Consider the following 56,511-nt stretch of genomic DNA (forward strand, 5'->3'; position numbering starts at 1 on the left):
GACAGAAGGCAAAATTGCCCGCTGGCTGAAAAAGGAAGGCGATACAGTTAGCAGCGGCGACGTGCTGGCTGAGATTGAAACCGACAAAGCCACAATGGAAGTAGAAGCCATTGAAGAGGGTGTTTTTGGTCGCATCCTCGTCCCTGAAGGGACAGAGGGGGTTGCTGTCAACACTCCGATCGCCATTGTCGTTGAAGAAGGGGAATCTGTACCGGATGCGGTAGCTCCAAACTCTTCCACGCCTCCGGTTATTGCGGCAACAGCACCAGCCGCAGCCACCAGTGCGCCAGCAAGTGCACCTGCTGGTACGCCAAGCCCCGTGTCAGCTGCACGTCCGATAAATCGAGTTGTTGCGTCCCCTCTGGCAAAGCGCATTGCGGCAACAAAAGGCATTGACCTTGCCTCCATCAAAGGGACCGGGCCTAACGGTCGTATTGTTAAGCGCGATGTGGAAGCCGCAAGCTCCAAGCAAGCCCATTCCGGCTCGAATAAAGCTGAAGCTCCAGCCATTCCGGCAACAGGTGGCAGCCGCAGCGTACCACACACCACCATGCGCAAGGTCATTGCGCGCCGGTTGAGTGAGTCTAAAGCAACTATCCCTCACTTCTACGTCTCCATGGATGTGGAATTGGATGCTCTTATGGCTTTGCGCACACAGTTGAATGCGCTCTCTGAAGACGAAGGGGCAGGGGCCTTTAAACTCTCCGTCAATGACATGCTGATCAAGGCTGCAGCCCTTGCGCTTAAACAGGTGCCTGAGGTGAACGCCTCTTTTACCGAAGACGCCATGATCTTGCATGATGATGCGGATATTTCGGTCGCAGTTTCTCTCGACGATGGATTGATCACGCCAATCGTCCGTGCAGCAGACCGTAAAAGCCTCAAGCAGATCAGTCAGGAAGCCAAATCCCTGATCTCACGGGCTCGCGCGGGCAAGCTTAAGCCTGAGGAATTCCAAGGCGGAACATTCTCCATTTCCAACATGGGTATGTTCGGCGTTAAGGAGTTTTCAGCCATTGTAAACCCGCCGCAGGCTGCCATTCTGGCCATTGCAGCAGGCAAGCGCCAACCTGTTGTAAGCGGGGACGAAATTCGCATAGCAACAGTCATGACGGTCACGCTCTCGGTCGATCATCGCGTCGTGGATGGAGCTACGGCGGCCAAGTGGCTCTCAGCTTTCCGCTCCATTGTGCAGGCGCCGCTGGCTCTTGTTCTGTAACGTGCCCTTTTACGGGAGAATTTTGGCATTATGAGCCAGACAGATTTTGACATCATTGTCATTGGTGGTGGACCAGGGGGGTATGTTGCTGCCCTCCGCGCCGCACAGCTTAAGCTCTCGGTTGCTGTGGTCGAGGCCCAGCATCTGGGCGGTATTTGCCTGAACTGGGGGTGTATCCCCACCAAAGCCCTGCTCCGGGCGTCTGAGATTAATCATCTGCTCCATGATCTGCCTGCATTCGGGTTTAAGGCAGATGGTGTAAGCTTTGATTTCCAAAAAATTGTTGGGCGCTCGCGGGCGGTCTCCAAGCAGCTTTCTGCAGGTGTTGCGCATTTGCTTAAAAAAGCAAAAGTGCCCGTTTTTACCGGCTATGGTAAGCTCGATGGCACATTGGCTAACGGCAAACGTAAGGTGTCTGTTGCGGCTGATGGTCAAAGCCCCATCTCTCTCACTGCATCACACGTTATTCTGGCAACTGGTGCACGCGCCAGAGTGTTACCGGGGCTGGAGCCTGACGGCCAGTTTGTCTGGTCTTATAAGGAAGCTCTGGTTCCCAAAGCCATGCCAAAACGTCTTGTTGTTATTGGTTCTGGTGCGATTGGCACTGAGTTTGCATCCTTCTACCGCAATATGGGGGCAGATGTGACTTTGGTAGAAGTTGCCGAGCGCATTTTGCCCGTAGAAGACGAAGAAATCAGCCAGCTTGCACGCAAAGCCTTTGAAAAACAGGGAATGCGCGTCCTCACCGGCGCAAAAATCGGTGATCTGCAAAAAACCGCTACAGGCGTAAAGCTACCGGTTACGGTAAATGGCAAAACTGAAACGTTGGAAGCTGATACGGTTATTTCTGCCGTAGGCATTGTTGGCAACGTTGAAAATATTGGCCTCGAAGGCACAAAAATTCAGGTTGATCGCACACATGTGGTCACGGATGCTTTGTGCCGCACAGCAGAACCCGGTGTATATGCCATAGGGGATTTGGCTGGCGCACCATGGTTGGCGCACAAAGCCAGTCATGAAGCCGTTATGTGTGTAGAAGCCATTGCGGGACGCTCCGTCCACCCCATTGATCCAACCAAAATCCCCGGCTGTACTTATTGCAGACCGCAAATTGCATCTGTTGGTTACACGGAAGCAAAAGCACGCGATGCAGGCTACAAAGTACGGGTGGGTAAATTCCCCCTCCTTGCCAATGGCAAAGCACTGGCCATGGGGGAACCTGACGGGCTGATCAAAACTGTTTTTGATGCGGCAACAGGCGAATTACTCGGTGCTCATATGATTGGCGCAGAGGTGACTGAAATGATTCAGGGGTATGTGATTGCCCGTACGGGTGAACTCACAGAAGCCGAGTTGGCGGAGACCATTTTCCCACACCCGACTATTTCTGAATCCATGCACGAAGCAGTTCTTGCCGCTTACGATGGTGCCTTGCACTTTTAGCCTTCACCTTAGGAAGGGGGACATCAATCTCAAGGGTGTGATGTCCTTTCTCCTCTTCATTGCCTTTTCACACCTTGACGAGTGAGCAGGAGCATTCCAGTTCTGTCTGAACTCTTTGGGCAAAAAGCAGGCCAAGTTATGTCTACTCGTGTCGAGATTGATCATCGAAAAGGTGGGACAAGCCGGATAAGACATCCGGAAAAAGCCCATCGGCCGGACAACCCCATTGCCCGCAAGCCTGACTGGATCCGCGTCAAAGCACCCAATCATCCGACTTACCACGAAACACGCGCGCTCATGCGTGACAACAAGCTGGTAACCGTGTGTGAGGAAGCCGCTTGCCCCAATATTGGGGAATGCTGGTCACAGCGCCATGCGACCATGATGATCATGGGAGAGGTCTGCACCCGTGCCTGCGCTTTCTGTAATGTCAGTACAGGCTTACCCAACCCTCTGGACGAAGGGGAACCCGAACGGGTTGCAGAAGCCGTAGCCAAACTGGGCCTACGCCATGTGGTCATAACATCGGTGGATCGGGATGATCTGAACGATGGTGGCGCATTACATTTTGCCCGCGTTATTCAGGCCATACGTGCAACATCCCCCACCACGACCATTGAAATTCTGACCCCCGATTTTTTACGTAAAGACAAGGCGTTAGAAGTCGTTGTTCAAGCACGCCCCGATGTGTTCAACCATAATCTGGAAACCGTACCGCGGCTTTATCCCACTATTCGTCCCGGCGCGCGCTATTATCAGTCCATGCGCCTGCTGGACCGCGTGAAGCAGCTTGACCCTTCGATTTTTACCAAATCTGGTCTGATGTTGGGTTTGGGCGAAGAAAAAATGGAACTCGCTCAGGTCATGGATGATCTGCGCATTGCAGATGTGGATTTTATTACAATGGGGCAGTATTTGCAGCCCACGGTTAAACATGCATCTGTTGCGCGTTTTGTAACACCGGAAGAGTTTGAGGATTATGGCACCATGGCGCGCGTAAAAGGCTTTTTGCAGGTCAGTGCAAGCCCTCTAACGCGCTCCTCCTACCATGCCGATACAGATTTTGCGCAGCTCCGTGAGGCCCGCAATAAACGTCTGAAGGAGGCTCTGTAATGCCCAAACACGCAGAGACGCGTGTTCTGCCCTACCGTCCAGACCAGATTTTTGATCTGGTAGCAGATGTTGCCCACTACCCAGCTTTTTTACCCTGGTGTGTTGCTGCACGCTTGCGCACACGTACCGAAACTGAACTTGTTGCAGATCTAACTATCGGGTTTGGTCCATTCCGTGAGAGTTTTACCTCTCGCGTAACGCTGGAACGCCCGACGACAATTACGGTCCGTTATGAACGTGGACCTTTCCGGTACCTGCGGAATGTGTGGAAGTTCACACCACATGCCAATGGGTGTCAGGTCGATTTTTTTGTCGATTTCGAGTTTAATTCCCGTATTCTGCAAGCAGCCATCGGCGTTGTATTTACTGAGGCAACCCGTCTAATGGTTTCTGCCTTTATTAAGCGTGCCAAGGAAGTTTACGGCCCTCCTGTCATATCTGCCACTCCAACTGTTTCAGGCCCCACAACAGCGAATTAATGCGTTGCGGGGACTAATCCTATACGCAGTCACCTAACAACGCCGTTTTTGTATTCATGAGGCAAAACATGCGCAAACTATGCTTTTTTGTTTTACTCATGGCAACTGCAACCAGTATTACGCAGGCATCAGCTGCTCCTGTTACCCAAAATACACCATGTACACAGTGTATGGACAATAAATTACCCCAACAAAACACGACCGATGCGCTCAATGTCAAAAGTCTGGCTTACGCACAAAGCCAACCTCCGCCACAGCCTGCCATTCCGCCAGTTTTGCCTGAAGGAACAATCGCTAAGGGAACAGGGGTTAGGGCTCCCGAATTGCTAGAAGCTCCAGTCTATAACCCGAACAACGGACGTTACTAAACAACCCGTTTTTTTAAAGGTTGAGAATACGGCCAGAAACCAGAGTCAAAGCGTGTAATACCGCCTGCTCACGCACTTGCACCCGATCACCAGTAAAAACCTGACGATTTGCACAGGTGGCCCCATCTCGCACTGCCGTTGCAAACCAAACCAAGCCAACAGGCTTATCCACACTGCCACCACCGGGCCCCGCAATGCCGGAAATGGCAACGGCAATGCGTGCTGTTGCACAAGCCCGCAAAGCACCTTCCGCCATTTGCTCCACAGTCTGGGCACTTACGGCCCCGTGTAATGCCAGTGTATCTGCCCGCACGCCAAGCACGGCCTGCTTCATACTATTGGAATAAGTAACAAATCCACCCTCGGTTACGTCCGATGACCCTGCAAAATGGGTCAAAGCGCCAGCAACCAGTCCGCCAGTACAACTTTCAGCGGTAACAATTCTTACGCCACTCTGTCGTAGCAACTCCAGAACCTGATTTGCTGCATACAACACTCCGGCACCAATAATCGTGCTGTTATCCCCCATATCCGACCCTCTTTGATTATGAGCGGAAAGCCAATAACTTACGCAATGTTAGCACACAGCCAGCACTCGCTGCGCCAGCCAGAACATCATCCCCCATAACACCCAGGGCATCATGCCGCCTGTCCAGCGTTCCAATAGGACCGGGTTTGACAATATCAAATATCCGAAACAAGCCAAACGCCACTATCGGCCATAAAACCCGGTAGGTTGCTGCCCCGCTGGGTTGCATGTTGCCACTCTTCTGTTCGGGCAAACACGCCAGTAGGGCAATCCACATTCCAGCCACTTCATCAATAACAATCCAGTTATGGTCCTCCCCATCTCCCGCACGGGTTGTGGCCCACCACCCCACACACGTTGCTGTAATGGCCGCCCCCAGCAACGCACGGGGGCGCTTAAGCAATGGTAACCCGACCAGAAGAGCCGCCAGTGAGCCGACCGTCCCAGGCGCACGGGGACTAAGACCACATCCTCCAAATGTTGCAATTAAACGGGCAGGGGTCATTATTGTGCTCCCAGTGCTTTATACACGGTCATGTTTTCCCACACACGCTGCACGTAATTCCGTGTTTCAGCATAGGGAATGTTTTCTACCCAATCGACCATCTGCTCCATATTCGCCCCATTTTGTACGGGGTTCCCGGCGGTTGACAGCCATTTGGCCAAACGCGTTGGACCACCGTTATAGGCCGCTGCCATGTATGGCACGACTGGCCCAAAGCGATCCTGCATATGCAACAGGTAAGCTGTACCCAGTTGCATGTTATTCTGCGGATTATGCAAACCAGATGCCGAGGCCGCAGACGCAGGCAAACCGGCAACATGCACCATATCCCCAGCGGTGGATGGCTTAAGCTGCATCAACCCAATAGCATTTGAAGGACTGATCGCATCGGGGTTGAAGCTGCTTTCCTGCCGCATCAGGCCCAATACAAAGCCCTTAGGCAAAGCGCTCGCTGGGGGCGTGTAAGGTAAAGGCCAGCCCGAACGTAGCATAAACACTCCATCCCGCCCCGCATGTCGGGCAATGGTAACGGCAATATCTGCCACACCTAACCGCAGAGCCAGAGACGCAAGCGCCTGCCGTTGAGACGGATCTGTAATCTGCTTTTCAAACATGCTCAAAAAGTCACGCACATGGTCGGTTTCCCCCATGGTCGCCAACCGGAGAGCCGCCAAAAGCAGGTCATTTTGTGCAGGAAGAACATCCTCCGAGACGGATGGTGCTGCATTATTGGCATTTTTAAGATTCTGCACAATAACCGCCGGAACCTCTTCTGGCGTCAACAGAGCATTGCCTTGCCCAGCAAGCGTTGCTGCCGCCATCTGGCCATAATATGTACCGGGGAACGCCGTTGCGCGTGCCCAGTCTGCTTTGGCCGAGGTCGTATTACCAGCGTCAGCCCGTGCGCGCCCCAACCAGTAAAACCCACGACTACGGGTAATAAGGGATTGAGACTCTGTAAGCTGACGGAAAAAATCTTCCGCTGTGGCGGGGTCATGCTGCCTGCGCAAGGCAATCCAACCACTCAGGAATATAGCGTCCAGACGGCTTTCGCCTTCTGTAACCGTGTCATTCGCAACGGCAAAAGCATCCTCTGCGCGATTCTGCTGGATTAGATCACGCGCAAGGGCATCCCTCTCACGCCAGAAGAGTTTGGAGCGGGTCGCTCGTTCCGCTTCAACGGCACGGGCTTTCCACAGGGCTACTGCCTCATCATAGCGTTGCTGTTTTCTCAACCAACGAGCCTGATCCAGAACAAGCCAGGGGTCCGTACGCAAAGATTCCGGAAGAGCATCCAACAGGGACAAAGCCGTAGCATCGTTATTCCTGAACGCCAGACGTGCCTGCGCCAGTGCCTGCCTGGAAGCGGATAAATAGGGCAGGGTCTGCTGTGCCGCAGCAAGCAGACCTGCACGTTCCTCACGGTCGAACCGCAACCATGAGCTTTGGGGAGTAAGCACGGCTCCAAACGTGCCGGTCAAAAGATTAGCCCCACTGGGAGAATCATTCCCGTTAGACCATGCTGCTATAGCTTGAGCAGCCAGTTGCTGCTGGAGTGGTTTATCCGTTGCCAGTTGCGTGGAGCATTGCACCAAGGCGGGAGCATAAGTCAGTTTTTGGGAATGACACAGCCGTGACAGAACCTGCGTATCTGACTCGCTCGCTAATGCCTGCTGCATACGCGCAGTCAATATTGACCAGCGAGGCCAGACCTTTCCCGACTGCAAGAAGTCAGCATATTCCTGTGCGGTTGCATGGGTAGGCCCCACAAGACGGAGCCATACATCCAACCGGTCATTCAGGTTGCCAGCAGCCCCATCACCCTGTGCAGACGGCAGGGAAGGTGGAGGCGCTTCCCCATCATTCGTAGAGGAAACCTGCTGCGCAGAAGGACCGGAGCAGGCTGTTAAAGACAGCCCGATCAGCGATACTGCGGCGACAAGCTGCCGCCGGCATGATGAAAAACGGATCATACCAAAGATTCAACGGCTTTCTTGCAAATAAGCAAGCTCTTTTATTGAACAAAAACCTGTTGAATCTCACGATTACATAAAGTTCAGGACAGATGGCCCCACACTTCTCCACCGCCACTGATAATCAACTCGATGGCAACAGCCAGCACCACCAGCAGACCAACCCACGAAATCCATTTATAACGCTCAAGCAAACGCGCAATAAGTGAGGCTGCGACCCCCATAAGAACAACAGACAGGGCAAGCCCCATAACCAGAATGCCCGGATGCTCGCGTGCAGCACCAGCAACAGCCAACACGTTATCCAAGCTCATGGAAAGATCAGCTATCAGGATTTTGAGAATGGCAGAACGTAAATTACCGGGAGCTGCGGCCCCCTGTTCATCCGCACCGTGACTGTCTTGCATTTCGCGGTACATGCGCCAACAAACCCAGAGCAGCAGCAATCCGCCCGCCAGCGTAAGCCCCACAATAGCCAGCAGCTTAACGGCAACAAGCGCCAGCAACACCCTAATGATTGCAGCCAGCCCCACACCGGCCAGAATGGCCTTGCGCCGCTGCGCACCGCTGAGTGTACGCACGGCCATGCCAATAACAACCGCATTATCTCCGGCAAGGGTCACATCAATCAGCACAACCTGAAGAAGGGCTGCAAGGGCCGGAAAACTGGCAGAATCAAATAGGTTGGCCACAATAACTCCGATTCCAAAAAAAGCTTTGAATGGCGGGAATTTCTGGCACAGGGCAGAAAATGTCAAAGTTTTCCGTATTGCGGGCAGACGACATGCGCGAAATCCGCTAGAGAGACGCCACCTGTTCTGACGTTTAAACTGTTCTGGTTAAGGAAATCTGCGTTATGGTGCCGCGCTATACCCGCCCCGTCATGGCCGCGATCTGGTCCCCCGAAAACCGTTATCGAATCTGGTTCGAGATCGAAGCGCTGGCCTGCGAGGCCATGGCTGAATATGGGACTGTCCCCAAAGAAGCCGCCAAAGTTGTGCGCGAAAAAGGGGCTGCCGCCATGGCCGCTTTTTCTGATGCCGATCTGGCCAGAATTGACGAGATCGAAGCCGAAACCCGGCATGACGTTATTGCCTTCCTGACCTGGCTGGCTGAAAAAGTCGGACCGGAAAGCCGCTTTGTCCACTTGGGTATGACCTCATCCGATGTGCTGGATACCTGTCTGGCTGTGCAGCTTGTTCAGGCAACGGATCTGCTGCTCAAGGATCTGGATGACACACTGGCAGCACTCAAGGCACGTGCGTTTGAACACAAACACACGCTGACCATCGGCCGGAGCCACGGCATTCATGCCGAACCCACCTCTTTTGGGCTTAAAATTGCCGGGCACTACGCGGAATTCGCACGCAACAGGACCCGCCTTGAAGCCGCCCGGGCTGAAATTGCAACATGCGCCATCTCCGGTGCAGTTGGCACATACGCCCATCTTGACCCACGCGTAGAGGCCTATGTTGCCGAACGCCTTGGCCTTCAGGCCGAAACCGTTTCCACTCAGGTTATTCCGCGCGACCGCCACGCCGCATTCTTCTGTGCGCTCGCCGTAATTGCCAGCGGTATTGAACGCCTGGCAACCGAGGTCCGCCACCTCCAGCGGTCGGAAGTGCGTGAGGCTGAAGAATTCTTCCATCCGGGGCAAAAAGGCTCTTCCGCCATGCCCCATAAACGCAACCCGGTCCTGACCGAAAACCTGACTGGTCTTGCCCGACTGGTGCGGGCTGCGGTTATTCCCGCATTGGAAAACGTGGCTCTGTGGCATGAACGCGACATCAGCCACTCTTCAGTCGAACGCAATATTTGCCCTGATGCCACCATCGGTCTGGATTTTGCCCTTGCCCGTCTGTCAGGCATGATTTCCAAACTGGTGGTTTATCCAGACCGTATGGCAGCAAACATCGAAAGCCTTGGCGGCGTTGTGCACTCGGGCGAAGTTTTGCTGGCACTGGCCAAAGCTGGCCTTTCCCGCGAAGATGCCTACCGTATTGTACAGCGTAATGCGATGGAAACCTGGACCAAACTGGGCACGCCAGAAGGCAAAACCTTCCGCCAGAATCTGGCAGAAGAGGCCGAAATTTCTGGTCGCATTCCAGCCGATGTACTGGACGCCGCCATGGACAGCCGCCAGCACCTGAAAGCGCTGGACTTCCAGTTTGAGAAGATTTTTGGCGAAGCAGGACCAAAACAGTAAGGCCTGCCAGTTTTTACAGGCTGTATCTTCCACGGAGGAAGCCTGCTATGAACAACCAGATAATGAAAGGGGTGAACCATTTGTACGGTTCCCCCGTTTTTTGGGGGCGGTGATCCAGCCGCCCATACACTTTTCGACAGGTAAGGATCATCATGGCCCGTCGCCGCCAGCTTTATGAAGGTAAAGCCAAAATCCTCTTTGAAGGCCCAGAACCCGGGACCCTTGTGCAATACTTCAAGGACGATGCCACGGCTGGCAATGGTGCCAAAAGCGGTGTGATCACCGGCAAGGGTGTGCTGAACAACCGCATTAGCGAGCATCTGATGCTGCGTTTGCAGGAAATTGGCATTCCCACCCACTTTATCCGGCGCATTAACATGCGTGAACAACTGGTAAAGGAAGTCGAGATCATCCCGCTGGAAGTTGTTATCCGCAATGTTGCTGCTGGCAGCATTTCCAAGCGTTTTAACATTCCCGAAGGCCAGCGTCTGCCTCGCCCAATCGTCGAATTCTATTACAAAAATGACGAGCTGGGTGACCCTTTAGTATCGGAAGACCATATCATAGCCTTCGGCTGGGCTTGCCCCCATGACCTGGAAGACATTACGGGCATGTCCATGCGCGTAAACGATTTTCTGTGCGGTCTGTTCAGTGGCATTGGTATTCAGCTTGTCGACTTCAAGCTTGAGTTTGGCCGCTGCTGGGAGGGCGAGGATATGCGTATTGTTCTCGCTGACGAAATTTCGCCAGATAATTGCCGTCTGTGGGACCTTCGCACAAACGAAAAGCTTGATAAGGATCGCTTCCGCCGGGATCTGGGCAACGTTAAAGAAGCATATCAGGAAGTGGCACGCCGCATGGGCATCCTACCGGAGAATGGCGCCGGGGGTGACATGAAGGGACCGGAAACAGTTCAGTAACCCCTACGGGTACTTTGGGAGTTTGAGAATGAAAGTACGTGTAACCGTCATGCTGAAGGACGGCGTTCTGGACCCGCAGGGGAAGGCCATTGGCCACGCACTGCATACATTAGGCTTTGAAGGCGTGCAGGATGTGCGTGTCGGCAAAATCATCGAGCTTGATCTGCATGGTGTTAAGGCAGAAGAAGCACATGAGAAAGCGGGCGAAATGGCCCGCAATCTGCTCGCTAACCTGGTCATCGAAGATTATTTGGTAGAGGTTGTTGCATGAAGCGCCTTGCCCTGATCGCTCTTGTGGGAACACTGGCCGCGCCCGGTCTGGCCCACGCACAACGACTTGCCCCCATGAAGGCCAATGCTTTTGGCAAAATGTGCTCCGCCGCATCCGGGCGGACTGCATGTGATGCCTATTTAAGCGGCCTGACAGACGGCGTGACCCTTGCCAAAATCAACGCTCACAATGAAGGGGATGCCTCGGCAATTGCTGGCTTTTGCGTGCCAGCTGCGGAAGATATTGCCGCCATGCGCACCAAGGTTATCTCATGGTTGAAAGCACATCCCGACTCTCTGCCTAAACCAGTAGGCGAAAGTGTTTTTACCGCCCTGCATGACTCTTACCCGTGTGACGTAAAAAAATGAAAGCAGCAATTGTCGTCTTCCCCGGCACGAACCGGGAACGGGATATGGCCATTGCCCTGCGACGCGTGACCGGGCAGGCTCCTCGCATGATCTGGCACCACGAGACCGATCTGAGCAGCGTGGATCTGGTCGTGCTGCCAGGTGGCTTCAGCTACGGTGACTACCTGCGTTGCGGTGCTATGGCTGCGCACTCCCCGATTATGGGTGCTGTGCGGGACTTTGCCGCCAAAGGTGGTCACATTCTTGGCGTGTGCAATGGCTTTCAGATTCTGACGGAAAGCAACCTTCTTCCTGGCGCATTGCTCCGGAATGCGGACCTGCGGTTTCTCTCGCAGGACTGTCATCTGCGAGTGGAAGTAGAGGGAACACCTTTTACCCGCCGCTGGAAAAAAGGGGACATCTTTCGTACGCCCCTAGCACATGGTGATGGCAATTATACTGCCGATGAAGCCACACTTGCCATGCTGGAAGGTGAGGGACGTGTTGCGTTCCGTTATGCCGACGCCAAAGGCCGTGTGCAGGCGGATGACAGAGCCAGCAACCCGAACGGCAGCGTGAACAGCATTGCCGGTATTCTCAGTGAAAACAAACGTATTTGCGGCATGATGCCTCACCCCGAGGATCTGGTTGATCCACTCATGGGGGGAGAGGATGGTCTGCCTCTGTTTGAAGGTTTGGTGGAGGCTCTTGTCCGGTGAATAAGCCTGTAACCGTTGATGAATCCCTTGCCCGTGAATTCGGCCTGACGGCTGAAGAATACGGGCGTGTTCTGTCAATCATGGGGCGTACACCCAGTCTGACGGAACTTGGTGTTTTTTCTGTCATGTGGTCGGAGCACTGCTCCTACAAATCTTCCCGCAAATGGCTGCGCGGCCTGCCCACCAAAGCTCCGTGGGTTATCCATGGCCCGGGCGAAAATGCTGGTGTGGTCGATATTGGTCAGGGTTATGCCGCCATCTTTAAGATGGAAAGTCACAACCACCCCTCCTTTATCGAGCCTTACCAAGGCGCTGCCACAGGTGTTGGCGGAATTCTGCGCGATGTATTTACCATGGGTGCGCGCCCCGTTGCCAATCTGAACGCCCTGCGTTTTGGTAGCCCCGAAAACCCCGGAACACGCCGCATTGTAGATGGTGTGGTCCGCGGTATTGGTGGTTACGGCAACTGTGTTGGCGTGCCAACCGTTGGTGGAGAAATCAACTTCCACGCCGCATATGATGGTAATCCTCTGGTTAACGCCATGACGGTTGGCATTGCCCGGCAGGATCGTATTTTCCTGTCCGCTGCAGCAGGTGTTGGCAATCCTGTTGTTTATGTTGGTTCCCGCACGGGGCGGGATGGCATTCATGGTGCCACCATGTCTTCCGCCGAATTTGACGAAGACGCCCTGTCCAAGCGTCCAACCGTTCAGGTTGGTGACCCCTTTATTGAAAAACTGCTCATTGAAGCCTGTCTGGAACTTATGGCAACAGATGCCATTGTTGCCATTCAGGATATGGGCGCTGCTGGCCTGACGTCCTCCGCTGTGGAAATGGCTGGCAAAGGTGGGGTCGGCATTGAACTTGACCTTGATGCCGTGCCGCAGCGCGAACCGAACATGACTGCGTATGAGATGATGCTTTCTGAAAGTCAGGAACGCATGCTCATGGTTCTGCGCCCTGACCGGACGGAACTTGCCCGCAAGATTTTTGAAAAGTGGGAACTGGACTTTGCCATTATCGGTCACCTAACCGAGACCGGGCATATTGTGATCAAACACAAAGGCCAGCTTGAGGCGGACATTCCGCTTGAGCCTCTGGCCGATGAAGCCCCGGTTTATGATCGTCCTTCCATTATACCCACCAAACCCGCCGCACTGGGGAGCGTTCACGCCCCTCTGTCGCTGGATGCCATGTTACTCAAGCTGGTGAGTTCACCAGACCTTGCTTCCCGCGCATGGGTCTGGAACCAGTATGACAGTACGGTTGGTGGACAGACAGTGCGCCGTCCGGGCGCTGCCGATGCTGCCATTGTAAAAGTGGATGACACAGAAATTGGTCTGGCACTGACCACTGACTGCACGCCACGCTACTGCCAGGCAGACCCACGTGCAGGTGGTGCGCAGGCTGTTGCCGAAGCTTGGCGGAACATTACCGCAACAGGTGCACGCCCTCTGGCGGTGACGGACAACCTGAACTTTGGCAACCCGGAAAAACCGGAAATCATGGGGCAGTTCATCGCTGCATTGGAAGGTATGGGAGAAGCCTGCAAAGTGCTCGACTTCCCCATCGTCAGTGGCAATGTGTCTCTCTATAACGAAACCCGGATGCCCGATGGCACAACACAGGCCATTCTTCCTACACCTGCTATTGGTGGACTTGGCGTTCTGGATGATGTTTCCACCGCCATTGGCCTTGGAATGCAGGCTAACAAGGATGTGGTGCTGATTGGCGAAACCAAAGGCGAACTCGGGCAGTCCGTATGGCTCCGCGAAATTCTGGGACGTGAGGAAGGGCCTGCTCCCACTGTTGATCTGGCAGCAGAAAAAAGAAACGGTGACTTCGTCCGTGCTGAAATTCAGGCAGGACAAGTGACCGCCTGCCATGATCTGGCTGACGGTGGTATTCTTGTTGCTGTGGCAGAAATGATCATGGCATCTGGCACAGGCTGCGAACTGGAAAGCCCAGATTCTGGCATACGCCCGGAAGCATTCTGGTTTGGTGAAGATCAGGCGCGTTATCTTGTTTGCGTGGAAGATGCTCAGGCTTTTTGTGCACGCGCGGCGCAGGTTGGTGTGCCTGCACGTCTGATGGGCCGCTCCGGTGGAAATGATTTGATTCTTCCAAGTGGTGTCACCATATCTGCTGCACGCCTTAAATCCGCGCACGAAACCTTTTTTCCTGCGTTAATGGACAAATAGGGAAGAAACACAGCATATGGCCATGTCCGCCACTGAGCTTGAAGCTTATATTCTAAAGGCATTCCCTGATGCTCAGATCAAAATTGATGATCTGGCTGGTGATGGGGATCATTATGCCTGTTCGATTGTAAGTGAAGCCTTCCGCGATGTTCCTCGCGTAAGGCAGCATCAACTCGTTTATAACGCGCTGGAAGGGCACATGGGGGGTAAGCTGCACGCACTTGCCCTACGTACATCTGCCCCCTGAACAAAAAACTCTTCCACACGATCAAGGACCGAGAACATGACTGATTCCATTAAGCAGACCATTCAGCAGGACATTGATTCCAACCCTGTCATGCTTTTTATGAAGGGAGATGCAGACTTCCCACAGTGTGGTTTTTCTGCCCGCGTCGTGCAGATTCTGCAGCATATTGGCGCCCCCTTCAAAACAGCCAATGTTCTGGCAGATGCCACGCTGCGTCAGGGCATTAAAGACTTTTCCAACTGGCCGACCATTCCCCAGCTTTATGTCAAAGGCGAGTTCATTGGCGGGTGCGATATTGTGACAGAAATGTACCAGACCGGCGAACTACAGAAACTGCTGCAGGAAAAAAATATTCCCTGCAATGCTTCTGCCTGAATTATGGGTTGTCAGCCCGTCATTGCTTTGTATAGTTTGAAGCAGATATGAAATCAGGGGACCAAGGTTAATGAAGCGAGTTCCGTTTGCACGCGGCTTTTTTGCTCTGGCCAGTTTTGGTATGGGCATTATGGCCTCCAGTACATCAGTGCATGCGGAGCGCATTCTTTCTGATCTGGAAGCCAGCAAATTAACCTTTGCTTCCCTGACTGCTCCACCGCCAGTTATTCGCCCTCATCATTTTGTACGCCATGTTGCGGCAACGTCTCATGGTACACACAAAATTACGCTTGCGGCTGCGCAGCATGGTAAAATGGTACATTTGGTTAGCTACCACGCGGCTTCGCGCACTGTGCATAGCAACAAACACCATCACCGCACCTGATTTTAAGTCTTACACAGATACAACCAGTTCTCTGTTACATCTGGCGTATGACGTCTTTGAGCCATTCCATTTTGCTATTGGCGTCTAGAATAAACAGGTCAAACCGTAATTCTTCATACTGCCAATGTGGGTTGCTTTGCAGAAGGCATTCTGCTGCCCGAAACAACCTTCTGGATTGAGTAGCCGATAAGCTCTCGGCCGCATCCCGCAGTGTTTTGCGCAACTTGACCTCAATAAAACTGATTGTTGTGCCGTTTTGCGCAACAATATCAATTTCACCACGACGCGTTCTGGCTCTTTGCAGTAAAACATTCCAGCCTGCGCCGCGCAGTTTCTGGCACACAATATCCTCAGCAGCGAGACCGTTCTGGTAGGCTTCCACGCCACGAGCACGCTTGGCGTTTGTAACCATTTTCTGTTTTGTGGAACACGTATACGCTATGCGGTGGACACCAGCCGCGTGTTGTGAAAGCATTCTTCCTGCCATGCTTTTTGATCTCCAGCTTTACACAACAACTCTGATCATTGCGTTCATGCGCCTGACTTTGGTTACGGGCGTCAGCTTGCATATCCTGCTCACAAAAAGAAATACATCCTCAGCCATCGGGTGGATTGGCGTATGTGTCCTTATGCCGTTTTTGGGCACAACCCTATACCTCATGTTTGGCATAAATCGCGTAACAAGACTTGCCAAAAAACTGGTTGGAGATCGCACCAGCCATAAGCAGGAAGGGACTGACCTTTCCTCGTGGAATGCAGGGCTGGATGGCCAGTTTGCACCACTGGCCCTTATGGTCGGCAAACTGACAACGCGCCCGGTTGTTGGCAACAATAGCATTACATGCCTGCATGATGGAGATGGCGCATATCCGCACATGCTGGAAGCTATTGAAAAAGCCCGTAAGAGTATTCTCCTATGTTCCTATATTTTTCGGCATGATGCGAGCGGCCAGCTTTTTGCAGACAAACTCATTGCAGCCCAGCAAAGAGGCGTAAGTGTGCGTGTGCTGGTTGACGGGATCGGCAGTGGTTATTTTTTATCACCGATTTACCGTTACCTTAAAAAATCCGGAGTTCCCTGCGCCCGCTTTATGCATTCACTACTACCTTGGCGCATGCCTTTTCTAAACTTACGGAACCACCGCAAAATTCTGGTTGTCGATGGGCGCATCGGGTTTATGGGGGGCCTCAATATTGCCGACAATAACCTGGTAGGACGTCACCCAAAACATCCTGTATCCGACACACATTTCCAGATTGAAGGTCCAGTTGTGCACCAGTTGGCACAGGTTGCTGCATGGGATTGGTATTTTACAACAGGCGAGCAGTTAAGCCGGGACCTTTTTTTGCAAGAACATGCAGGAAAAGGCACATCCTTGGCCCGTATTGTTACAGCAGGGCCGGATACAGACCTGGAAAAAATTGAATATACCATGTTGCAGGCCATTACGCTCTCCCGCAAGAGCATACGGCTTATGACACCCTATTTTCTGCCCGGTGCACGGTTTTTATCAGAACTGGGGCTTGCTGCACTCCGCGGTGTGCAAGTGGATATTATTATTCCGCTCCGCAGCAACCATCGTCCTTTAGACTGGGCCTGTGCCGCCAATATTTCTCCATTACTGGACACGGGCGTACGGATCTGGCACGCAAACCCACCTTTTAACCATTCCAAATTAATGGTGGTGGACAAAGCATGGTCTTTTGTGGGGAGTTCCAATCTTGATATTCGAAGTTTACGCCTGAATTTTGAGATCAACATGGAAACATACGATGTTACCCTGGCCAACATTATTGATGATTTTATCTGCCAGCATCGCAACCATAGATTAACGCACTATGACCTAGACCAACGGAACTCCCTGACACGTATCCGCGATTCATTTGCCAGATTGTTCATGCCTTATCTGTAAGGAAAAGCAACGGCCTTCCGGCCCACTTCCGGTCGCAATGTTACGGCAATGGGGCGATGGTCAGACGCAAAAACCGGAAGTACCTGAGCATCTGAACAAACCATACCTTCCACAAGGCACCGATCCAGCCGAATGGGTAGCAGATCAACCATACGGTGCGTTGGTGCCTTGGGCCCCACATCGGCAAACCCCGGAACAAGCGTGGGGCCTACCAGATTAAAATCACCCAAAATGGCGCAGGGCGCAGACAATAAAGATGCAATACGCCGCAACTGCCGACGGTTCAGCATCTGCCCATGAGAGAGATGCACGTTTGCCAGCGAAAACTGTGCATAATCAATAATCTGCGCATGACGCTTAACAATAGGGCCAGATGGAATGGTGCACGCACGAGGAGGGCGCGCAAAAGGAAGACGGCTCCAGCAGGCCACACCATGAATACGTCCGGGCAGGGGCGAACGCGCATAATGCCCACCTATCACATCTGGCAACACATCAATTTCTATGGTGGCTTCCTGCATAAGCAGGATGTCTGGCTGCTCGGCCTCAATCAGGGCGGCTACATCATGCACAGTAGCGCCAGTCCGACGCAGAAGATTCCAGCTGATAATCTTCACACCCGGAGCTTCATGAGTGATGAGATGACCATGCCGTCTTCTGGACGTAAGTTCAACAATCCGAGCCAGACGACGCCTCATGGCGCAATATTCCTTGTATCATCCATTATGGGGCGCGCGGGGTCTCCCTGCGCAAATTCCATGGTCAATGTAAAGCCTATGGCAAGCAGGACTGGACCCAGAAAAATTCCAACGCCGCCAAATGCCAGCAAGCCACCAATAACTCCAAGAACTGTTAGCAGATAAGGAAGCTTTGACCCACGTGCAATAAAGAGTGGTCTGATCAGATGGTCCGCACCAGAGATAAACAGAACACCATACAGAATAAGCAAAATGCCTTTAAGCTGGTGATGCGTTACAAATAGCCACACTGCGGCAGGAATCCAGACCAGCGGCGCGCCTACAGGGAACACGGCCAGAAAAGCCGCGATCCCACCCAGAATAACTGGTTCCGCGACACCAAATATCCACAGGCCAAGACCAGTTAGAATACCCTGAATAATGGCTGTTCCCAAAATACCATACACTGTTCCACGTACTGTGCTGGCAATAATGGACAGATGCCGTCCGGCCTGAACACCGGCAATCCGTAAAATAACTGCCTGCAACGTATCCCACAGGATTGAACCGCTGATCCAGAAAAAGAAAGAAATAAACAGCGCTGTTACAAGGTGGAGCGCGCCATTGGCCATTTGCATCAGCACACTCAGAACAGACTGTATGATGCCCCCGGCATATGGCCTGAGCTCTGCTGCCGCAAGCCCAAGGTTCCGGCTCCACAACGCCCAGCGATGGTGAATATCCGGCCCAAAAACTGGCAGATTATCCAGCCAGCGGGGAAGGGGAGGAAGCTGGTTAACCTGCCCGAACAGGGTTGTCAGTTGCAATGCCCAACGTGGACCCGATGCAACACAGGCAGATGCCAGAAGAGCAAGAGGAAAAACAACACAGACCGCGCATAAAACGGTCATGATCAGGCTGGCAGCATTAGCCCCCATGCTTCGCCGCAAATACAGGAAAAGGGGCCACGTTGTATAAGTCAGCACCCCGGCCCACAGTAATGCGGAAGAAAAAGGGACCAAAACGGCTATGCAACCGTATGCAATTCCGGCCAGCAATAAAAACCGGAGAATACGTTCAGCCGTCAATGTGTGACCATCTGTCATGCGTGCAACAAACCACAAAACGCCCTAATTTTGTCTGTTCCTCACAAGAACATGGCGTATTGGCTTTATGGTATGGCCCATTCTGCCCGGTCTTTCCAGTCAGTTCCGATAAACGCTTTGTATCACTCGTTATCAATATGACAAACACGTTTGCCTGTTGCTGCGGACTATGTGATCGTAACCAATCTGCTTTAAAAATTCCTTAGGGCTTTTATTCATGTCTCCTCTTATCTCTGGCGAACTTCTGCATATTTTTGCCAAGGACAACACAATCCGCTTTTTGGATACAACGCTCGCTCTGCCCGGAGAGACGTTTGACCCACGCGCCAGATTCCATGACTGCCATATTCCTGGCAGCCAGTACTTTGATATGGATGTTTTTTCCGATCCGCAGAGCAGCTTACCCCATACTGTGCCGTCCCCCGCGCACTTTGCCGACCTATTTGGCAAACTCGGCATTACCCCGCAAACACACGTTGTTTTTTACGATCAGGGCAATACGGCATCAGCCTGCAGGGCCTGGTGGATGGCAAAGTTGTTCGGACATGAAAAAGTACAGATCATTCACGGCGGTCTTGGCACATGGCAACAACAGGGGCTGCCGGTAGAGCAGGGAGCAAGCGCAACCTACACACCACAAACCTATCACCCCAAAACAGAATACTCCCGCATTGCCGGTCTGGGGGACATGCTGGAACATGTTCGGCTGCAAAACCGTCCCATACTGGATGCCCGTAGCGCTGAGCGCTTTTATGGCAAGGTTTCCGAACCACGTGCAGGCGTAAAATCCGGACACATACCGGGCTCACGGAATATTCCGTACAAAACCGTTCTGGACGAAAAAGGATTTTTCCGCCCCGCAACTGAGCTTGAGACCCTGTTTTTACACGCAGGCGTAACGGCGCAAACCCACCCTATTACAACGTGCGGCTCAGGTATGACGGCTGCAGTGCTAACAGTTGCACTCGAATTGGCGGGCTTTACCTCCAACGCATTGTACGATGGTTCTTGGGCTGAATGGGGCAGCACACCCAATACACCTATTGCAAATGGACAAAACCCATGACTGAACGCACCAGTGTTGACATAGGTTGGCAAAAACTCGGTACGGCCCTGACCCATACAGGCCGCTCGGGTGTGCCTGCAGAGGGTTCCTACGTAAATCCTCCCCTGGAGCGGGGATCGACCGTTCTGTTCCCATCGCTGGAGAGCATGGCGCGCAAGGGTCAGGAGCGCTACAACCACGCCAGTATATATGGTGCAATGGGGTCTCCAACTCAACATGAGCTGGAAAAGCTGATCGCACACATAGAAGGGGGAAAAGACTGCCAGATTGTCAGTTCCGGGCTGGCGGCATGTACAACCCCATTACTGGCTTTTTTAAAAGCAGGGGACCACTGCCTTCTGACCGATAGCGTTTATGGCCCCACACGGCGCTTTGCTGAGAATATGCTCCAACGCTTTGGCGTGGAAATTTCCTACTTCCCTCCCTGTGCCAGCATGGCAGAAGTAGAAGAATACGTGCGGCCCAATACCCGCATTATTTTTACCGAAAGCCCTGGCAGCCACACGTTTGAAGTGCAGGATATTCCAATGTTGGCCGATGTGGCGCACAGGCATGGGGCGCTCCTGTTTTTGGATAATACGTGGGGCTTTGGTATTTTTGCGCCGTTTGAACACGGTGTGGATGTTTCCATTCAGGCTCTGACCAAATACCCATCGGGTCATTCGGACGTTATTGCCGGTGCCGTAACCGTGGCCGATCAGGCAAACTGGCGCATTCTCCGCGATGCTTCCATACAGCTTGGTCAGGTTGCCGGACCGGATGAATGCTGGCTTACGCTACGTGGCCTGCGCACCATGGGCGTACGGTTGGCGCATCAGGCGCGTTCTGCTTTACAAATTGCAAACTGGTTACAAGACCGCCCAGAAGTAGCGCGGGTACTGCACCCGGCTCTTCCGGATTGTCCCGGCCATACTCTCTGGAAGCGGGATTTTACTGGAGCGGGCAGCCTGTTTGGGGTGGTTTTAAACACCACATATACCCAGCAAAATATGGAACGCATGATTAATGCCATGCGTCTGTTTGGCATCGGCGCGTCTTGGGGCGGGTACGAGAGTCTCGTGCTACCAACAACAGGCGGCATAACACGCGATTTTGGCGAAGAACAGCCAAATGACCCGGCATTTCGGCTACAGATCGGTCTGGAAAACGTTCAGGACCTGATTGCAGATCTGGAGCAGGCCTTTAACGCCCTCCACCACGCCCCCTAACTCTTCTAGGGGTTGGAACGGGCACGGAACGTGGCAGCCTCTGCGATATGCGGCGGCTCCACGTCCGCCGCTTCTGCCAGATCCGCAATGGTTCTGGCCACACGCAACAACCGCGTATAGCCGCGTGCAGAAAAACGAAAGCGCTCGGCAACAGTCTGCGCAAGATCCTGTGCCGCTGGAACAAGGCTTAAAACATCTAACGGTGCATCAGCATTCCTGTGCATACCCTGCCGATTCATCTGCCGTGCTCTGGCGTGCACCACCCGATGGGCAACAACTGCCGTGCTTTCGCCTCCATCCTGCGCCATATAACCCAAAGGTTCATAAGGCTGCATAGCAACATGCAGATCGATCCGGTCCAGAAGAGGGCCAGATAAACGCCCCAGATACTCCGCACCACAACGGGGCGCCTTGCTACATTCCCGCGTGGCATCCCCCATATAGCCGCATCGGCAGGGATTCATGGCGGCAATAAGCTGGAAGCGGGCAGGGTAGGTTACGTGCGCAGCCGCCCGTGCAATACTGACCTGCCCCGTCTCCAGTGGCTGTCGCAGCGCCTCTAATGCAGCGCGAGAAAATTCCGGCAGTTCATCCAAAAACAACACACCATGGTGCGCCAGACTGATCTCGCCGGGTTTTGCGCGGGCTCCCCCGCCAACCAGCGCTGGCAAACTTGCTGAATGGTGCGGGTCACGGCAGGGTGGGCGTCGGATAGGCCTGCCATCCTTGAGCAATCCGGCAGCACTATAAATGCGTGATACAGCCAGACTCTCTGCTGGCAACAGGTCTGGGAGCAACCCAACCAGCCGGGCTGCCAGCATGGACTTGCCTGCCCCAGGTGGCCCGGAGAGCAAAAGGGAATGCCCTCCAGCAGCAGCGATTTCCAGCGCTCGGCGTCCTGTTTCCATCCCCTTGATATCTGCCATATCAGGCTCGGGTTTATTGGAATCAACTGGAATACTGGAAAACACTGGAGAAGGAAGAATTTGCAACCCGGTAAAATGATTGATCAACGCCAGCAGATCGGGTGCAGCCAGAATGGAAATATCCCCTCCGCACAAGGCTTCCTCCCCTTGTGAAGCAGGGCAGATAATTCCCAAATCCATGGAAGCGGCTTCCAGCGAGGCAGAAAGCACACCAGAAACAGGGTTAAGCCGGCCATTGAGCGAAAGCTCACCTAGCGCCGCATACCGTCCAACTTCTTCAGCCGGAATCACGGCCATGGCGGCCAGTAGAGCCAATGCAATAGGGAGGTCAAAATGCGAGCCTTCCTTGGGAAGGTCAGCAGGTACAAGATTAACAAGAATACGCTTTGCAGGGAGCGCAAGCCCTATGGAAGTCAAAGCTGCACGGACGCGCTCTCGCGCTTCTGCCACAGCTTTGTCTGGCAACCCTACAACTAAAAATGCAGGCAAACCGGTGGATATTTGAACCTCGACCCATACGGGTCTGGCCTCTATCCCAGAAAATGCAAAGCTGCGGATGCGAGAATAAATCATTCCCACACTCCGCAGATCATACTTAGCAACCTTTGTAAATCAGGCGGGCACGCACCGTACCATCCAGCTCACGCAGAGCCTTAAGCAGGCGATCATCCAGATCCGTGTTGCCTCCGGTATCCGCCTCAATCACCACATACCCGATTTCTCCATCTGTCTGGAGGAACTGAGCTGTGACGTTGCAGGTTTCACGCAGGAAAATTTCATTCAACTTCATCATGACACCGGGGATGTTATGATGAGCATGCATGAAGCGCGTACCACGCGGGCTTTGCGGCAACTGAACACCGGGGAAGTTGACGGCACCGAATGTGGACCCCACATCGGAATATTCCACCAGCTTACGCGCGACCTCCACCCCAATGCGTTCCTGTGCTTCAGCCGTGGAACCACCAATATGAGGGGTCAGAATAACGTTATCCAGCCCCATGATCGGTGTGGACAGCTTATCCGCCGGGCCTTTGGGCTCTTTGGGAAACACGTCAATGGCGGCCCCCAGCAGGTGACCACTCTTCAGTGCTTCTGCCAAAGCATCCAGATCAACAACATTGCCGCGGGCATTGTTGATAAGGAAGGAGCCTTTTTTCATCTTTTTGATCTGCTCGGCACCCATCAGGTTTGCCGTGGTCGGCAACTGGGGAACATGCAAGCTGACCACATCGCTCTGTGCCAGCAGATCATCCAGTGTGTCCACCGGCAGGGCATTGCCATGCCCCAGCTTGTCGATCACATCGTAATAAGCGACCCGCATACCAAAGGCTTCCGCCAGCACGGAAAGCTGGGAACCAATGGAGCCATACCCCACAATACCCAACGTTTTGCCACGTACTTCCCAGCTATTGGCAGCCGATTTGGTCCATGCCCCCTGATGGCATTCAACCGAACGCGGAAAAATACGGCGCATGAGCATAACAATCTCCCCCATGACCAGTTCGGCCACAGAGCGCGTATTGCTATACGGTGCGTTAAAAACAGGAATCCCGTTCAGTCGGGCCGCTTCCAGATCAACCTGATTGGTGCCGATGCAGAAGCAACCAATAGCCATAAGACGGTCAGCGCCTTCAATGACTTCCTTGGTCAACTGTGTGCGGGAACGGATGCCCACAATGTGCACGCCTTCGAGCGCCTGTGTTAGCGCATCGCCTTCAAGAGCACCTTTGTGGCGGACGATATTTTCGTAACCGCAGGCTTTCAGAAGGGCGACGGCACTATCGTGAATACCCTCCAGCAGAAGAATACGGATCTTGTCCTTGGAGAGGGACAGGTGCGTGCTCGTGCTCATGTGGACTGACCATCGCTGTTGTACCGAAGCGCAGACCTATCGCAAAACCGGGTCAATGAATAGTCTGTGACCCAAATTTTGCCCAGTTTACGTGCAGAAACCTCATGAACACGCACGCAAAACCTTAACCGCTTCGCCATGCAAAGAGGCTGAACCAGCAGCCAGAACGGTACGGTCACCATTCATCCGCAACGCGGAACCATCCCATGCCGTCATAACACCACCGGCTCCCTGCACTATGGGAACCAGCGCACCCCAATCCCACGGATTCATATCGCACTCGGTAATCAGATCAATCTGACCGAGCGCCAGCAGACCGTAAGCATAACAATCGCCACCCCATGTCATACGGCGAGCCTGCTGCTTGAGCGACTTCCAGCCCTCATGCGGGGCAAGTTCAAGCATTTCAGGAGAAGTGCAGGACATTTCCGCCTGACCCAGCAGCACGTTCTGCCGGGTTCTGGCTGTCCCGCCCAAAGAGGATGCAAACTGGGTTTCGCGCCCTTTTACACCTATCCAGCGTTCTCGCAGCACAGGCTGATCCAGCACACCAATAATCGGTTCCCCTTTGTAAAACAGGGCAATCAGAGTACCAAACAGAGGGCGTCCGGTTACAAACGCACGCGTGCCGTCTACCGGGTCCAACAACCACTGGTAGTCTGCGCCTGCATTGTCTTGCCCAAACTCCTCCCCGAACACACCATGATCTGGCACGCGTTCGGCAAGTATGGCCCGCATAACGCGCTCAGCACTCCTATCTGCTACCGTAACGGGGCTTTCATCCTTTTTGCTCTGCACATCCACGCCCCGACGGAACCAGGGCCGCACAACGGTCCGCGCTGTATCTGCCAGCATGGTGGCAACATCCACAAAAAGATCAGTTGCATGAGGGCTCACTGGGCCACTCCTGTTGTTGAGGTGGGGGAAGGTGTGCGTAATGTGTGCAAAAAAACAATGACATCGGCTCTATCCTGCACATCGGACAGACCTGCAAAAGACATCCGTGTGCCTGCAGCATAGCGGGCAGGGGACATAAGCCAGTCAGATAATCCCTGATCATCCCAAACCTGCCCGGAATGCTGGCGCAGGGCCGCAGAATAGGCATAGCCGGGAAGGGAGGCAATATTCCGTCCGGTCACATCAACCAGCACTGGACCCGCACTCTCGCCCCCAACAGCAAGGCTATGGCATTGCGCACAAATACGGCGCACCAACTGCCCACCATGCGCAGAGTTTGCGCGCGCCAAAAATGGCGCAACAGGGACAGTCTGCACATTTGGCAAGCGAAAAACCGGGGTCACAGGGGCCGTATCAGGTACAATTGAGCGCGCAGCAATGAGCGCTCCTGCCATAACCGTCACACTCAGCAGGGCCGAAACTGCAACCCTGTTCAGGAATCTGCCATCCATCCCGCACTCTATGTCCTGTTTATCACTGGTTGCGTTTGCATTGCAGCTTTTCTAGACTGCCCGGCGCTTTTCCTCGGCTATAAGCCGCGGTGTATTTTGGAGCAAGCCGATCATGCCGCCCCTTGTTGTCATACCCGCCAGACTTGCCTCAACAAGGCTACCCGGCAAGCCTCTGGCCGACATTGCCGGGCGTCCGATGATCCTGCATGTACTCGATGCCGCACGCAAAGCCGATATTGGACCGGTAGTGGTTGCCGCGGCAGAGACCGAAATATGCGATGCGGTGACCAGCAATGGTGGCACAGCAGTCTTGACCAATCCGGACCTGCCCTCTGGCTCCGACCGGGTTTGGCAAGCATTACAAACGCTGGACCCACAAGGTCGCTACGACACCATTATCAATTTGCAGGGTGATCTGCCTACGCTGGAGCCAAGCAGCTTGCATAGCGTGCTAACGGTTATGAGCAACCCTGCCTTTGACATAGGCACGCTTGTCGCCCCCATTACCTCGGAAGATGAAAAATCCGCTTCTTCCGTTGTTAAGGTTGCCTGCCATTTTGAGCCACAGGCTGAGCAGACTTCCGCACTTTATTTTTCTCGGCAACCCATTCCCTGGGGGGATGGTGCATTCTGGCATCATATTGGTATTTATGCATGGCGGCGCGCGGCACTTGCACGCTTTGTGCAGCTCCCACCTTCAGGGTTGGAAAAGCGTGAAAGTCTGGAACAGCTCCGTGCGTTAGAAAATGGTATGCGCATTGGTTGCGCACGTATTGCAATCGCTCCATTTGGGGTTGATACACCGTTGGATCTGGAACGGGCTCGCCGCCTGCTTGGAGCAAAAAGGCCATGATGGACAAAGTTATCGCCTTTCAGGGGATGCACGGTGCCTACTCCGATATGGCATGCCGTGCAGCACGCCCGGGCTGGACAACTCTTCCATGCCACACCTTTGCCGATGCCATAGATGCCGTTCATGCGGGCAAGGCGGAGCAGGCCATGCTGGCGTGCGAGAACAGTCTGGCAGGGCGGGTACCGGATATCCACTCGCTCCTCCCGGCAGCCGGACTGCACATTATTGGCGAACATTTCCAGCGCGTTGAACACTGCCTGCTGGTTGTACCCGGCACGCGCATGGACCAGATCCGCCGGGTCCACACTCACCCGGTTGCCATGGCCCAGATCCGCAACCTGCTCAAAATACACAATCTGACCCCGGTTACGGAGTTTGATACCGCGGGAGCTGCGGAGCTTGTTGCCCTGTGGCAAAAACCTGAAGAAGCAGCCGTTGCTTCAGCGCTGGCGGCAGACCTCTATGGCTTGGAAATCCTGCAACGGAATGTGGAGGATGCCTCCCACAACACAACGCGTTTTTATATTACGGCGCGCACCCCACAGGAACCCGCGCCACAAACGCCCCACGTCATGACCACTCTACTCTTTAGCGTTCAAAATACCCCCGGGGCCCTTTACAAAGTCCTTGGCGGTTTTGCCACGAACGGTGTGAACATGACACGCTTGGAAAGCTACATGTCCGGCGAAACATTTGCCGCCACACGCTTTTTGATGGATGTAGAAGGTCACCCACGCGATTCACGCCTTGGCAAAGCTTTGGCCGAACTTGAATTTTTCTCCAAAAACGCCACAATTCTAGGCGTCTATAAACAATCGCCTTTCCGGCACAACGCACCCGCCCAAGAGCAGGACACACCACGCCCTGCTTCCGCTGATGCCATTCCAGGATAAGTGACAGCCCTATGTCTCATACTTTCTTCTCCGGCTCCATTACAGCTCTCATCACCCCGATGAACCGGGACGGCAGTCTGGACTTTGTCTCGTTTGAAAAACTGGTGGACTGGCAGATAAAAGAAGGCACGGCAGGGCTTTGCGCCGTAGGCACAACCGGGGAGAGTCCAACACTCTCACACACGGAACACCACGCGGTTGTGGAACGCACCATTAAAATTGCTAACGGTCGGGTGCCTGTTATTGCGGGCGCTGGCTCCAACAGCACATCAGAAGCCATGGATCTCGCCCGTCATGCCGAGCAGGCTGGGGCAGCAGCGGCACTTGTTGTGGCTCCGTACTACAACAAACCCACGCAGGAAGGTCTTTACAGGCATTTTATGGCTATAGCTGATGCCGTTTCCATACCGGTTATCCTGTACAATATTCCCGGCCGGTCGATTATTGATATTAGCGTGGAAACGACCGCACGCCTGGCCAAACACGGCAATATTGTTGGTGTAAAGGATGCAACAGCCAACCTGTTCCGTCCCTTGCAGGTCCGGCGTGCTGTTGAAAAACCTTTTAACCAGCTTTCCGGTGAGGATGGGACTGCGGTTGCTTTTCTGGCCGCAGGCGGTGATGGCTGCATTAGTGTCACCTCCAATGTTGCACCCGCACTCTGCGCAGCCGTACAGGCTGCATGGAAAGCAGGGAACACGCAGGAAGCTATTGCCATTCAGGATCGGCTAACGCCTTTGCACGATACCCTGTTCTGCGAAAGTAATCCCGCACCAGCAAAATATGCAGCAAGCCTTTTGGGTCTTGCGGGGGAAACCTGCCGACTGCCACTAGCACCACTTTCTGACACATCACGCCAGAAAGTTCGGCAAGCTTTGGTTGATGTTGGGTTGCTGGGCTAATCATGTCGGGCAAGTCTGGAAAATCCGGCAAAAGCACCATGATCTCGCACGGCATGGTCGCGCAAAACCGCAAAGCACGCTTTAATTATACGATTAAGGAAACCATAGAAGCTGGTCTTGTGCTTAAAGGGCCAGAGGTCAAAAGCCTACGTCTGGGGCGCGCCACAATCGGCGAGGCCTTTGCGGGCGAACGCAATGGCGAACTGTGGTTATTTAATAGCTACATTCCGGAATATCAGGGCGGGGTTCTTTCCCGCTTTGATTCCCGCGCCCCGCGTAAACTGCTGATGCACCGTAAGCAGGCCCAAAAATTTATGGGTGCCATAGCAAAACAGGGCGCAACCCTTGTTCCGCTGGATATTCATTTTAATGACCGGGGGCTTGCCAAAGTAACGCTTGGTTTGGGCGTTGGCAAAAAGAGTGTTGATAAACGGCAAACCGTAGCCGACCGTGACTGGCAACGTGATAAAGCGCGGCTGATCCGTAACAAAGGGAAGGGCGACTACTAGCCCAACACCTGTTACCTGATGCGTTGACGACACAAACATCTGCCTCGGTTAAGCACCATAAAAAAAGCCTCGGTCTAAACCGAGGCTTTTTTCGTATTTACCGCTAAAAAGCAGTGCCTCAGGCAGAGGTCACTTCAGCAGCTTCCGGACCTTTCTGGCCCTGAACAACCTTAACATTCACGCCCTGACCTTCGTTCAGGCCCGGCAGACCGGAACGTTCCAGTGCAGATGCGTGGATGAAGATGTCTTTGCCGCCACCTTCAGGCGTGATGAAGCCAAAGCCTTTAACAGCGTTGTACCACTTAACGGTACCGCGCGTATCTTCAGCATTGGACAAATCAGGAGCGGGGCGTGCAGCAGGGCGTGCACCAAAGCCCGGACGACCACCAGCGGGGCTACGCGGACGTTCTGGCTGAGCCGTGCTTTCATCAACAGAAATGACTTCAGCAACCTGGCGACCCTTGGGACCCTGACCAATGCGCACGACCAGAGTTGCACCGGGGTTTACACCCTGCACACCAGCCTGGGACAGAGCATTTGCGTGCAGGAACACATCGCCAGATCCATCAGCGAGTTCAACAAAGCCGAAGCCTTTTTCGCCATTGAACCACTTAACGGATGCGCCCACTTCCGGGCCGGAAGCGATAACCTGCGGACCACCAGCGGGCCGACGCGGAGCAAACCCACCACGGTCGCCGCCACCATAAGCGGGGCGTTCACCGAAAGAAGGCATCGACATATAGTCGTCATCAAATCCGCCGCGGCGAGGAGAACGGGGGCTGCGGTCGGTCCTGTTACTTTTCAACGGTCTTGATCCTGGAGTGCGGAGAAGGCGGAAGCTTCTCCGGATATTGAAAAACGGGCAAACTGCCAGAGTGGGTTGACAGGTTTACGTGCTTTGAACAAAAAGCCCATCATTCCCTCCCCTGTAATACTGCAAACATGCCCAACGCATGGGTAGCACAGTCATCAGTGTGCCGCTACAGCAAAGCATGAAAACCGCGACCGCTTCACGCACTTTTCTTCGTATCACAAATTTGTGATATCCAGTGCACCCCAACACCCCCTACCACCACCTTCCGTGGCTTGCACAACCATGGAAAACAGGGGGTTTCGTAACAGACCGCAATCCATTAGAAAATCGTATTGAGTATCTGCCGCTCGGCCAAAGGAGAGCCCGCCTTGCCTGTTATGCCAAAACTGCCCAGCGCACGGCGCATGACTATTGCCTCCATCCTGCTGGCTGGAACCACGTTCTTCCAGACTCCAGCAACAGCCCGCGCCACCCCAGCGGCGGATAATAAGGGAACATGGACCCTACAGGGGGAAAACGACGCCGTTTCCACCCTCAAGAGTACATCCGACCAGTATTATACAAGCGGTCTGCGTGTGAACTGGACATCCGGGACCGATACACTCCCCACGCCCATCGCGGCCATAAGCAAGGCCATATGGGGGCCGGGCGTGCAGCGAATCAGCATGGGTGTGCAGCAGATGATCTTCACCCCACGCAACACGCAGACGTCCAGCCCGTGGGCACCCGGCCAGCAGCAGGCCAGCCTGATTCGGGACCGTCCCTATGCCAGCCTGCTGCTTGGCACCATTAACCTGATCAGCGACACGGACCGCACCAGAAGCGTCTTTGGGATTCAGGTCGGCATTATGGGACCTGGCGGACTGGGCCGTCAGCTTCAGAATGGCTTCCACAGCGCGATCGGCGATACAAAAAATCAGGGCTGGAGCCATCAGCTTCAGAACCAGCCCATTTTTCAGGTTCAGGGCGGGCGCACGTGGCGCATTCCTTTGGCTGAAGTCGCAGGGATTGAGTTTGACACCCTGCCTTCTGCAGCGGCTGCGATTGGCGATTACCAGATTTACGGAAGAATCGGCGATATTTTTAGAATCGGGCAGGGGCTGAACAGCGACTTCGGTACCCCCACCATTCAGGCATCGGGCACCGATGGAACAGATGCCTACAAAGCAACCCGCGCTTTTGCATGGTACCTGTTTGCCGGGGTTGAAGGCGAAGCCGTGGGTTACGACGCCTCCCTGCAAGGCAATACGATGCGGAGCAATTCGCTCCATGTGAACAAAAAATGGGACGTGGGCGAGATTCACGCAGGCCTTGCGCTCATGTTTTATGGGCTTCGCGTTTCCTACAGTCAGGTGTGGCAGACCCAGCAGTTCACCACAGCAAAAGACGGACTGTTTAATTATGGTTCACTTATGGTCTCTGCAAAGTTCTAAACGCCGCTTTTATTTTGAGCATATGCTCATTTTTTGTGCATAATTGATGCGCTCATTCTGACTTTCTGTGTTTTTTTCGTCACTACCTCATTAACCTGCCTTTTTATGAGGCGGAGAGCACATCTTTCCTGTAGCGCTACAAGCCGTTTCCCCCATAAGCTCGAAATCAGAAAGAGCCACCGGGTTTTGAGTTTAGGGGATACAAACGAATGCTGCGCCAATCAGAAACACAGAACGTCTGCCAGGTTATCCCGTTCCAGATGGAAATCATGTGTCGCCACCGCGACTATCTGGATCGTTGGGTTGCCGCCAGCCAGCCTATGGGCATTTGTGATGCTGATATCTTCCCCGCTGAAGAAAAACAGGCAGGCGTGTCTTCGGGCTATGTTCTGGTATGGGTGCGCGAAACCTCTAACCCTGCTTATAAAGTATACTCCCGCGGCAACCGCTGGATTGTTATGGACGCAGTCCGGGACAACACTCTGGGTCAGTTCGCATCCTTTGCTGATGCACTGAACATGATCCGCCCTGTGCTGCCCGTAAAACAGGGTATTGTAGCGGCCTAAAGTTCCCACTCGACCTTTTTCTGGTGCTTTTTAACCGCCACTCTCTTTTGAGAATGGCGGTTTTTCTTTGCCCTGTTCGCATATAAAATCTCTGATGGAAGCAGATATTTCCATTTGAGGGATTGCCACTGCGCTTTCTCGTGCGGCAAGGACAGGGCAGACTTCTTTTGCAGTCCTGACTGATCCTGAGGAACCTGAAATGACATCCCTGACACTCGCCTATCCTGATTCCACCATTCATGAGGCGACGGCAGCCACCATCATTCGGGTTCTGGAAGCGAACGATATTGAGCCCGAAATTATAACCGGCCCCAAACAGGCTTTGGCCGACCTGCTCAAAAAGCAGGAAATCGACATCTACGTTGCTGCATGGTTGCCTGAAGACGATTCAGACCTGCTGACCCCCGGCATTACCAAACTGGGTAAATTGTTCCACCCGGAAGCATGTTGCTGCATTTCGGATGAAAACAGTGCGCTCACATCGCTCAGCGAACTTGCTCAGGCTGGACAAGACGTACAGCGCGTTATTGTCACTCCCCAATCGCTGGCAACACGCATGGAGGCCGTTGTAAACGCCTATTCTTTGGCGGATGCGGGCTTTAAACTGGATGTTCTGCCTGACGAGGAAGCACTGGCAAAACTGAACGCAGCCATAAGCGCACCAACCCCAAGCATCATGCCTTTGTTCCAGCCCTGCTTTCTGTTCCATCAAGGCGGAATGCGCATTCTCAATGACCCCAAAAAAGCCATGGGGGAAGGGCAGGAGGCCACACTACTCCTGCGTGAAGGTCTGCGGGATGAGTTGGAAACTGACGTACTGGACGAGCTGGACGAGCTGATGCTCAGCGCCAAGATTATTAGCGCCATGGACTATGCCATGCGCGTTGAAGGCATGACAGCAGACGAAGCCGCCGAGGCATGGCAACGCGGAAAGCTGCTTCCACGCTAAGGAGCCGCAATCCATGACAAACCCATCCTCCGTTGATGAGCGCGATGCCGGGCTAGCAGCCCAGTATGAAGCTTACCCCTACCCAGAGCGCAACCCGCAGGACGAAACACGCCGCCTGCTCATAGGTAGCCCAAGCCACCTGCGGGAAATTGAATACTGGGTTTTTGGTGCCCAGCGCCCCCGTAGTCAGGCACTACGGGTTTTGATTGCCGGATGTGGCACGGGCGATGCGGCCATAATGCTTGCAACCCAACTGGCACGAGGAACACGGCAGGCAGAAGTTGTTTGCGTGGACCGGTCAGCCAAAGCGCTTTCTATTGCTCAGGCGCGGGCACAAACGCGTAAGCTTGAGAATATCCGTTTTGTTCAAGGGTCCCTAACCGAACTGGAATCGCTGGAACTCGGCCTGTTTGATTACATTGACTGCTGCGGCGTACTCCACCACTTGCCTGACCCCGTAGCTGCACTCCAAACTCTGGAGCGCTATCTTGCGCCAATGGGGGGCATGGGGCTTATGGTTTATGCACCGTATGGACGCACCGGCGTGTATATGCTGCAAGATGCACTGGAAAAACTGGCTCCGATTACCCAATCCCCTGAAGCCCGGCTGGATACGGCCCGCCGTATCATGCGTACCCTGCCAGCAACGGCATGGCTTCGCCAGAACGGCAACTTTGGCGACCATCTCTCTGGTGGAGATGCGGGGTTATATGACCTGCTCCTCAACCCCAGAGATCGCTCTTATACGATTACAGACTTTCTGACTCTGCTGGATCAGGCTGGGCTGGAACCCACTGCTCTTATGGAGCCAGCACGTTATGATCCTGCATTATTTTTACCAGATCCGCGCCTGCGTGCCCATATAACCCCATTACCATGGCAAACACAGGCGGCCATAGCCGAAGATCTAACGGGCAACATGGCAACCCATGTAGCGTATGTTGTTCGCAAAAATGCCCACCCCCGGAAGCCTAACCCTCTCGACCCCGACGCAGTTCCCATTATGCGGGAAATTCCGGGCGCGGAACTGGCCAAGCAGATGACACCAGACAATATGCTGCCATTCCATTTTGGCACTCTGGTTGTTCCTGTTCCACTCCCTCCGCAGGCGCGGGGTATTTTGCCACTTATTGATGGTGAAAGAACTGTGGGAGAACTGGCTGATATTCTGGCAGCACGCGGGGTTAATGCAAGCAAGTTCAACCACGTCTGGCGTGAGAGCTTTGATATTCTGGAACGGCTCAACCGCGTTCTGCTCCGCGCCCCGGCTTAAACGTATTCATCTGCCATTATGCCATTAGAACCGCTTATTATTTTTGGCGCAGCACTGCGCCCTGATGGCACACCGGCTCCTGCCTTGGTGGAGCGGGTTAAGGCCGCACTGGCTTATGGTGCCAACCGAACGGTTACATATATTGTAACAGGTGGCGTCCCACGCAATGGACGAACAGAAGCCGCAGTCATGGCTGAACTACTCATGCAAGCGGGTGTACCCACGCTTCAGATTATTCAGGAAAACAGCGCAACAGATACATTTGATTCCATTATTGCCTGCTCCCGCATCTTAACCCGCATTGGAGCAACCAACGAGACCCCGGTTGCCATGGTAAGCAGTCCCTACCATACCCCCAGATGCCTCTTACTACTGCGGTTGGCGGGATGGCACACCCATGCGCTTCCATGCCATTCAACCCGGCAAGGCGCTCGGTTCTGGCGCTCAAAACTACGCCATATTGCGCATGAAACCCTTGCCATCCCGTGGGATACGCTGCTCGTTCTGGTCTGGCGTATTGTGCCACGCTAATGCAGGCCCTATTCTGCGCCAACTTTTGCTTGCCGGAAGGGCAGAGCTTAAGGGGTTGCATACGCCACTGCCGTAGAGTGTTGCCCGTGGCCCCAACTGTCTGCTTCTTCCACTTTTTACAATATCTGCGCCTTTGGGCGTTGTTTTTGAAACAGTGAGTATCATGGCCGTTTACGCATTTACTTTTCCGGGACAAGGCAGCCAATCCGTTGGCATGGGGCAGGATCTTGCAAACGCTTTTCCCGCCGCACGGGCCGTTTTTCAGGAAGTTGACGATGCTCTGGGCGAACATCTGTCAAAAACGATTTTTGAAGGCCCGATAGAAACACTCACCAGCACGGAAAATGCTCAACCAGCACTGTTGGCTGTTTCCATGGCTGTTCTTCGCGTGCTTGAATGTGATGGTGGCCTGGATCTGGCTGGGCGTATCAACGTGCTGGCTGGGCACTCCTTGGGGGAATATGCCGCTCTGGCTGCTGGCCGGGCCTTTGATATTGCTCAGGCTGCCAAACTGCTCCGCCTGCGCGGGCAGGCCATGCAACGCGCCGTTCCTGCGGGAGAAGGCGGTATGGCCGCCCTTATTGGCGTAACACTGGCTCAGGCGGAAGAAATATGCCGCAATGCCTCCACCGCAGGCAGCACGGAAATTGCCAATGACAATGGTGGTGGCCAGATTGTCATTTCCGGCCAGATGGTCGGGATTGATTCCGCTATAGCCTTCGCAAAGGAAATGGGGATCAAGCGCGCCGTCAAACTGCCGGTTTCCGCACCATTCCATTCCTCACTCATGAAACCCGCTGAAGATGTTATGGCCGAAGCTCTGGGTAAGGCAGACATCGCAGCACCCGTAGTGCCGGTTGTTGCCAATGTCACCGCGGCACTTGAAACGGATGCAGATACGATTCGCCAAAATCTGATCCAGCAGGTCACTGGGCGTGTCCGCTGGCGCGAAAGCGTGGCAACAATGACAGGCATGGGCGTAGATACATTTGTGGAAATCGGGGCTGGCAAAGTTCTGTCTGGCCTTGTCCGCCGCATTGACCCAGAAGTTTCAACCCTTTCCATCGGCACGCCGGCGGATATCGAAACCTTCCTGAAATCTCTTTAAAGACAGGTTTGTATAATATGTTCCGACTGGATGGAAAAACAGCACTTGTAACAGGTGCTTCTGGTGGCATTGGTAGCGCCATTGCCAAAACGCTCCACGCACAGGGAGCCAGAGTTGTTCTGTCTGGCACGCGTGAGGCGGTTATTCGTGAACTGGCTGAAGAATTAGGGGAGGGCGCTTTCTATGCCGCGGCAAACCTGAGCGAACCCTCCGAAGCAGCTACCCTGATTGCCAAAGCAGAAGAAGTCGCCGGTGCACCGCTGGATATTCTGGTCAATAATGCCGGATTAACGCGCGATACGCTGGCACTGCGCATGAAGGATGAAGACTGGAATCAGGTGCTCAATGTTGACCTTGCAGCACCATTCCGCCTCTGCCGTGCTGCCTTTAAGGGAATGCTGCGCCGCCGCGCCGGGCGCATCATCAACATCGCCTCGGTCATTGGCACAACCGGCAATGCCGGGCAGGCCAATTATGCTGCCGCCAAGGCAGGCATGGTTGGCATGAGCAAATCCTTGGCGCAGGAAGCCGGCTCACGCGGGGTAACCGTTAATGTTGTGGCTCCTGGCTTTATTGTAACTCCCATGACCGACGCATTGCCTGAGGCGCAAAAGGAAAAACTCCTTGCCTCCATCCCTCTCGCACGCCTGGGTAAGCCGGAAGATGTTGCATCCGCCGTGCTTTATCTGGCATCGGATGAAGCGCAGTGGGTTACGGGCACCACGCTCCACGTCAATGGCGGCATGGTCATGGCCTGAACATACGAAAAGCATTGGCACTACCAGAACAGGTGGTGCAAAATGCTGTAAGATGTGCCACACATGCAGCGCAACCACGCTGTTTTGGGCATAAGACAAACGTATTTGTCTGGTTTGCCTTGGCGTGGAGAGACAAAACGTGCTAATCGCGCGCAACACCTTACTACTGGACCGGGAACGGGCAGGCATTCTACCTCCTCCGTTATCTGTCAGTATCTAGGTCCGTCGCAGATTAAACACCTGAACAACCTGCCTTTTTTGGTAGGCAGGCATATGGGATAGAAAGACAGATGAGCGAAATCGCTGATAAGGTTAAGAAAATCGTGGTCGAGCATCTCGGCGTTGAGGAAAGCAAGGTCACACCGGAAGCGTCGTTCATTGACGATCTGGGCGCTGACAGCCTTGACACCGTTGAGCTGGTGATGGCGTTCGAAGAAGCCTTCAATGTCGAAATCCCAGAAGATGCCGCAGAAAAAATCACCACGGTGAAAGACGCCATCGACTATATCGAAAAGCAGAAAGCTGCCTGATTTCAGGCCATCTGCCTTAAATTACAGGACTATGGTCCCTCAGATGGCTGAGGGACCAGATATGTGTCGAATGGGGAGCGGGCTGGTTTGTTGCTTTCGGCCGGAATGAATTCTGGACGGAGACGCGTTGTCGTCACCGGCATGGGCATCGTCGGGCCTCTCGGCCTCGGCGTCGAAAACGTATGGTCACGTCTGATCGCAGGCGAGAGCGGGATTGGTACAATCACGCAATTCGATGCGAGTGATCTACCTGCACAGGTTGCGGGCGAAGTCCCCAGCGGGCTGCGGGAGGACGGTAAACTCACACTCTCCGAGTGGGTGCCGACCAAAGACCAGCGCAAAATGGATCGTTTTATCCATATGGGACTGGTAGCCGCAACGGAAGCGGTTGAAGACTCCGGCTGGAAACCCCAGACTGAAGAAGAAAAATGCCGTACCGGTGTTATGATCGGGTCTGGCATTGGTGGTCTTCAGACCATTTATGACGCCTCCATTACGGTGCATGAAGGGCGTGCAAAACGGCTTTCGCCATTTTTCATCCCCTCGGCCCTGATCAACCTTGTATCAGGCCATGTTTCCATCAAATACGGTTTTCAGGGCCCCAACCATTCGGTCGTGACTGCCTGCGCAACAGGCGTTCATGCCATTGGTGATGCCGCACGCCTGATTATGTTTGGCGATGCCGATGTTATGGTCGCAGGGGGTGCGGAAGCAACCGTTTGCCCGCTGGGCATTGCCGGTTTCTGTTCTGCGCGTGCCCTTTCAACCGGGTTTAACGCAACACCTCAGCAGGCTTCCCGCCCATGGGACAAAGACCGTGATGGTTTTGTTATGGGGGAAGGGTCTGGCATTGTCGTATTGGAAGAATACGAACATGCCAAAGCACGTGGTGCAAAGATTTATGGTGAGGTCATCGGGTACGGCATGTCTGGTGATGCCTACCATATTACCGCGCCGTCCGAAGGGCATTATGGTGCTTACCGTGCCATGCGCTCGGCACTGCAAAGTGCTGGCCTGACAACAGCCGACATCAATTACGTTAACGCTCATGGCACTTCAACCATGGCTGACGATCTTGAACTGGAAGCTGTGGAACGTCTGTTTGGGGATGACGCGAAGAAACTGGCCATGTCCTCCACCAAATCTGCTACCGGGCATTTGCTGGGTGCGGCTGGTGCTGTGGAAGCCATCTTCTCCATTCTTGCTATCCGGGATAACGTGGCACCGCCCACGCTGAACCTTGACAACCCTTCGCGCGAAAGCGTGATTGACCGCGTTGCGCATACAGCACAACAACGGCCAATTAATGTCGCTTTGTCCAACAGTTTTGGTTTTGGCGGTACAAATGCCAGCCTAATTGTGCGTGGCGTCTAATCGCAAAAAAAAGACATCTTCCGCTCCTTCAGCCCGTAGTAAACTCAAAAGTTTTCTAAAATGGACTGGAGGAGCGGTTTTTACCCTTGCTATAGGGTTGGGGGGGACGGCTTTTTGGGGATGGTTGAGCTATACCCGGCCCGGACCATTATCCAATAATCTGGATGTGGTCATCCCCCACGGCAGCTATACAACAACCTTAAACACATTGCAGAATGCTGGCGTTATTCCCACAGATTGGTGGAATAGCCGGATTTTTTTGAGCGCCGTTGTTATGACCCGTCAAGATGGACATATTCACGCGCAAGAACTCAGCTTTCCCGCTGGGGCATCCATTAAGCAAACATTATGGATTTTGCGGCACGGCAAACCTGTTCTGCACAAGCTTACCATCCCTGAGGGGCTGACCGCCTGGCAAATTCAAGCTCTCGTGCAAAGTACCCCTTTACTTACGGGTGATACACCTCTCCCTGCAGAAGGGACCACGTTACCACAGACATATACTTTTTTACGCAACAGCAGCCGTAAAGAGCTGCTGACACAGATGCAGGCAGGGATGACCGAAACCCTGAAGAGCATCTGGGATAAAAGAGATGCCGGGTTACCCCTGAGTTCTCCGCAAGATCTGCTGATACTTGCCTCGATTATTGAAAAAGAAACGGCACAGGCAATAGAGCGACCTTCTGTCGCTCGTGTTTTTTATAACCGTTTACAAACCGGCATGAAGCTCCAGACAGATCCCACGGTTATCTATGGCCTTACCCAAGGCAAGTTACCGCTGGACAGACCGTTAACACACTCAGATTTACAAGTTCCAAGTGCTTATAATACTTATATGAACGCTGGTTTGCCGCCAGGGCCCATATGCTCTCCCGGTCTGGCCTCGTTGGAAGCGGCTGCACACCCTGCTGCGGGGAATATGCTTTATTTTGTGGCTAATGGAGTTGGTGGGCATAATTTTTCTGCCACCCTTTCTGACCACAACCATAATGTTTTGCTTTTACGCAAACAGAAAACCAGCCACTAAAACCCTAAAGTCTTAGTCGCTGGTTGCTCTTTATTGTTCCGCTTTTAACGTGAGGGGGAAAGACTTTCCTGCTGGATACCGCCACTTGGCGCGGTAACGCCTGTGCTATCACTGCCAATCCCATCGGCTCCACCACTAACAGCACCGGAGCGTGTTGCATTGCCCCCAGCCTGAGTGGCGGCCATACGCGCATAACGCATCAACACGCTACGCAGTGGGTCTGCATCCGGGTTGTTAACACGCATACTCACTACGATATCCTCAGGGCCAACACTTTGTTTGTAGTAGGCGCGGTTATTATCACTATCGACAGTTAATTTGCTGCCACCAAGGGATGCACCGGCAAAAACACCCTGAGACTTCTGGGCAACAAGAATGTCTGTATTACTCGCCCCAGCATTGGCACTCGCAACCGCAGAACTCATGTTGGCAAACGACGCGCCAGCATTGGAGCCAAACTGGAATTGACTATCCAGAAGAGCCTGAAGCCCGCGATCCGTCATGATAAAAAAGACGATCTGCGAACTTTGGACACCAAACTGAATACCAAAAGAAGCAGAACTCAATTTATAAAAAGCAGGATCCGACCAAGACCCCCGCGCATCCTTGGCCAAAAGAACACAGTTGCCGTGTGCCCCACCAAAGGCAATGGACATCCGAAACATGGCGGGGCAGACCATAACAGCCCGGGCTTTACCCAGATTGGTCACCAACGGGCTTTGCCCATTCGCGCCAATAAAAATATCCTGCACACTCAGCGCCGCCTTATCGACGGTGGACTGTGGGCTATCTGCCGCCTGCGCGTGCGCAACCAGAGCAGAAGACAGCACGGTTGCGGCCAGAACCAGAGAAACTGAAGACAGCCGTCTCATGAAATACATTCCGGGTTTCTCCACAATAAGCCGGTAAATTATGGTCTAAAAAGAACATGCTTTTATGGCATGAGAAAGGCTTGCCGTCATTCCAGCGGAATAGAAACTGCTTTGGCCAGGGTCGGTCCAATATGCGGGTTAGCAGCCAGAATGGTGGCACCACCCGTTAATCCTCCATTTTGTAAAAAAGGAGACACAACGGCCCCAGCCTCCGCTAACAACGGCAACGCTGCTGCAACATCCCATAAATTAATAACAATTTCGATATATCCATCCAGCCGCCCACTGGCTACATCTGCCAGAGCCAGCGCACCGCACCCACCAGAACGCGGCATGGTGCCCAGTTCCATAATTGCATCCATTTTTTCCATAAAAACAGGCTTGGGCACGCGTCCACTCCACCCCATCTCAATCATTGAGCGCGAAGGGTCTTTTATGGGAGAAGCCTTGATGGGTTTACCATTCAAAAAAGCGCCATAGCCACGTAACGCGGTGTACACCTCGCCTAGTGCTGGTGCTTCAATAACACCTGCAACTGGCTCGTCCCCATCCATTAAACCCAAAGACACACACCACCTGCACCGGCCACGAGCGTAATTGGATGTGCCATCAATAGGGTCCACCACCCAGCGCAGGCTACCCGTACGGCTTACGCCCCCTTCTTCCCCCAAAAAACCATCATCGGGAAACAGGGCCTGCATTCGTTGCGCAATAAAGGATTCAACCGCACCATCTGTTTCGGTCAGCCAATCCTGCGCCGACTTTAACTCACCTTGCGGCCCTCCCGGCGGTGGTCGCATGGACATGGCCAGACGAGCTGCATCATGCACAACAGCCCGAGCGGCTTCCAGTCGGCAGGCAAGGGCTGGGCTGGGGAGGGATGACATGGGTGAGCTACTCCAACACTATAGGGATGCCCACCATACCGCCAAGCCTGTTACAGGACGACCCGCTTTATGCGCGACCTTGCCCAGCGACATTCCATAAAAATTTCAACGGTACAGGTTTTTGGGCCAACGCCTGTGCAGCCAGAGCCAACTGGATGGATTTTTTCGGATCCAGAGTTCCAGACGGTCATTGATCGTCTGCACCAAATTTTGCAGATCCTGCCGTTTGTCTCCAGTATTGGGCATCTCCAAAGGCGGTTCAACAACAACACGTAGCCGTGCCGGGCCAAGCCGTTCAACATAACCCGGAATAACCGGGCAGCCATATCGCAACGCCATGGCAGCAAGGGCAGGTGCCGTCATGGCGGAACGACCAAAAAAAGTGGCCTCCACACCATCGTTCATCTTCTGGTCAACCAGCATCCCCAAGCGTCCACCGCTTTTTACGTAGGCCAAAGCCTCGCGCGCACCTTTGGCTCCTTTGGCAAAAAGAGGAACCTGCATTTTACCCATAGCCCGATTTCGCAATGACCGGATCATCCCATCCACCAAAGGGTTCCCTGCGGCACGGTAAAAAGACGCAAAGGGCACACCATGCCGTGCCACTGCGGGGGGGAGCATCTCCCAATTACCAATATGACCGGACACGAACAGGACAGAACCACCGTATTCCGCCTGCTGCGTCAGATATTCTGCTCCCTGCACCTCAAACCCCGGCCCAGAAGGGGTATTTTCCTGCAAGTCGGCAATGTGGGGTAGCTCCCCGATAGTACGTCCTAAATTTTCCCACACACCGCAGACAATCTGTTTGCGTGCGGCATCATCCAGTTCCGGCATGGCCAGTTCCAGATTACGGTAAGCCACCTTGGATACAGGCAGATAAGGCCCCACTATCCGGCAAAATATACCAACAACGCTGGAAGAATGGTCGGGTCGCAATCGGGCTAAAAAACCGAGCAAAGTTGCGGCAACCAATGCTTCCAATCGGTACAGGATGTTAAGGAGCAGTTTTTTCATGCAGGCTGTGCCAAAAACATATCCAGTAAATGCTCTGGCGCAGCTGAATCCTGCCAAACCAGTTGAACGCCTACCTCAATAACACTCTGACGAAAGCTCTCTGGCAAACGCATGGCATCCTTAGGCGTTGTAACAAGTTGAGCCTTCAGGCGCTGAGCCTGCTCCTGAAGGTGCTTTATATCGTGCTCTTTGTAAGCATAATGGTCGGGGAAAGAAAACGTCTCCTCAATTTTCAGTCCCGCAGCCCGCAGCCCGCCAAAAAATTTTTCCGGCCGACCTATCCCGGCAAAAGCCACGCAGGCGGTGTGGCGCAAACTATCAGGGATGCCAACCTGCTTCAGATCAGCAGAAAAGACTGGCAAACCAAAGTCTGCACCTTGCTGTGCAATGTTGGCTGCATCAGCCCCAATGATCAGCAGGGCATGAGCACGGGGCAGGGCATCTTCTACTTTCTCCCGCAAGGGACCGGCGGGCAGAACCTGAGCATTACCAAAGCCCACCACACCATCGACAACGACCACGGAGAATGTTTTGTCCAAGGACGGATTTTGCAAACCGTCGTCCATAATCAGGCAGTCAGCCCCGGCATCCACAGCCCGGCGCGCTGTTACGGCACGGTCGGCTCCCACCCATACAGGGCAATACTGCGCCAGAAGCAGAGGCTCATCCCCCACATCGGCCGCACTATGGCTTAAGGGCACCACTTGGGTACCATCTGGCACGCGACCGCCGTACCCGCGTGTTAATACATGCGGCACACGACCCCGCGCCACAAGTCTGTTTACCAGATCGATGACGACCGTAGTTTTGCCCGTTCCCCCAACACTTATGTTGCCGCAGCATAGAACGGGTACCGGTGCCCGCCAGCCGCTCTGCTGCGCTCTAACACGCGCTATTGCTGCAACAGCCCATGCAAAAGGTTTTAGTAAAGCAGGCCATAATCTGGTTTTGGGATTATACCAGAATGCGGGGGGAGATATTTTTACCATACAAGGGCTAGAATCTGCTTGGCCAGATCATGAGGTAGAGCGTCATTAACAGTTGCCAGTTTTTGTGCCTGCTGCCCCATTCTTATCCGTTCGGTGGGAGATGAGAGCATCTGCTCGACCCATGTCGCCAATACTCGATCATTCTGCACCACCGTAATGCAGCTTTGTAACGCCTGAAAAGCCTCTGTAAAATTGCCGACCTGCGGACCTGTTGCCACAGCACACCCCAAACGGGCTGGTTCAAATGGATTATGCCCTCCACCATGGCAACCTGGCAGACTATTCCCAATAAACACACAGCTTGCCAGCCGGTAAAACAATCCCAGTTCGCCCAGAGTATCACACACCCAAAAAGCATCCTGCTGGGTAGGAAGTGCATTGAGGGCACGCCTTGGAGCCGCTTGCAAACGCGCTGCAATTTCCTCCCCTCGTTCAGGGTGACGTGGAACAATAATCGTTAGCAGATCAGGGTAGGTTTGACGTGCAAGACTGGCAGCCTGCGCGACCTGTTCTTCTTCCCCAACATGAGTGGAAGCCGCCAGAAATACAGGTCGATCCCCAAGGTATTGCTGTAACTGCACCAAAACCTGATCATCCACAGGAAGAGGCGGAGCCGCCGTTTTAAGGTCACCGGGTGCCAGTTGGGTTAAAACACCCAAGGCACGGAAGCGCTCAGAATCTTCCTCCGTGCGTGGGGCCACCCATGCAAACCGTTCCAGCATACGCCGCGCAACCCCGCGCAAGCGCCTCCATTGGTTATAGGAAGTCGCAGACATGCGGCCATTAACCAAGGCTACCGGCAGATTGCGCGCATGGCACAGGCCCAGAACCGTCGGCCATAATTCACTCTCGGTAAAAACTGCTGCCTGAGGTGTCCAGTAATCCAAAAACCGTTGGCACCACCGTGGCACATCCAAAGGCATGAACTGGTGGATAATGCGCTCATGCGTAAAGCGCTGTTCTACAATAGCACCTGCCGTGACCGTACTCGTGGTTATCAAAATTTTTAATGTGGGTTTCTGCGTTAAGCAGGCTTGGACTAGCGGCAGAATGGAAAGGACTTCTCCCACACTTGCTGCGTGGAACCACACCAGCGGCCCAACGGGGCGACGGCAAGATGGAAATCCCATTTTTTCACGTATGCGCTGGGAATTTTCTTTCCCTTTTGTTTGCCGCCACCGCAAATAAAAAGGAAGGGCAGGGGCCATTACTGTTCCCAGACTATGCCAAATCCGGGATGGATAAATACGCAGCGGCTTAAGCAAGCAAGAACCTGTAGCTTTTAGCCGAGTTGCCTCTGCCTGCTCCATAACACTGTTCAACTGTGTTTGCAGACTTTTAGCCAGTTCCTCTGGCTGCTGCTGCCTTTTTTTAGGGTGTTTAAGCCACAATGGCGCACCACAAACAAAACTGCCCCGCCCGAAAGGGAGAGGAAATAACATTTTATCCCAAGATTTTAGGCGAGCAGCAGAACAGGATGCACCCACAGGAATAACCGGTTTACCAGCAAACTGCGCAAGTGCCACAGCGCCCTGCTGCGTTTGTCTGCGCGGTCCACGCGGTCCGTCCGGCGTTATGGCAACCAAGCACCCATGCTGCAAACTTGCCCGCATCCGGCGCATGGCGGCAGCACCACCCTTGCTTTTACCACGTGTATCGGAAGAACCCGCAATCGACCATATCCGCCATGGCGCCACAACATCTGCAATCATCCGACCATCACGGTTACGGCTGATCAAGACGCGCAGGTCCAACTTCGGGTTTTGCGGTTCTGCCCACCACCATAACGCCGGAGCAAGGGGCAGAGCCTCGTGCCAGAAGGCAACAACAGCCGTCTGCCCCTCATGGCTAATCAGATATGGATAAGCTTGCGGGTCAATTTTAAACGTCCACCTGGTGGTCCGCAATGCGAACCCAAGGTAAGCCCGGATAGAGCCAATAACGACCGAACGGACAAGCCCGCTTACACTCTTTTTAATTGTAGGCACATCCGTACACTCAGGATGACAGATAGCGCCTAAATGCAAATCCTTCTGGCTGTTCGTTCAACACAGATGGCTGGTAAGCAATGGTAATCCGCTCATGCGCTTTTTGCCATACACCCAGATCGGTCCCTTCGGGAACAGCAAGCTGATTGACACCACAGCGGAGCAGAAATTCGTACTGATCTGGCAAAAAATGCCCCGATACACGAATATTCCCTTTAAAATGCAGATGCTCACGCAAGGAACGCGCCTGCGTAAACGCCCGACCATCACGGAAAATAGGGAATGTCAAACAGACAACATCCAGCCGGGGCAGGGCATCTTTTAAACTTTCCACACGTTCGTCTGGCTTGAGTACAACCCCCAGACGCCCCTGACCATTACGCCCCAAGCCTTCGGACAGGCGGGAGAGAGGCAGCAGAATGTCCCCATCTGGCAAGGATTGGTCATCCTGCACCAGAGTCCATCCATCCTCTACAATCTGACCGTTCTCAAGCAGTGGCATAAGCTGCGTCCTTGAATGGCGCGGCACCTAGGCGGCGGCAGGTTTCTATAAAACGTTCGCCCGGTTCGCGCCGGACCAGATACGTATCAACAATTCTGGCAATTGCATCAACCGTTTCATCTTCCGACATGGCGGAACCAATGATCTGGCCGATGGAAGCATCCTCTCCTGCATTCCCTCCAAGAGTGATCTGGAAAGCTTCCTCCCCTCGCTTATCAACGCCAAGAATGCCAATATGCCCGGCGTGATGATGACCACAGGCATTGATGCAACCCGAAATATTCAGGCGTAATGCTCCAATTTCCTGCTGCAAAGTTGCGTTGGCAAAGCGCTGGCTCAGCTTTTGCGCAATGGGTATGGAGCGTGCATTGGCCAATGCACAGTAATCCAGCCCCGGGCAGGCAATAATATCCGTAATCATACCAATATTAGCCGTACCCAGACCATTAGCAGACAACACCTGCCACAAGGCCAACAAACTATCCTGACGAACGTGCCCAAGCACAACATTCTGCAGGTGCGTTATACGCAGCTCCCCAAAACTGTACTGGTCTGCCAGATCGGCCAGCAGGTCCATCTGAGCAGATGTAACGTCCCCCGGAATACCGCCAGCAGGTTTGCAGGAAACCGTGACACTGCAATACCCCTCCCGCTGATGAGGATGTGTATTGGCATTCACCCATGCAGCAAAAGCTGGGTTACCTTGTTTTTGGTCGGCCAGCACGGCAGGAGCGGCAGCAACATCTTCAAACGCAGGGCTGGCAAAGCGGGCGCGAATGGCCTCTACAACCGCAGGCGCCAGACGGTAGCGCGCACGATCCATCGCCATGAACTCAGCATTGACCTGCTGGCGGAACTCCTCCACCCCCAATGCCTGCACCAGAATTTTAATACGGGCTTTGTACATGTTATCACGCCGCCCATAGGCGTTATACACACGCAACACAGATTCCAGATAAGCAATCAGGTCTTCTTCTGGCAGGTCATCACGCAATTTTACACCAATAACAGGTGTGCGTCCCAGACCACCGCCAACATACACCTCAAACACGGCGCGACCATTATCACCCTGCCGCGCCAGTAACCCTATGTCGTGAAAACGCGCAGCAACCCGATCCTGTGCACTGCCAGAAATGGCGATTTTGAATTTACGCGGCAAAAATGTAAATTCGGGATGCAATGTGGACCACTGGCGCAGAATTTCTGCGTGAACGCGTGGATCCAGCACCTCATCCTGCGCGGCCCCGGCAAACTGATCGGATGTTACATTGCGAATGCAGTTCCCACTGGTCTGGATAGCGTGCATTTCCGCATCGGCCAGAATGTTCAGGATGTCGGGCGTGTCCTCCAGTTTGATCCAGTTGAACTGGATATTCTGGCGTGTGGTAAAATGCCCGTAATCCCGATCGTACTTGCGGGCGATGTGCGCCAGTGTCCGCATTTGTGCCGAACTGAGGATACCGTATGGAATGGCAACCCGCAGCATGTAAGCATGAAGTTGCAGATAAAGACCGTTCATTAACCGAAGCGGTTTAAACTCATCTTCGCTCAGCGCACCAGAAATACGACGCTCCACCTGATCGCGGAACTGTTCGACACGCTGCTTAAGGAAGGTACGGTCAACCGCGTCATACGCATACCGTCCGACATCTGTGGGGTGCTGGGGGGAGTGGGGCATGGTTCTGGTCCGTCGGGGTTGATCAGGAACCCTTTATGGCAGCGGGGGCAGGCTGCCATAAGGGCGTAAATTCGGCATGAACACTCGGGCCATCGGCGCGGATGCGCTCCCGCGTTGTGCGGGGGCATGGTCCATCTGGCGTTTGTTCAACCTGCACGCCATAAACCCCCACAACTTCATCAGCGGCAGCACGGGCATTCTGGTGGTGGATGACCTCTTCTATCTCCCCATTGGGGAAAAGACGCGCAGGAGCAATGGTCAACTGCCATTTTCCATGCTCATCCAGCCAGACAATCCGTCCATCCAGCAGACGGTTGGCTGTTACAACACTATAACCTTCCGCATCACGGCGATTATTCCTGCGATCCACGCTCATACCTTTCCGCGTATTCCACGACAGAAAATTACATAAATTTTCGTCTTCATCAACATATCACGTATCAAACGCGTATCATCCGCATAATAGCCCCTGCCGGAACAATCGGGAACGGCTAATATCCAACGCCACACCCTGCACCTGCACATCGTCCTCATCGACGGGTCGATAGAACGGAATAATACGCTCCCCTATCTGGAGCGTATAATGCCTGTAACCGTTACGTGTTCCCCGTGGTGCGGCATAAATGCTGAGCACATCCTGCTCTGATGTGGGTTTCTGTATGGCTATTTCGTAAGGGCGGATCATGGCAACTGCCGGGCCATCCGTTACGCCATCGGGTACAATAAAGGGGAGAACCAGAGCGTCATCCAGCACCATACGACCATGCCGGACTTCCCCTGCAAAAGACACGGCTTCTCCCAAAAACTCCATAACAAAGTTTGTGGCAGGCTGCTCATCCAACTCCAGTGGCGTTGCGTCCTGTACAATACGGCCCGATTGCATGACCACAATACGGTCCGCCACCTCCAGTGCCTCTTCCTGATCATGGGTAACCAGTATGGTAGTTAAGCCCAGCCTGTCATGCAGGTCACGCAACCAAGCCCGGATGGACCGGCGCACAATGGGGTCTAACGCACCAAACGGTTCATCCAGCAGCAACACACGCGGCCCTGTTGCCAGGGCACGCGCCAGAGCAACACGCTGGCGCTGGCCGCCCGATAATTTTGCAGGATGCTTGCCCCCCATGCCCTGCAACTGCATGAGTTCAAGCAATTCCTCCACCCGTTGAGCAATGTATGCACGGGCAGGGCGTTCTGATCTGGGCAAGACATCCAGACCAAACGCAATATTGCGAGCCACCGTCATATGCGGAAACAAGGCATAATTCTGGAACACAAATCCCATGCGACCTGCACGGTCCTTAACACTTGTCATCGGACGTTCATCAAGCAGCACGGAACCACTGTTACAGTTATCCAGCCCCGCGATAGCCCGCAGTAATGTCGTCTTACCTGCTCCAGACGGCCCGACCAGCGCAACAAAGGCCCCTTTGGGAATTGTCAGCGAGACATCATCCAGCAAACGCTGTTGCGTGCCCGGAGCCAGCCTGACCAGATTGCAGACTTCTATACTCACGCCTTTTTCTCCTGCAATCTTGCAATCCAATCTGGAGCGGACCGGAGCAGAACAGCGCTCATGGCCATAAGAGCCAGCAGGGCAGCCATGGTAAACGCCGCAACCGACTGATACCCATTATACAAATTTTCAATATGGAGAGGCATAGTCTCCGTCTCCCCCGGAATATGCCCGGACACAACGGAAACGGCCCCAAACTCCCCCAAAGCCCGCGCGGTTGTCAGCAACACGCCCGAAAGCAGTGCGCCGCGCACACCGGGCAAGGTTACATGCCACAGAATTTGCCAAAAACCAGCGCCAGCCAGCACAGCAGCCTCTTCGGCATCCCGGCCTTGCACTTCCATCACAGGCATCACTGTCCGCACAACATAAGGTAACGTCACAAACAGGGTTGCCAGAATAATACCCGGCACAGCAAAGGCTATGTGAATGTTCCATTGCTCCAGCAGAGGGCCAAACCAGCCTTGCGCACCAAACAGCAAAAGCCAGACAAGACCGGAAACAACAGGAGAAATGCTTAAAGGCAGTTCCACCAGAACTTGCAGGAACTGCCGCCCCGGAAAGCGGAATTTGACCAGAACCCATGCCGCCAGAATACCAAAGATGGTATTAAGCGTAACAGCAACGCACGTCACCTTCAGCGTCAGCCAGATTGCCGCCTGCGCGTCCGGGTCGGATAATGTGGCAACCGAGGCTGCCAGTCCGTCCTTGAGTGCTTCGGTCAATACCATTGCGGGTGGAGTCACCAGCACAAGAAGAATAAACAACCAGCTTACTGCCCACACAATATAACGGGTCATGCTGGTTCACTCCACACAGCAAACCGCCTGCGCATTCCACCGATAAGCGCCAAGGACAGGAGCGAAATACAGAGCAGCACCAAAGCAATGGCTGTGGCACCAGGGTAATCAAACTCCTGTAGCCTTACAACAATCAGTAAGGGGGCTATTTCGCTTTTAAAGGGTTGGTTGCCTGCAATAAAAATAACAGACCCATATTCCCCAATACCGCGGGCAAATGCCAAACCAAACCCGGTTACAAGCGCAGGAAGCAAAGGGGCAGCAATAATCCGCACAAAAATCTGCCATGGGCGCGCACCCAGCAGGTGGGCAGCTTCTTCCAGTTCATGCGGCAAGTTGCGCAAAACCGGCTCAACTGCGCGCACTACAAATGGCAACCCCACAAACATAAGCGCCAGTACAATACCGGCCTTGTTGTATGAAACGCTAATACCCAACAGGGAGAGCAAGGCTCCTAACCACCCATGTGGACCATAGAGCGTTGCAAGAGTAATGCCTGATACGGCCGTTGGCAGGGCAAGAGGGAGATCAATGAGTGCATCTGCCAGCCGGTGGCCCGGCAAATTGCCGCGCGCCAAGGCCCATGCCAGCAGAAAACCACAAGGTATGTTGCACGCAGCAGCAATTCCGGCACAGGAAAAACTTGTCCATAACGCGGCAAGCATACGGGTATCATGCAAAGCACCCAGCATGGCGGCTGGCCCGCTCTGCCAAGGGTACACCAGCAGTGTGGACAAGGGGAGGATAATAAAAAACCCTGTCCACGCCAACGTAAGCGTGAGTGACAGCCTATAACCGGGCAGAGCAGAACCGCCAGCTTTAAAAAAAGCAAAAGGTGACAGTCTCATAACACAGCACTCATATATCTGCCTGCCCACCTGTCCAAAACTGTACCATACAGGCGAACAACGTTACCTGAAAAGCGACAACCAGAGCATGATAAGCTCGATTGTCGCTTTTGCTGTGTTTTTAGGAGCGCTGGCGCGCTTTACCGCCCGCCTGCACACTTCCTTCCACGAATGAGACAAGCTGAGCCACTGCGTTGTTTACGCTACCATTGCTGGTTGCAACACGCAGGGCAGGGTCCTGTGGTGCCTCATATGGGGCATCAATCCCGGTAAAGCCGCTGATTTTACCCGCTCTGGCTGCAGCATACAGGCCTTTGGGGTCTCGCTGTTCACAGGTGTCCAAATCTGCATCCACGAAGACCTCTGCAAACCCTTCGCCAATAATCTGGCGCGCAAGTTCCCGGTCAGAACGTAGCGGAGAGATCAGGGCAACCAGCACAACCTGACCTGCATTTTGCAGAATACGCGCAACCTCTGCGGCACGGCGTACATTTTCGGTCCGATCAGCCTCAGTAAAGCCAAGGTCTTTGCACAGACCTGCCCGCAATGTGTCCCCATCCAGAACACTCACGTCCACACCGGCAGCAAACAACGCATTTTCTGCAGCGCGGGCCAGCGTGCTTTTGCCTGCGCCAGACAGGCCTGTCAGCCAGAACACACGCCCCTGATGCCCTTTAACCCGCTGGCGATCCTGAAGCGTTACGCCACTAGCACTGGGATGAATGGATTTATCACCCACAGCAATCTCAGCAGGACCGATAAGAGGTGCACCGCCAACAATGCGCTGTTGCAGGTCCACCAGAACACCACGCCCATCTGGCGTACCAGGGGTAAACGCATCAAACTGAATGTTTTCTGCAGCGGAAAGCGTGATTTCCGCAAACCCTTCGGGAGGAACTTCCGTACCCGCATACATTGTTAAATCATCAAGATTAACAACGGATTCAATGCTGGTAACTGTTACGGCATGTTCTGCCGTGGCAAGGCGCAGGCGGAAACTTTCGCCCACCCGCAGGGGTTCCTGACGCAGCCAGAACAGCCGAGTACGCACGCGCGAAGCCTGTGTAGGAGGTGTATCCACATGGTGCAGCAGATCACCACGGTCTGGAATAACGTCCGGCTCAAGCGTAACAGCGATGGACTGGCCTGCACTGGCACTAACGTGGGGCGCTGTATGCCAGCCTTCTATTGTAGCGATGCGCGCAGGTGTTTTTTGCGTACCAATCACCACAGTGTCGCCCACACGCACGCGGCCACGTTCAATACGTCCAGCCACGTAGCGTTTGTCGCCAAAACGGTAAACATCCTGCACGGGAAAACGCAGTGCCAGCTCGGAGCGGGAGGCGGGAGTTGGAACACGCGCAAGCGCTTCGGTCAGGGTTGGGCCTTTGTACCACGCCATACGTTCAGAACGGCTGGCAATATTATCCCCATCACGGGCGGAAGCGGGAACAAAGTAAGCGGCCTCCAGACCAAGCTTGCCCAGAAGCTCGTTTACTGAGACCTCAACAGCCTCAACCTTGGCCTGATCAAAATCGAGCAGGTCCACCTTATTCAGCAGCACAATAACGTGGCGGATACCGATAAGATGCAGCAGCATGGCATGACGACGGGTCTGTTCGCGCGCACCTTCCACCGCATCAACCACAAGCACGGCTGCTTCGGCATCCGCAGCGCCTGTAATCATGTTCCGTAGGAACTGGCGATGACCGGGAGCGTCCACAATAACGTATTCCCGCGAACCCAATTTGAAAGGGATACGCGTGGAATCAACCGTAACGCCCTGATCGCGTTCGATCTGCAGGGAATCCAGCAAAAAGCTCCATTCGATCTTCAGACCACGCTTTTTGGAAGATTCAATAATCTGGGCAACCTTGCCGTCCTGCAGGTTATCCGTGTCATGCAACAGGCGGCCGATCAGTGTGGATTTGCCGTGGTCGACATGCCCCACAATAACAATCGGTGTTGCGGCATCCTGAGAGGAAGAAATCGTATCACTCATTTTCGTTTTTTCCGATCCACGCTCTATCAGAGATAACCAGCCACACGCAGGCGTTCAAAAGCATCTTCGGATTCATGATCCATGGCCCGCCCCGAACGCTCGGACGTTTTGGTTGTTTCCAGCTCAGCAATGACTTCGGCAAGAGTCGCGGCGTTGCTTTCCACTGGAGAGGTAATGTCCGCATCCCCCAAAGAACGGTAGCGCTTGCCATTTTTGGCAAAATACAGATCAACCAGCGGAATGCCTTCGCGCTCAATGTAACGCCAGATGTCAATTTCACGCCATGAGAGAAGAGGATGCACCCGAATGTGCATGCCCTCTTCATGTGGCGTTGCGTACTGGTCCCAAAACTCGGGCGGCTGGTTACGGATGTCCCACTTATGGCTTGCCCCGCGAGGGCTGAACACGCGCTCCTTGGCACGTGTTCCCTGCTCATCACGTCGGATACCGGCAATAACACCCTGCAGTTTGTGTTTTTCGATCATGGCTGCAAGACCAGCCGTTTTACGCGCAGCGGACCGGGCGGCTGGCGGCAGGGAAGGATCCATTTCCTCCACGGGAGGGCAATCCCCCAACAGGAGGTCCAGTTCCCACTTTTTGGTATACTCATCCCGGAACTGATACATTTCGGGGAATTTTTTACCCGTATCTACGTGCATAACAGGGAAGGGGACACGCCCAAGGAACGCCTTTTTGGCCAGCCAGACCATAACATTGGAATCTTTACCCAATGACCACAGCATGGCTAGGGGCTTAAGCTTACGATAAGCCTCCCGCAGGATAAAAACGCTCTGTGCTTCCAGTTGATCAAGATGATCCATGATGTTCAACAACCCTGTAGTTTTGACGGGTAAGGGTAAATCCAAAAAATGCGGCTCAGCAGGCTAACCTGCAATATGAATGCCACATTCGGTTTTGTTCAGACCAGACCAGCGGCCTGACCGGGCATCATCCTGCCCATCCACCGGACGTGTGCACGGTGCACACCCAATGGATAAATATCCTTCAGCCACAAGCGGATGCTGCGGCAGATCCCTGCGCTGCATTTCCGCCCTGATTTCATCAGCACTCCAGAACGCCAGCGGGTTAATACGCAATTGCCCATCTGCCCGTTCTTCCACAATGGTCATTGCAGCGCGCGTGGAAGCCTGACCACGCTTGCGGCCGGTGACCAGCACATCGTATGGGACCGAAGCAAGCTGCAAAGGCTCTACCTTGCGCAGGTTGCAGCAGGCATCCGGGTCAAATGCCCAGAGTTCGCCCGTTGGATCTCTATCACTGATCTGCCGGGCGGATGGCCCCACATCCTCAACATTTGTCAAACCCAGAAAATCCGCCAATTCACGACGATAGGCGAGAGTTTGGGGGAAGTGCTGCCCCGTATTGAGGAACAGCACCTTCATATCTGGCGCTGCTTCAGCCACAAATGCCAAAAGCAAGGCAGATTCCGCCCCAAAAGACGAGAGAACCGCAAGCCTGTTACCCAGCAGCTGATGCGCCGTGCGCAGCAGGCGAACAGGATTATCCTGCACGGCAGTCAACTGCTCGATAACCTTCGCATTATCAGAGGAGGAAATATCCACAACCCACCACAGTGATTGACAGAAACTTATTTAACGAACCCTTATAGATATATTTATCCAATAACAACACATAAAAATAGACAATCCTACCAAGCACATCGCGCATTGCACTATTTATTTTCGTGCATAATCCTGCTGTGCCAAGCCTAATTCTTCATCATTGACAGACTGGGGCAGGAACCCTGACACCTTGATCCATTGTTTTGCAAACATCGCATAGACAAAACCGTGAACCATCAATGCCGCGCGGCAACCGCCCAGCCATTTTCCAACGTTCCATCCGTTTTAAACCTGCAAAAAGTTCTTAAACCAGTCGATCAAGCACGCGATTGAAGCACGAAACCTGCTGGAATGGCACGAGATGCAACAGGATTGATCCTGCAGCGCCGACCATCCTAACGGACGCCTCCACCCGGTCTCGCATCATATTTTGTTGGCATAATATATCTTATGCAATAATCCATTGTGTCCACAAAGCTGGCATTCGCAGGTACTGACAGTAACTTTATCTCTGTGTGGTCTTATGGAAATCAGTCTGATTTTGGTCAGACTGGTCTTTGGAGCATAATGAACCGTCTGAGGCGTCCCAACATCATAATCCCAGCTCCGTCAGACCAGGATGCTCGTCCGGCCTACGGCCTTTAGGCCAATGGAACAACCGCTCCCCTTCCGTAATCTTCAGGTCATTGATTGAGGCATGGCGCATACGCATCAGTCCGGCCAGGTCAAATTCCCAGTTTTCATTGCCGTACGAGCGAAACCACTGACCACGCACATTTTGCCATTCATATGCAAACCTAACAGCAATGCGGTTTGCATCCCACGCCCAGACTTCTTTAATCAACCGGTAGTCCAGCTCCTTGGTCCATTTTTGAGCTAAAAACGCAATAATTTCTGCCCGTCCACGCACAAAATCCGTTCGGTTACGCCAAACGCTGTCTGGAGTGTACGCCAGAGCAACCTGCTCTGGCTGTTGCGTATTCCAGGCATCCTCCGCCAGCCGTACCTTCAGGCTTGCTGTGGCTTCATCAAATGGAGGGAAAGGTGGACGGGGCATACGCTCATTCCATTATCTGGCTGAACCATTATCCGGGCGCGGGTTATCCTGCCGGAACAAGGTCCATTCCTCAATCACCCGGCCATCTGGCAAATGGCAATATCCTACCTGCCCTTTGTCCGTTGTTTCCATTTTCAGCTCGCCACCCTTTTTAACGCACCAGAGCGAAGCCGGGTTAGGCATACGCAACAATCCAACACCCCGACCAGACCGTTCCTGCGGATGGTGGTCACATCCGGCCAGTGCGCCAACGGCAGCCATGGCTACCACAATCCCTGTAATCCGGCTTTTTTTGATCATCATAACCACCTTTAATTGCGTGTTGAGTTAAGCTTACACCAGTATTCAAACACTTTTTACACGTTGTGAAGGCAGTGCGTGCAAACCCCACTTCCTTCTGCTCCTGCTAAAAACTGGCTTTGGTTGTGCAAACACGATATGCTGCGCTGTTCTTCCCTCTAGCATATCTGGTTCGGTTTACATTCCATGCCTGATGGTTCGCCCTCTTTTTCCCGCCCTGCTTCTCCCTCCCTGAATATCCGCCATGACTGGAACGTGGCTGAAGTACAGGCGTTGCTTGACCTGCCATTCCCGGAATTGATGTTTCAGGCGCAGGCCATTCATCGCGCAACATTTGATCCGACCGAAATTCAGATATCCACCCTTCTGTCGATCAAAACAGGTGGCTGCCCGGAGGATTGCGCATACTGCCCGCAGAGTGCTCTGCATGAAGATGGCGTAAAAGCTGAAAAGCTTATGGCGATTGAAAAAGTCCTGACCGAAGCAAAAAAAGCCAAAGCCGCAGGGGCCAGCCGTTTTTGCATGGGTGCTGCATGGCGCTCCCCCAAAGAGCGGGATATGGAGACGGTCTGCGCCATGATTGAAGGCGTAAAAGAACTGGGGATGGAAACCTGCGTAACTCTTGGAATGCTGGACGATGCGCAGGCCCATCGGCTCAAACAGGCCGGTCTGGATTATTATAACCACAACATAGACACATCCCCCGAATATTACGGAGAGATCATTACCACCCGCACGTATCAGGAAAGACTGGATACACTCTCCAACGTAAGGGATGCAGGCATTAACGTCTGTTGCGGTGGCATTGTTGGGATGGGAGAGAGCGAAACAGACCGCGCAGGGCTGATTACGGCGTTAGCCAACATGCCAACACACCCTGAAAGCGTGCCAATTAACCTGCTTGTCCGCGTGGAGGGGACACCTCTTGCCAAAGCAGATGAAGTGCGGCCGCTGGATTTTGTACGCATGATTGCCGCCGCCCGGATTACCATGCCAAAAAGCCGCGTAAGACTTGCAGCCGGGCGTGAGAATATGAATGATGAAACACAGACATTGTGCTTTCTGGCCGGTGCAAACTCCATTTTCTATGGTGAGCGGTTGTTGACCACACCCAACCCTCAGGCTCAGAGAGACCGGGCTTTACTGGATAATCTGGGTATGCATACGACCGGGATCGGCCTGTAAGATTTTACATGGTGTACTCCGTAAAAGAAATTTTCATCACCCTGCAGGGCGAAGGCGGGCAGGCAGGGCATGTTGCCGTGTTCTGCCGCTTTACCGGCTGTAACCTGTGGTCTGGCCGGGAAGAAGATAGAGCACAAGCACAGTGCCAGTTTTGCGATACTGACTTTATTGGCACTGACGGCACCAATGGTGGCCGCTTCCATACGGCAGCAGAACTGGCTGATCGCATTGCGGGGTTCTGGCCCGAACAACCAGCGAACAGCCCTGCCCGCCGTCTGGTCGTGTTTACCGGTGGGGAGCCACTCCT

61 protein-coding genes (1 of these 61 only partly in view) are annotated in these 56,511 nt (G+C 53.8%); 32 read left to right on the forward strand and 29 right to left on the reverse strand.

Annotated elements, in window-relative coordinates; all coding sequences use genetic code 11:
• From Absy_RS05945 to Absy_RS05960, 4 genes are all read left to right on the forward strand, one after another.
• A partial coding sequence (locus Absy_RS05945; protein ID WP_048853832.1) for a pyruvate dehydrogenase complex dihydrolipoamide acetyltransferase occupies positions 1-1,219 on the forward strand: 1,219 nt, incomplete at its 5' end.
• 30 nt (positions 1,220-1,249) lie between these two features.
• Entirely contained in the window at positions 1,250-2,662 is a 1,413-nt protein-coding gene (gene lpdA, locus Absy_RS05950; protein WP_048853833.1) for a dihydrolipoyl dehydrogenase, read from the forward strand.
• 138 nt (positions 2,663-2,800) lie between these two features.
• Positions 2,801-3,775: a lipoyl synthase gene (lipA, locus tag Absy_RS05955; RefSeq protein WP_048853834.1), complete on the forward strand. Its 975-nt coding sequence runs from the start codon at positions 2,801-2,803 to the stop codon at positions 3,773-3,775.
• A complete protein-coding gene (locus Absy_RS05960; protein WP_048853835.1) occupies positions 3,775-4,254 on the forward strand; it encodes a type II toxin-antitoxin system RatA family toxin in 480 nt (159 codons plus the stop codon). The genes lipA and Absy_RS05960 overlap by 1 nt, the downstream gene beginning before the upstream one ends.
• A gap of 381 nt (positions 4,255-4,635) precedes the next feature.
• Here Absy_RS05960 and Absy_RS05965 read toward each other — a convergent pair whose 3' ends face one another.
• The 4 genes from Absy_RS05965 to Absy_RS05980 all read right to left on the reverse strand — a co-directional run bounded on the left by Absy_RS05965 (position 4,636) and on the right by Absy_RS05980 (position 8,321).
• Positions 4,636-5,151 carry a CinA family protein gene (locus Absy_RS05965; protein WP_048853836.1) on the reverse strand — a complete coding sequence of 172 codons (516 nt, stop codon included), beginning with the start codon at positions 5,149-5,151 and terminating at the stop codon, positions 4,636-4,638.
• Positions 5,152-5,167: 16 nt separating this feature from the next.
• Positions 5,168-5,656 carry a phosphatidylglycerophosphatase A family protein gene (locus Absy_RS05970; protein WP_048853837.1) on the reverse strand — a complete coding sequence of 163 codons (489 nt, stop codon included), beginning with the start codon at positions 5,654-5,656 and terminating at the stop codon, positions 5,168-5,170.
• A complete protein-coding gene (locus Absy_RS05975; RefSeq protein WP_048853838.1) occupies positions 5,656-7,629 on the reverse strand; it encodes a lytic transglycosylase domain-containing protein in 1,974 nt (657 codons plus the stop codon). Before Absy_RS05975 ends, Absy_RS05970 begins: the two co-directional genes overlap by 1 nt.
• A gap of 83 nt (positions 7,630-7,712) precedes the next feature.
• A complete protein-coding gene (locus tag Absy_RS05980) occupies positions 7,713-8,321 on the reverse strand; it encodes a YjbE family putative metal transport protein (RefSeq protein ID WP_048853995.1) in 609 nt (202 codons plus the stop codon).
• A gap of 164 nt (positions 8,322-8,485) precedes the next feature.
• Here Absy_RS05980 and purB point away from each other — a divergent pair, with 164 nt between their 5' ends.
• From purB to Absy_RS06025, 9 genes are all read left to right on the forward strand, one after another.
• Entirely contained in the window at positions 8,486-9,835 is a 1,350-nt protein-coding gene (gene purB, locus Absy_RS05985) for an adenylosuccinate lyase (protein WP_048853839.1), read from the forward strand.
• Positions 9,836-9,987: 152 nt separating this feature from the next.
• Positions 9,988-10,755 (forward strand): phosphoribosylaminoimidazolesuccinocarboxamide synthase, encoded by a 768-nt coding sequence (gene purC, locus Absy_RS05990; RefSeq protein WP_048853840.1) that lies wholly within the window; start codon positions 9,988-9,990, stop codon positions 10,753-10,755.
• Positions 10,756-10,783: 28 nt separating this feature from the next.
• Entirely contained in the window at positions 10,784-11,026 is a 243-nt protein-coding gene (gene purS / locus Absy_RS05995) for a phosphoribosylformylglycinamidine synthase subunit PurS (protein WP_048853841.1), read from the forward strand.
• Positions 11,023-11,394 (forward strand): Rap1a/Tai family immunity protein, encoded by a 372-nt coding sequence (locus Absy_RS06000; RefSeq protein WP_048853842.1) that lies wholly within the window; start codon positions 11,023-11,025, stop codon positions 11,392-11,394. Before purS ends, Absy_RS06000 begins: the two co-directional genes overlap by 4 nt.
• Complete coding sequence (purQ, locus tag Absy_RS06005) at positions 11,391-12,092, forward strand: phosphoribosylformylglycinamidine synthase subunit PurQ (protein ID WP_048853843.1); 702 nt, start codon at positions 11,391-11,393, stop codon at positions 12,090-12,092. Before Absy_RS06000 ends, purQ begins: the two co-directional genes overlap by 4 nt.
• Positions 12,089-14,293, forward strand: a complete 2,205-nt coding sequence (gene purL, locus Absy_RS06010) for a phosphoribosylformylglycinamidine synthase subunit PurL (protein ID WP_048853844.1) — start codon at positions 12,089-12,091, stop codon at positions 14,291-14,293. Before purQ ends, purL begins: the two co-directional genes overlap by 4 nt.
• A gap of 16 nt (positions 14,294-14,309) precedes the next feature.
• Complete coding sequence (locus tag Absy_RS06015; RefSeq protein ID WP_048853845.1) at positions 14,310-14,540, forward strand: BolA/IbaG family iron-sulfur metabolism protein; 231 nt, start codon at positions 14,310-14,312, stop codon at positions 14,538-14,540.
• Positions 14,541-14,576: 36 nt separating this feature from the next.
• Positions 14,577-14,915 carry a Grx4 family monothiol glutaredoxin gene (gene grxD / locus Absy_RS06020; protein ID WP_048853846.1) on the forward strand — a complete coding sequence of 113 codons (339 nt, stop codon included), beginning with the start codon at positions 14,577-14,579 and terminating at the stop codon, positions 14,913-14,915.
• Positions 14,916-14,985: 70 nt separating this feature from the next.
• Positions 14,986-15,300 (forward strand): hypothetical protein, encoded by a 315-nt coding sequence (locus Absy_RS06025; RefSeq protein WP_048853847.1) that lies wholly within the window; start codon positions 14,986-14,988, stop codon positions 15,298-15,300.
• 34 nt (positions 15,301-15,334) lie between these two features.
• On the opposite strand, the gene Absy_RS06030 is transcribed toward Absy_RS06025, so the two are convergent.
• Positions 15,335-15,775 carry a YraN family protein gene (locus tag Absy_RS06030; protein WP_245614760.1) on the reverse strand — a complete coding sequence of 147 codons (441 nt, stop codon included), beginning with the start codon at positions 15,773-15,775 and terminating at the stop codon, positions 15,335-15,337.
• Positions 15,776-15,785: 10 nt separating this feature from the next.
• On the opposite strand from Absy_RS06030, the gene cls reads away from it, so the two are divergent.
• Positions 15,786-17,213: a cardiolipin synthase gene (gene cls, locus Absy_RS06035; RefSeq protein ID WP_048853849.1), complete on the forward strand. Its 1,428-nt coding sequence runs from the start codon at positions 15,786-15,788 to the stop codon at positions 17,211-17,213.
• Here cls and Absy_RS06040 read toward each other — a convergent pair.
• Positions 17,204-17,911, reverse strand: coding sequence for an endonuclease/exonuclease/phosphatase family protein (locus tag Absy_RS06040; protein WP_048853850.1), 708 nt, complete (start codon positions 17,909-17,911; stop codon positions 17,204-17,206). The genes cls and Absy_RS06040 overlap by 10 nt on opposite strands.
• Positions 17,908-18,996: an AI-2E family transporter gene (locus tag Absy_RS06045; protein WP_048853996.1), complete on the reverse strand. Its 1,089-nt coding sequence runs from the start codon at positions 18,994-18,996 to the stop codon at positions 17,908-17,910. Before Absy_RS06045 ends, Absy_RS06040 begins: the two co-directional genes overlap by 4 nt.
• Positions 18,997-19,213: 217 nt before the next feature.
• On the opposite strand from Absy_RS06045, the gene Absy_RS06050 reads away from it, so the two are divergent.
• Positions 19,214-20,062, forward strand: coding sequence for a sulfurtransferase (locus tag Absy_RS06050; RefSeq protein WP_095350855.1), 849 nt, complete (start codon positions 19,214-19,216; stop codon positions 20,060-20,062).
• Complete coding sequence (metC, locus tag Absy_RS06055; protein WP_048853851.1) at positions 20,059-21,270, forward strand: cystathionine beta-lyase; 1,212 nt, start codon at positions 20,059-20,061, stop codon at positions 21,268-21,270. Before Absy_RS06050 ends, metC begins: the two co-directional genes overlap by 4 nt.
• 5 nt (positions 21,271-21,275) lie before the next feature.
• Here metC and Absy_RS06060 read toward each other — a convergent pair whose 3' ends face one another.
• The 4 genes from Absy_RS06060 to Absy_RS06075 all read right to left on the reverse strand — a co-directional run bounded on the left by Absy_RS06060 (position 21,276) and on the right by Absy_RS06075 (position 25,460).
• Positions 21,276-22,769 (reverse strand): YifB family Mg chelatase-like AAA ATPase, encoded by a 1,494-nt coding sequence (locus Absy_RS06060; protein WP_048853852.1) that lies wholly within the window; start codon positions 22,767-22,769, stop codon positions 21,276-21,278.
• Positions 22,770-22,791: 22 nt separating this feature from the next.
• Positions 22,792-24,051, reverse strand: coding sequence for a phosphoglycerate dehydrogenase (gene serA / locus Absy_RS06065; RefSeq protein ID WP_048853853.1), 1,260 nt, complete (start codon positions 24,049-24,051; stop codon positions 22,792-22,794).
• 102 nt (positions 24,052-24,153) lie between these two features.
• A complete protein-coding gene (locus Absy_RS06070) occupies positions 24,154-24,906 on the reverse strand; it encodes an inositol monophosphatase family protein (RefSeq protein WP_048853997.1) in 753 nt (250 codons plus the stop codon).
• A 38-nt stretch (positions 24,907-24,944) separates the two neighbouring features.
• Positions 24,945-25,460 (reverse strand): c-type cytochrome, encoded by a 516-nt coding sequence (locus Absy_RS06075; RefSeq protein ID WP_048853854.1) that lies wholly within the window; start codon positions 25,458-25,460, stop codon positions 24,945-24,947.
• A gap of 109 nt (positions 25,461-25,569) precedes the next feature.
• Between Absy_RS06075 and Absy_RS06080 the strand changes: the two genes are divergently transcribed.
• From Absy_RS06080 to smpB, 4 genes are read left to right on the forward strand one after another with little or no spacing between them, the layout of a single operon-like run.
• Positions 25,570-26,313, forward strand: a complete 744-nt coding sequence (locus tag Absy_RS06080) for a 3-deoxy-manno-octulosonate cytidylyltransferase (RefSeq protein ID WP_084596941.1) — start codon at positions 25,570-25,572, stop codon at positions 26,311-26,313.
• On the forward strand, positions 26,310-27,206 hold the full coding sequence (locus Absy_RS06085) for a prephenate dehydratase (protein ID WP_048853856.1): 897 nt from the start codon (positions 26,310-26,312) through the stop codon (positions 27,204-27,206). The genes Absy_RS06080 and Absy_RS06085 overlap by 4 nt, the downstream gene beginning before the upstream one ends.
• 11 nt (positions 27,207-27,217) lie before the next feature.
• A complete protein-coding gene (gene dapA, locus Absy_RS06090; RefSeq protein ID WP_048853857.1) occupies positions 27,218-28,108 on the forward strand; it encodes a 4-hydroxy-tetrahydrodipicolinate synthase in 891 nt (296 codons plus the stop codon).
• A 2-nt stretch (positions 28,109-28,110) separates the two neighbouring features.
• Entirely contained in the window at positions 28,111-28,617 is a 507-nt protein-coding gene (gene smpB / locus Absy_RS06095) for an SsrA-binding protein SmpB (protein ID WP_048853858.1), read from the forward strand.
• Positions 28,618-28,735: 118 nt separating this feature from the next.
• Here smpB and Absy_RS12865 read toward each other — a convergent pair whose 3' ends face one another.
• Positions 28,736-29,422 carry a cold-shock protein gene (locus Absy_RS12865; RefSeq protein ID WP_084596943.1) on the reverse strand — a complete coding sequence of 229 codons (687 nt, stop codon included), beginning with the start codon at positions 29,420-29,422 and terminating at the stop codon, positions 28,736-28,738.
• Positions 29,423-29,808: 386 nt separating this feature from the next.
• On the opposite strand from Absy_RS12865, the gene Absy_RS06105 reads away from it, so the two are divergent.
• Both Absy_RS06105 and Absy_RS06110 read left to right on the forward strand, forming a co-directional pair.
• On the forward strand, positions 29,809-30,864 hold the full coding sequence (locus Absy_RS06105; protein ID WP_048853859.1) for a lipid A deacylase LpxR family protein: 1,056 nt from the start codon (positions 29,809-29,811) through the stop codon (positions 30,862-30,864).
• A 209-nt stretch (positions 30,865-31,073) separates the two neighbouring features.
• Positions 31,074-31,430, forward strand: coding sequence for a hypothetical protein (locus Absy_RS06110; RefSeq protein WP_048853860.1), 357 nt, complete (start codon positions 31,074-31,076; stop codon positions 31,428-31,430).
• Here Absy_RS06110 and Absy_RS06115 read toward each other — a convergent pair.
• Positions 31,427-31,636 carry a hypothetical protein gene (locus Absy_RS06115; RefSeq protein WP_048853861.1) on the reverse strand — a complete coding sequence of 70 codons (210 nt, stop codon included), beginning with the start codon at positions 31,634-31,636 and terminating at the stop codon, positions 31,427-31,429. The two genes, Absy_RS06110 and Absy_RS06115, sit on opposite strands and share 4 nt — an antisense overlap.
• Between Absy_RS06115 and Absy_RS06120 the strand changes: the two genes are divergently transcribed.
• The 8 genes from Absy_RS06120 to mltG all read left to right on the forward strand — a co-directional run bounded on the left by Absy_RS06120 (position 31,630) and on the right by mltG (position 38,980).
• Positions 31,630-32,379: a glycine betaine ABC transporter substrate-binding protein gene (locus tag Absy_RS06120; RefSeq protein WP_048853862.1), complete on the forward strand. Its 750-nt coding sequence runs from the start codon at positions 31,630-31,632 to the stop codon at positions 32,377-32,379. The genes Absy_RS06115 and Absy_RS06120 overlap by 7 nt on opposite strands.
• Before the next feature lie 13 nt (positions 32,380-32,392).
• On the forward strand, positions 32,393-33,652 hold the full coding sequence (locus Absy_RS06125) for a class I SAM-dependent methyltransferase (RefSeq protein ID WP_048853863.1): 1,260 nt from the start codon (positions 32,393-32,395) through the stop codon (positions 33,650-33,652).
• Positions 33,653-33,670: 18 nt separating this feature from the next.
• A complete protein-coding gene (locus Absy_RS06130) occupies positions 33,671-34,183 on the forward strand; it encodes a YdcF family protein (RefSeq protein WP_048853864.1) in 513 nt (170 codons plus the stop codon).
• A gap of 163 nt (positions 34,184-34,346) precedes the next feature.
• The gene (fabD, locus tag Absy_RS06135; protein WP_048853865.1) at positions 34,347-35,291 is read left to right on the forward strand and encodes an ACP S-malonyltransferase; all 945 of its coding nucleotides are present in this window, start codon (positions 34,347-34,349) and stop codon (positions 35,289-35,291) included.
• Between the two features lie 17 nt (positions 35,292-35,308).
• Entirely contained in the window at positions 35,309-36,049 is a 741-nt protein-coding gene (gene fabG / locus Absy_RS06140; protein WP_048853866.1) for a 3-oxoacyl-[acyl-carrier-protein] reductase, read from the forward strand.
• A gap of 290 nt (positions 36,050-36,339) precedes the next feature.
• Positions 36,340-36,579, forward strand: a complete 240-nt coding sequence (locus Absy_RS06145) for an acyl carrier protein (protein ID WP_025825175.1) — start codon at positions 36,340-36,342, stop codon at positions 36,577-36,579.
• Positions 36,580-36,684: 105 nt separating this feature from the next.
• Positions 36,685-37,953 carry a beta-ketoacyl-ACP synthase II gene (gene fabF / locus Absy_RS06150; RefSeq protein WP_084596945.1) on the forward strand — a complete coding sequence of 423 codons (1,269 nt, stop codon included), beginning with the start codon at positions 36,685-36,687 and terminating at the stop codon, positions 37,951-37,953.
• Positions 37,943-38,980: an endolytic transglycosylase MltG gene (mltG, locus tag Absy_RS06155; protein ID WP_048853868.1), complete on the forward strand. Its 1,038-nt coding sequence runs from the start codon at positions 37,943-37,945 to the stop codon at positions 38,978-38,980. Before fabF ends, mltG begins: the two co-directional genes overlap by 11 nt.
• A gap of 44 nt (positions 38,981-39,024) precedes the next feature.
• Here the strand turns inward: mltG and Absy_RS06160 are convergent, their stop codons facing one another.
• From Absy_RS06160 to Absy_RS06235, 16 genes are all read right to left on the reverse strand, one after another.
• On the reverse strand, positions 39,025-39,861 hold the full coding sequence (locus Absy_RS06160; protein WP_048853869.1) for a lipid-binding SYLF domain-containing protein: 837 nt from the start codon (positions 39,859-39,861) through the stop codon (positions 39,025-39,027).
• Between the two features lie 77 nt (positions 39,862-39,938).
• Positions 39,939-40,739, reverse strand: coding sequence for an inositol monophosphatase family protein (locus Absy_RS06165; RefSeq protein WP_048853870.1), 801 nt, complete (start codon positions 40,737-40,739; stop codon positions 39,939-39,941).
• Positions 40,740-40,844: 105 nt separating this feature from the next.
• Positions 40,845-41,756, reverse strand: a complete 912-nt coding sequence (locus Absy_RS06170; protein ID WP_048853871.1) for a lysophospholipid acyltransferase family protein — start codon at positions 41,754-41,756, stop codon at positions 40,845-40,847.
• Positions 41,753-42,736 (reverse strand): tetraacyldisaccharide 4'-kinase, encoded by a 984-nt coding sequence (gene lpxK / locus Absy_RS06175; RefSeq protein WP_371861703.1) that lies wholly within the window; start codon positions 42,734-42,736, stop codon positions 41,753-41,755. Before lpxK ends, Absy_RS06170 begins: the two co-directional genes overlap by 4 nt.
• A gap of 2 nt (positions 42,737-42,738) precedes the next feature.
• On the reverse strand, positions 42,739-44,733 hold the full coding sequence (locus tag Absy_RS06180; RefSeq protein ID WP_048853873.1) for a glycosyltransferase N-terminal domain-containing protein: 1,995 nt from the start codon (positions 44,731-44,733) through the stop codon (positions 42,739-42,741).
• Positions 44,734-44,743: 10 nt separating this feature from the next.
• On the reverse strand, positions 44,744-45,235 hold the full coding sequence (locus Absy_RS06185; protein ID WP_048853874.1) for a DUF934 domain-containing protein: 492 nt from the start codon (positions 45,233-45,235) through the stop codon (positions 44,744-44,746).
• Positions 45,222-46,913 (reverse strand): nitrite/sulfite reductase, encoded by a 1,692-nt coding sequence (locus tag Absy_RS06190; RefSeq protein ID WP_048853875.1) that lies wholly within the window; start codon positions 46,911-46,913, stop codon positions 45,222-45,224. The genes Absy_RS06185 and Absy_RS06190 overlap by 14 nt, the downstream gene beginning before the upstream one ends.
• Positions 46,914-46,935: 22 nt before the next feature.
• Complete coding sequence (locus Absy_RS06195; protein ID WP_048853999.1) at positions 46,936-47,283, reverse strand: DUF2849 domain-containing protein; 348 nt, start codon at positions 47,281-47,283, stop codon at positions 46,936-46,938.
• Positions 47,284-47,364: 81 nt separating this feature from the next.
• Positions 47,365-48,429 carry a sulfate/molybdate ABC transporter ATP-binding protein gene (locus tag Absy_RS06200; RefSeq protein WP_048853876.1) on the reverse strand — a complete coding sequence of 355 codons (1,065 nt, stop codon included), beginning with the start codon at positions 48,427-48,429 and terminating at the stop codon, positions 47,365-47,367.
• Positions 48,426-49,229, reverse strand: coding sequence for a sulfate ABC transporter permease (locus Absy_RS06205; protein WP_048853877.1), 804 nt, complete (start codon positions 49,227-49,229; stop codon positions 48,426-48,428). Before Absy_RS06205 ends, Absy_RS06200 begins: the two co-directional genes overlap by 4 nt.
• Positions 49,226-50,077: a sulfate ABC transporter permease subunit CysT gene (gene cysT / locus Absy_RS06210; protein WP_048853878.1), complete on the reverse strand. Its 852-nt coding sequence runs from the start codon at positions 50,075-50,077 to the stop codon at positions 49,226-49,228. The genes Absy_RS06205 and cysT overlap by 4 nt, the downstream gene beginning before the upstream one ends.
• A gap of 121 nt (positions 50,078-50,198) precedes the next feature.
• Positions 50,199-52,079 carry an adenylyl-sulfate kinase gene (gene cysC, locus Absy_RS06215; protein WP_048853879.1) on the reverse strand — a complete coding sequence of 627 codons (1,881 nt, stop codon included), beginning with the start codon at positions 52,077-52,079 and terminating at the stop codon, positions 50,199-50,201.
• Positions 52,080-52,105: 26 nt separating this feature from the next.
• On the reverse strand, positions 52,106-52,900 hold the full coding sequence (cysD, locus tag Absy_RS06220; protein ID WP_048853880.1) for a sulfate adenylyltransferase subunit CysD: 795 nt from the start codon (positions 52,898-52,900) through the stop codon (positions 52,106-52,108).
• 63 nt (positions 52,901-52,963) lie between these two features.
• Entirely contained in the window at positions 52,964-53,662 is a 699-nt protein-coding gene (locus Absy_RS06225) for a phosphoadenylyl-sulfate reductase (RefSeq protein ID WP_146802503.1), read from the reverse strand.
• Between the two features lie 592 nt (positions 53,663-54,254).
• Positions 54,255-54,719, reverse strand: a complete 465-nt coding sequence (locus Absy_RS06230; protein ID WP_048853882.1) for a nuclear transport factor 2 family protein — start codon at positions 54,717-54,719, stop codon at positions 54,255-54,257.
• Positions 54,720-54,731: 12 nt separating this feature from the next.
• Positions 54,732-55,022 carry a putative hemolysin gene (locus Absy_RS06235; protein WP_245614761.1) on the reverse strand — a complete coding sequence of 97 codons (291 nt, stop codon included), beginning with the start codon at positions 55,020-55,022 and terminating at the stop codon, positions 54,732-54,734.
• 183 nt (positions 55,023-55,205) lie between these two features.
• On the opposite strand from Absy_RS06235, the gene bioB reads away from it, so the two are divergent.
• Together bioB and queE are read left to right on the forward strand one after the other, a co-directional pair.
• The gene (gene bioB / locus Absy_RS06240) at positions 55,206-56,204 is read left to right on the forward strand and encodes a biotin synthase BioB (RefSeq protein ID WP_048853884.1); all 999 of its coding nucleotides are present in this window, start codon (positions 55,206-55,208) and stop codon (positions 56,202-56,204) included.
• Positions 56,205-56,212: 8 nt separating this feature from the next.
• Positions 56,213-56,511 carry the start of a 7-carboxy-7-deazaguanine synthase gene (queE, locus tag Absy_RS06245; RefSeq protein ID WP_048853885.1) on the forward strand. Its footprint extends 346 nt past the window's final position, so 299 of the gene's 645 nt are visible here — the first part of the coding sequence; its start codon is at positions 56,213-56,215; its stop codon lies off the right edge, out of view.

It is taken from the genome of Acetobacter syzygii, from assembly GCF_000964225.1.
Classification (GTDB): Bacteria; Pseudomonadota; Alphaproteobacteria; order Acetobacterales; family Acetobacteraceae; genus Acetobacter; species Acetobacter syzygii.

Bases quoted from the DNA above. Each gene is read 5' to 3' on its own strand.
- Absy_RS06235 (WP_245614761.1), bottom strand. From the start codon at position 55,022: ATGATGATCAAAAAAAGCCGGATTACAGGGATTGTGGTAGCCATGGCT.
- Absy_RS05975 (WP_048853838.1), bottom strand. From the start codon at position 7,629: ATGATCCGTTTTTCATCATGCCGGCGGCAGCTTGTCGCCGCAGTATCG.
- Absy_RS06125 (WP_048853863.1), top strand. From the start codon at position 32,393: ATGACAAACCCATCCTCCGTTGATGAGCGCGATGCCGGGCTAGCAGCC.
- Absy_RS05965 (WP_048853836.1), bottom strand. From the start codon at position 5,151: ATGGGGGATAACAGCACGATTATTGGTGCCGGAGTGTTGTATGCAGCA.
- dapA (WP_048853857.1), top strand. From the start codon at position 27,218: ATGTCTCATACTTTCTTCTCCGGCTCCATTACAGCTCTCATCACCCCG.
- purC (WP_048853840.1), top strand. From the start codon at position 9,988: ATGGCCCGTCGCCGCCAGCTTTATGAAGGTAAAGCCAAAATCCTCTTT.
- lpdA (WP_048853833.1), top strand. From the start codon at position 1,250: ATGAGCCAGACAGATTTTGACATCATTGTCATTGGTGGTGGACCAGGG.
- Absy_RS06050 (WP_095350855.1), top strand. From the start codon at position 19,214: ATGTCTCCTCTTATCTCTGGCGAACTTCTGCATATTTTTGCCAAGGAC.
- grxD (WP_048853846.1), top strand. From the start codon at position 14,577: ATGACTGATTCCATTAAGCAGACCATTCAGCAGGACATTGATTCCAAC.
- fabD (WP_048853865.1), top strand. From the start codon at position 34,347: ATGGCCGTTTACGCATTTACTTTTCCGGGACAAGGCAGCCAATCCGTT.
- Absy_RS06205 (WP_048853877.1), bottom strand. From the start codon at position 49,229: ATGACCCGTTATATTGTGTGGGCAGTAAGCTGGTTGTTTATTCTTCTT.
- Absy_RS06230 (WP_048853882.1), bottom strand. From the start codon at position 54,719: ATGCCCCGTCCACCTTTCCCTCCATTTGATGAAGCCACAGCAAGCCTG.
- Absy_RS06015 (WP_048853845.1), top strand. From the start codon at position 14,310: ATGGCCATGTCCGCCACTGAGCTTGAAGCTTATATTCTAAAGGCATTC.
- Absy_RS06070 (WP_048853997.1), bottom strand. From the start codon at position 24,906: ATGCTGGCAGATACAGCGCGGACCGTTGTGCGGCCCTGGTTCCGTCGG.
- Absy_RS06075 (WP_048853854.1), bottom strand. From the start codon at position 25,460: ATGGATGGCAGATTCCTGAACAGGGTTGCAGTTTCGGCCCTGCTGAGT.
- Absy_RS06110 (WP_048853860.1), top strand. From the start codon at position 31,074: ATGCTGCGCCAATCAGAAACACAGAACGTCTGCCAGGTTATCCCGTTC.
- Absy_RS05970 (WP_048853837.1), bottom strand. From the start codon at position 5,656: ATGACCCCTGCCCGTTTAATTGCAACATTTGGAGGATGTGGTCTTAGT.
- Absy_RS06000 (WP_048853842.1), top strand. From the start codon at position 11,023: ATGAAGCGCCTTGCCCTGATCGCTCTTGTGGGAACACTGGCCGCGCCC.
- Absy_RS06190 (WP_048853875.1), bottom strand. From the start codon at position 46,913: ATGCCCCACTCCCCCCAGCACCCCACAGATGTCGGACGGTATGCGTAT.
- purS (WP_048853841.1), top strand. From the start codon at position 10,784: ATGAAAGTACGTGTAACCGTCATGCTGAAGGACGGCGTTCTGGACCCG.
- bioB (WP_048853884.1), top strand. From the start codon at position 55,206: ATGCCTGATGGTTCGCCCTCTTTTTCCCGCCCTGCTTCTCCCTCCCTG.
- Absy_RS05960 (WP_048853835.1), top strand. From the start codon at position 3,775: ATGCCCAAACACGCAGAGACGCGTGTTCTGCCCTACCGTCCAGACCAG.
- Absy_RS06085 (WP_048853856.1), top strand. From the start codon at position 26,310: ATGATGGACAAAGTTATCGCCTTTCAGGGGATGCACGGTGCCTACTCC.
- Absy_RS06115 (WP_048853861.1), bottom strand. From the start codon at position 31,636: ATGTCATTTCAGGTTCCTCAGGATCAGTCAGGACTGCAAAAGAAGTCT.
- Absy_RS06045 (WP_048853996.1), bottom strand. From the start codon at position 18,996: ATGACAGATGGTCACACATTGACGGCTGAACGTATTCTCCGGTTTTTA.
- Absy_RS06160 (WP_048853869.1), bottom strand. From the start codon at position 39,861: ATGTATTTCATGAGACGGCTGTCTTCAGTTTCTCTGGTTCTGGCCGCA.
- metC (WP_048853851.1), top strand. From the start codon at position 20,059: ATGACTGAACGCACCAGTGTTGACATAGGTTGGCAAAAACTCGGTACG.
- Absy_RS06060 (WP_048853852.1), bottom strand. From the start codon at position 22,769: ATGATTTATTCTCGCATCCGCAGCTTTGCATTTTCTGGGATAGAGGCC.
- purB (WP_048853839.1), top strand. From the start codon at position 8,486: ATGGTGCCGCGCTATACCCGCCCCGTCATGGCCGCGATCTGGTCCCCC.
- Absy_RS06185 (WP_048853874.1), bottom strand. From the start codon at position 45,235: ATGCCACTGCTTGAGAACGGTCAGATTGTAGAGGATGGATGGACTCTG.
- Absy_RS06165 (WP_048853870.1), bottom strand. From the start codon at position 40,739: ATGTCATCCCTCCCCAGCCCAGCCCTTGCCTGCCGACTGGAAGCCGCT.
- purQ (WP_048853843.1), top strand. From the start codon at position 11,391: ATGAAAGCAGCAATTGTCGTCTTCCCCGGCACGAACCGGGAACGGGAT.
- fabF (WP_084596945.1), top strand. From the start codon at position 36,685: ATGAATTCTGGACGGAGACGCGTTGTCGTCACCGGCATGGGCATCGTC.
- Absy_RS06040 (WP_048853850.1), bottom strand. From the start codon at position 17,911: ATGAGGCGTCGTCTGGCTCGGATTGTTGAACTTACGTCCAGAAGACGG.
- fabG (WP_048853866.1), top strand. From the start codon at position 35,309: ATGTTCCGACTGGATGGAAAAACAGCACTTGTAACAGGTGCTTCTGGT.
- cysD (WP_048853880.1), bottom strand. From the start codon at position 52,900: ATGGATCATCTTGATCAACTGGAAGCACAGAGCGTTTTTATCCTGCGG.
- cysT (WP_048853878.1), bottom strand. From the start codon at position 50,077: ATGAGACTGTCACCTTTTGCTTTTTTTAAAGCTGGCGGTTCTGCTCTG.
- Absy_RS06145 (WP_025825175.1), top strand. From the start codon at position 36,340: ATGAGCGAAATCGCTGATAAGGTTAAGAAAATCGTGGTCGAGCATCTC.
- Absy_RS06105 (WP_048853859.1), top strand. From the start codon at position 29,809: ATGCCAAAACTGCCCAGCGCACGGCGCATGACTATTGCCTCCATCCTG.
- lipA (WP_048853834.1), top strand. From the start codon at position 2,801: ATGTCTACTCGTGTCGAGATTGATCATCGAAAAGGTGGGACAAGCCGG.
- cls (WP_048853849.1), top strand. From the start codon at position 15,786: ATGCTTTTTGATCTCCAGCTTTACACAACAACTCTGATCATTGCGTTC.
- Absy_RS06170 (WP_048853871.1), bottom strand. From the start codon at position 41,756: ATGAAAAAACTGCTCCTTAACATCCTGTACCGATTGGAAGCATTGGTT.
- serA (WP_048853853.1), bottom strand. From the start codon at position 24,051: ATGAGCACGAGCACGCACCTGTCCCTCTCCAAGGACAAGATCCGTATT.
- Absy_RS06120 (WP_048853862.1), top strand. From the start codon at position 31,630: ATGACATCCCTGACACTCGCCTATCCTGATTCCACCATTCATGAGGCG.
- Absy_RS06030 (WP_245614760.1), bottom strand. From the start codon at position 15,775: ATGCTTTCACAACACGCGGCTGGTGTCCACCGCATAGCGTATACGTGT.
- Absy_RS06130 (WP_048853864.1), top strand. From the start codon at position 33,671: ATGCCATTAGAACCGCTTATTATTTTTGGCGCAGCACTGCGCCCTGAT.
- cysC (WP_048853879.1), bottom strand. From the start codon at position 52,079: ATGAGTGATACGATTTCTTCCTCTCAGGATGCCGCAACACCGATTGTT.
- smpB (WP_048853858.1), top strand. From the start codon at position 28,111: ATGTCGGGCAAGTCTGGAAAATCCGGCAAAAGCACCATGATCTCGCAC.
- Absy_RS06025 (WP_048853847.1), top strand. From the start codon at position 14,986: ATGAAGCGAGTTCCGTTTGCACGCGGCTTTTTTGCTCTGGCCAGTTTT.